A 48,516-nucleotide genomic window follows, 5' to 3' on the forward strand; every position below is an offset into this window, starting at 1 on the left:
CGCCAGGCGGCGCGCTCGCCGCGCCCGCAGGCGCGGGCGTGCCCGGCGCGGAGTTGCCGACGACACCCGCGGGCGGGGTCTCGGCCGAAACGCGGGCGACGCCGCCCTGCGGCGCCGCGGCCGCGGACGTACCCGGGGGCGCCGAGCCCTGCGCCACGCCCGCCGCCGCGCCCGAGTCCGCGTGCGCCGCCGCACCCGGGCCATGCGCTCCGGTGCCCACCGGCACGGCGTGCGCGCCCACGACCGCCGGGGCGCCCGGCGCGTGGCCGCCGACAACGCCCGGCGGCGGGGCGGCGGCGACACCCGGGGGCGGGGAAACAGCCGCCGCGCTCCCGTGCGCCACATTCGCCGGGGCCGCCGCTGCTCCGGCGGGCACCGGGGCGGTGCCCGCGACCGCGTGCGCGTCGACGGTCCGGGGGGCCGCGTCGCCGATCCGCAGGGTGATGCCGTCGCCCCGGATGGCGGTGACGGCGACATCCCCGTGGGCGAGGGCGTTCAGCTCAGGGAAGGTCAGATCGTTCAGCGCCTCGGCGTGTCCCACCGCGCCGCGGGCCATGGTGACGCCGTCGGACACCCCTCCGGCCGAGGCGACGCCGGGGACGGACCCTTGGCCGGTGTGGGACACCGCGGACGGGGTGTGGGCGTCGCGCAGCAGGTCGATGGCGGTGTTGCCGGGCAGCAGCAGATTGTTGTCCAGCCGCACCTGGCCTGCGGCGAAGTCCATCTGATGGAGTGTCTGGAGGCCCTGGCCGCCGGGCGCCGCGTGGGCGGCCGGGATGACCAGGCCGCCCGGGCTGGTGGTCATCCCGTGGGGCAGCGGCGCGGTGGTCAGGCCGTGGGACGCGCCGAGCCCCTGGGGCGTCAGGGCACCCAGGTTGACGGTGGGCAGCTCGGTCAGCGGGGTGAGCGGTACGGCTCCCAATGTGCCCGTACCGAGGCCGCCGAGGTGCAGGCCGCCACCCGGCAGAAACGCGCCGGGCGGCCGGATGAGCCCGGTGTGCGTCAGGGCGCCGGGGCCGGTCTGCACCGGGGGGATGCCGCGCAGGGCCGCGTCCGTACGTCCCGCGTTGGCCAGCAGGGCGTGCAACTCGGGCTGGGCGATGCCGAGGACGCGCTCGCCGAAGGCGAGCCGGGCGGCGCCGCCGATGCCGAGGACGCTGAGCTCGGTGAAGTTCAGCGGGAGGAGGGTGGCGGCGCCGAGCCGGGCGAGGCGCTGCAGATTGGCCAGGGAGTAGGCGCCGGCCTTGGCCCAGGCGCCGGTCGAGGAGGCAGTGACGCGTGCCCAGTCGCTGCCGATCGCGCCGATCGCGCTGTTCCAGCCGCCCTTCAGGGCGTTGCCGAAGCCCTTGCCCAGCGCGATGACATCGATCTTGACCAGCGGGGCGAGATGGGCGCCGATCACCATCGGGGCCACGACGATCTTGGGCAGGCCGGTGAGCGAGGAGAAGTGGCTGATCTGGCCGAAAAGGCCACGTCCCGCGCCGGTCAGACCGCCGACGACGCCCTTGAGGCCGTTGCCGAGGCCCTTGATGATGGCGCCGACGTTGATGGCCTTGGTGGTGGGGAAGAGCACGCCGAGGAAGGCCAGGCCGAGTTCGAGCCCGCTGGCCTTGCCCTGGCTGAAGTCCACGATGGTCTTGATGAGCAGGACGGCGTTCATGCCCCAGGCGATGATGCCGAGGATGCCGCCGGTGAAGACCGCGATCACCGAGATGATGATCGTCAGCCACTGGAACGCCTCCCAGAACAGATCGCAGTCGCTGACCGGCTGGACCATCATCGCGCCCGCGTCGTGGAGCTGACGGCGCAGTTCGCCCGCGGCGTTGGACACGTCGGTGCGGGCGTCCTCGGCGCGCTGGGTGAGCGACTGCCGCTGCGGATCGTCCTCGGGCAGCCCCTGGGCGGTGGAGAGCGCCTGGTCGGCCTCGCCCTGAGCGGTCTCGACGGCGGTCGCGTAGACGCGAAGGGCGTTCTCGGCCTTGCGGAAGGACTCCTCGACATGCCCGACGAAGTTGTACAGATGGCTGTCCACCATCTCGCGCAGCCGGTCGGCGGTGACGCCGATGAACCGCTGTCCGTCGCCCGCGGTGGTCTGCAGTTCACGCAGCCCGGTGTTGACGACCCCGGCGGAGGTCGCCAGGTCGCGCATGGTGTCGGCGATGGTGTTCAGCATGGCGGGGTCACCCGGGACCGGGTCACCGCCGAGACCGAGCGCGCTCCAGTCGCCGGGACGGGTCGGCACGCTGCTCCTCCCCCTTGACGGTCAGCTGTGGCACGGGCGCTTCACCGGTGGGCACCTACACTTGGGTAACGCACCGACGAGCGAAGACGGTTCATCGGAATGAACGGTACGTCAGACATGGTTGATTCCTGAACCGGACCACGCTTTTGGGCCGTTGGTCACGGTAGGGCAGTATGAGCCCGCAGCGAGCCGACCCAGGGGGGACCGTGCCTGACATCGTCGTCGATTACGAGCTGCTCAACCAGGTCGCGCAGAAGGCCAGCAGCCTCAAGGAGCAGGTCAAGCAGGCCCGGGAGAACAATCAGAACTACACCACCGAGCAGGTGGGCGGCGGCGTCTCCTATGCCATCCAGGCGTACTACGAGGTCTGGAAGGGCTCCTTCAAGCGCTCCGAGGAGAAGCTGGAGCAGCTTCACAACCTGTACGAGGGTGTCGCGCGAGGCTGGGCGGACTGGGACTTCCGGCTGGCCGGGGAGGCGAGCAAGCAGGAGGCGTCGCTGGCCGCGGATCTCTATCGCACGCAGAAGGAGATCTGGGACGACTGGCAGGAGGCGGTCGCCAAGGGGTACGTCGACCCGAACGATCCGCATGCGCCGAAGCCGCCGGGTGAGCGCGAGAGCCAGTGGAGCACCACCGACGGCCATGGCAACACCACCACCACGACCTATGAGTACGGCCCGGACGGCAAGCCCACCAAAATCACCACCACCATCACCACCAGCAGCGGGCTGACCTCCACCGACACCACCAACTACCACGCCGACGGCACGTACGACTCGACCGCCACCGATGTCTACGGCAACGTCACCAGCACCACCGGCAACTCGCAGACCACCGAATCGGGGGACCACAAGAACACCACGGACACCTTCTCCAGCACCACCAAGACCCCGGACGGCAAACAGTCCACCACCACCGGGACCACCACCTCGGACTACAACTCCTCCACCGGCCACCGGGACTCCACCACGACCTACACGACCACGGGGCCCGACGACGACGGCAACGAACAGACCGTGCACGGCACGACCACGTCCTCGCTCGATGTGAACGGCCATGAGGTGACCGAGACGATCGAGGTCCACGAGGACGGCAGCGGCACCCGCACGGTGGAGACGGACGGCCGCAAGGAGGAGTGGACCAGCGACCATGCGGACCAGAACTCCGGTTGGGTCCCGAAAGAAGACGACTAGACAAAGGCAGGAAACCACACCATGCCCGCAGGCAACATCAACCTCGACTACGCCGAGATCATGCGCGTTTCCGGGGTCATGAACCAGGCCGTCAACGACATCAACCCGCATCTGCTGTCCACCAAGACCTCGGTGGAGGGGCTGCTGGACAACGGCCTGTTCATGCAGCAGAGCAGCCCGGCGATGAAGGCCGCCTACGAGAAGCTGACGGCCTCGCTTCAGCAGGCGGTGGAGAGCATCAACAGCTTCGCCACCCAGTTCACCAAGATCAAGGAGTCCGTCGAGCAGATGGACAAGGACATCGCCGCCAGCACCAACAACGGCTGACCCGGCGCCCACCGGGCTCTCGCTTGACCGCGGAGCGGGAGCCCGGGTCGAACCGGTCCGGTCAGCCCATACCGTCCGACCGCAGCACCGTCTCCGGGACCAGCACCGACACCAGCGCGCCACTGACCGGGTCGACGGTCAGCCCGCGCCCCGGCACCGGCCGCCCGCGCAGCAGGTCGTACGGGACCCGCACCCCCAGCAGATCCCCCTCGCCGGGCGACTGCGGGGACAACAGCAGCCCCTTGCGGACCCGGCGGACCTGGCCGAGCCAGCCGATGCCGGCGGAGGTGAGGGTCTCGGCGGTGGCCGCCACCGCGAGCCCCTGGCCGCGGTCCCGGCCGGTGGAGGCGATCTCCCGCAGCACCGAGTCGGCGGACGGCATCTGGGCCAGCAGATCCGCGTCGTCCACCAGCACCACCGCGGGGCCTGCCTCGGCCTCCAGCGCCTGCCGCACCTCGTCCGCGCCCGGGTCGGGCGTCTCGATGACATGGGCCCGCGGATGCCTGCCCAGGCCCCGCAGCGGCGATTCGCGCGGGGTGAGCGCGACCACCCGGGCCCCGCCCGCGAGCAGCGACACCGCGAGGCTCGCCAGCGCCGTGGAACGGCCCGCGCCGGGCGGCCCGCTGATCATGAACGACGGGGCGTCCGCCGCGAAGTCCACCCCGACCGGGCCGAGGTCGTCGCCGCCCACCCCGAGCAGCCCCCACAGCGGGCGGCGCAAACCGGCGGGCACCTTCTCGTACGCGTCGGTGAACGTCACCCGCTTCGGCAGGCTCGCCACCTTCACCGGGCGCAGCGCGGCGGGCACCTCGAGGTCGCGGCGAGCGGCCTCGACACCGATCCGCCGCAGCGCTCCTGCCTGGTCGCGCCCGACGCCCACGGCGCTCAACATGGCCACCTGCACCTCGGTGGCGCTGCCGCCGCGCCAGCCGCGCCCCTGCGGTACGACGGCCGGGATCTGCTTGCTCGGGATCTGCGCCAGCATGTACTCGCTGCGGTCGGTCAGCCGCAGCAGCAGCCGCTCGTCGTTCAGCGACGCCACCTTGCCGGACAGCAGGGCGCGTTCGGAGGTGGCGATCACATGCAGGCCCATCGGGGCGCCCTCGCGGATCAGCGCGGTGAGCTCCTGCACCGGCCGTCCGCCGTCGTGGTCGCCGAGCAGCGCGGTCAGCGAGTCCCAGCCGTCGATGAGCAGCACCGTGTGGGCGGGGCGCTCGGCGGGCGGCAGGATGGAGCGCAGTTCGGCCAGGTTGGCCGCGCCGTGCGAGGTGAGCAGTTCCTGCCGGCGCCCCATCTCGGCGATGAGCCGCGCCAGCAGCCGGTTCAACCGCTCCAGGTCGGCCCGGGGCACCACCGCGCCGCAGTGCGGCAGATCGGTCAGCGCCGTCAGCGCGCCGCCCGCCGCGTCGATCCCGTAGAGGTGGACGTCGGCGCAGGAGTGACGGCGGGCCAGCGCGCCCGCGATGGTCCGCAGCGACTGGGAGCGGCCCGAGCGCGGCGTGCCGATGATGTAGAGGTGTCCGAAGCGGGAGAGGTCCAGCTCAAGCGGCTCCTGGCGCTGGGCGCCCGGCAGATCGGCCAGCGCCCAGGGCACCGGCACGAGCCCGCCGCCCGGCTGGTCGGGCCGGTCCGGAAGCTCCTCCAGGGTGATCGTCTGCGGCAGCGGGGGCAGCCACGGGCTGGGCTGCGCCGCGATGGCGAGCGAGGCCGCGGCTTCCTGTACGGACTCCACGAGCGCCGTCAGATCGGTGGGCACCTCATCGGCGTCCAGCAGCGGCAGTTCGTCCTCGGCCTCGTGCGCGGGGCCCGGCTCCACCGCCGTACGGCCCAGCAGCGACCAGGTCAGCTCGGCGGCCCAGACGGTGGCTTCGGGCGCCTCGGCCGGGGCGGGCCCGGGGGCCTCGTCCAGCCGCGGGGCGCCCACGAAGGCCGTCTGGAAGGGCAGCACCGAGCGGTGGCCGGTCCTGGCCAGGGCCCGGCCCGGGGTGGCGCCGGAGATCGTCACCGCGTCGTTGACCTCCAGTACGTCCTGGCTGTCCATCGCGTCGGTGACGCGCAGCGCGATCCGCAGATTGGTGTTGGCCCGGATGTCGGCGGTGATCACGCCGGCGGGCCGCTGCGTGGCCAGCAGCAGATGCAGGCCGAGGGAGCGGCCGCGCTGGGCGATGCCGACAAGACCGGGGATGAACTCCTGGACGTCGCGCGCCAGCGTCGCGAACTCGTCGATGACCAGCAGCAGCCGGGGCAGCGGCGGCAGCGCCGGATCGCGCCGCCGCATCGCCCGGTACTCGGCGTGGTCCTTCGCCCCGGCCTCCGCCAGCGCCCGCTCGCGGCGGACCAGTTCGGCGGTCAGCGAGGCCAGCGCCCGCTCCACCAGATGGCTGTCGAGGTCGGTGACCATGCCGAGCACATGCGGCAGCCGTACACAGTCCTTGAAGGCGCTGCCGCCCTTGTAGTCGATGAGCACGAACGTCATCTCGTCCGGCCGGTTCACCGCCGCGAGCGAGGCCACCAGGGTCTGCAGCAGCTCCGACTTACCGGCGCCCGTGGTGCCCGCGATCAGCCCGTGCGGGCCGTCCTTGACCAGGTCGAAGGTGACCGGTCCGGTGTAGCCGACGCCCAGCAGCGCCCCGGTGGACGCGGGCCGCTTGCCCCAGCGGCGGACCAGCTCCTCGGCCCTCGGCGGCTCCAGGTCCAGCAGCCCGAGCAGCCGCACCTGGTCCGGCAGCCCGTCCGAACCGTCGGGTGTGACGTCCCGTACGGCCGCCAGCGAGCGGGCGATCCGCTCGCCCCACTCGGTGTCCACCTGGTCGGGACGGATACCGGTCACATCGGCGCTGCCGGTGCGGCGCACCGTCAATTCACGGGCGCCCACCGCGCAGACCGTGACGCACTCCTCGGGGAGCATGCGCTCCTCCTGGTCCAGGCAGATCAGGAACACCCGTACCGACGGGCCCTCCTTGAGCACCTGGACCACACCGGGCACATCGCGCAGCCGCCGCGCCCCGTCGAGCACCACCACCAGATCCGGCTCGCTCAGCAGGGCACCGCTCATCGCGGAGTCCCGGGCGCGCATCCTCGACCGGATGGCCGCGACCAGTTCGGAGACCCGGTTGGCGACGGTCTCCGGGTCGTTGCCGACCGTCACCGACGGGCCGCCGGAGCGCGCCGCCGCCACCCCGCCGCGGCCCGGGCGGGCATGCGGCAGCCAGCGCATCCACTCCCAGGCGGACGCCCCCGCCATGTCCGTCAGCACGGTCACCCGTACGTCCCGGGGGCTGTGCAGAACCGCCGCCTGCGCCACCGCCCAGCGGGCCAGCGCCCGGGCCGCTTCCCGCTCCCCCGCGATGCCGACCACGCCGTCGGCGGTCAGATCCACCTGGACCGGCATGTCCGGGATCCGCCAGTTCACCGAGCGGTGGTTGTCCTCGCGGGAGCTGTCGTCGATGGTCAGCAGCGAGGACTGGGCGACCGTGCCCACCCGCAGCGCCAGGTGGTCCGGGTGGCCGCGGCGCCGCTCCCACAGCCTGGCCCCGGGACCGACCGCCCACAGCCCGGTGGTGGCCGGATCGGGCCCCGCGTCGGCCCTCAGCCGCCGCTCGCGGTCGACCTTCTCCCGTACGTCGGCCTCCAGTGAGGCGCGGCGCGCACGGTAACTCGCCACGCCGGCCTGGTACTCGCGCTTGCCGCTGCGGCGGGTGGTCACATAGTTCGCGATGGCCAGGAACGGGCTGAAGACCGCGAACATGAGGTAGAAGTACGACCCGAGGAACGTCACCATGGCGATGCCGAGGAACATCGGCGCCACCACCACCAGCACCGGGATCGACCGCCGCGACGGCGGGGTCGGCGGCGCGGGCAGCACAAACCGCTCCGGCGTCAGCGGCGGGATGATCCTCGGCGGCCGGTTGAAGTCCAGAAACCCGCCGTCGGCCGACACCGTCACCGCCGCGTCGGCCTCGGTGGGCTCCGCGACCCGCAGCAGGTACTCCCCGAAGACCAGCTCGCCGTCCAGCGGCCACTCCGTCCAGCCACGCGGCACCGCCTCATGCCGGTCGGCGTCCGGATCCGGCAGCGGGGGCCGCGGCGCGGGCGGCAGCGGGGCCGCGTCGGCGCGCGGCCGCTCCGGGGGCGGCTGGGGCACCGACAGCGCCACGGCGTGGCCCGCCTGACCGGTGTTCAGCAGCACACCGCCGTCGGGGCGGACCGTCACCCGGATCCCCGCGGACGGTACGTCGCGGCCCTCCAGCCGCACCGCGCTGCCGGGTTCGGGGCCCACCGTGTACGTACCGGGCCGCAGCAGCCATACCCGCCCCGCACCGCGCCCGCCCACAAGCTGCAGCTCGACCTGGGGACCGCGCGGCAGCCGCTCGCCGTCGGCGGACCGCGAGGGCGGCGGCAACTCCTCGCGCCCGGGCCCGTACGCGCCCCCGTCCCCGGGCGCCGGGGCACCGAGCCCCAGCCGGGCCCCGTCCCGCACCCCGGCAGCCGCCAGCGGCAGCTCGGCGGGCAGGGCCAGGTCCCCGAGGAACAGCTCGGCGCCCTGGGGGCCCGTGGCATGGCCCATCTCGGCCAGCCGGACGGCGACGGCCCGGGCAGTGGTGGTACCGCTCACATCGAGCATGACGTCGCTCTCGGCAACGCTCACAAAAAGTCTCACGGCTGCGAAGAAGTCCGTTCGTTTGTCGTGCCGGATGCGGCGGAGATGCCGCCGGACCGCGACGGCGGCACGGCGGGAGCAGGTTCGGCGAGATCGCCGTCGTCCCCGGAGTCTTCGGGGCCGGCCGGATCCGTCTCGGCGTTCTCGGACGGGGCGGCTGTTTCGGCCTTCCCGGCCTTCTCTTCTGCGGCCCCTCCGCCGGATGGGGTCACAGAGAAGAGCGGGGACGGGGCGGGGGCCGGTTCGCGAGCCGGGGCCGGCGCGGGGCTCGGGGCCGGGGCCGGGGCCGGGGCCGGCGCTGGGGCGGGCTCCGCGAAGTCCGCGTCGAAATCAGCTGCGTAATCGGCCGTGAAGTCGGCCGTGAAGTCGGCATCGGCGTAGGCCGGTTGGGCCGGAACCGCCCCGTCCCGCACCCCCTCGGCGCGCGCGTCCTGCGACGGCGCGGCCTCGGTACGGGGCCCGGGCACCGCGTCGGCCGGCACGGTGGCCCGCGCGGCCGGGCCCGGCCGCAGGACGGCGGTCCCGGCGGGCGGCTGCCGGCGGTCGCGGCGGATGGTGCGGGCGATGGCCCGAGGCAGGGCGGCGGACTCCAGATCGAGGTGGAGGCCGGGGGCCAGGAGGCGGCCGCCGGGCTCGGCGTGGAACGTCCAGGAGGCCCCGGGGACACGGCCGCCGACGAGGGCCCGGAGGCGGCCCGCGGCGCAGAGTTCGGAGATCCGGGCGGCCTGCTCCGGGGTCGGGGACCAGCACACGACGACCGGTGTCAGCGAGGACGCGGCGCACACGCCCTCGGAAAGGGGGGCGGAAACGGGGGCGGGTTGGGCGTCGAGGAGGGTGTCGAGGTCGGGGCCGGGGTGGCGGGGGTGTACACCGCGGGCCACCTGGACCGGCGGGCCGTCCGGCAGGTGGTCGATCTGGGCGGCCAGGGCGTGGAGCACACCGCGCGACGCGTGGGGGTCGCCCTCGACCGCGAGGGCGGCGGGGCCGCGCATCCAGTCCACGAGGACGGCACCGGGCTGCCGTCGGTCGACGCCGACGGCCAGCAGCATGCGTTCCGGGCCATCGGACGGGTCGACGGAGGCGGCCGGGGCCGACCAGGACCACTCCCCCGGTTCGGCGCTGGCCTTCTGCCAGGGCCCGGCGGGGGGCAGCGGATCGCGCCCGGCCACGACGACGCGGACCTGGTCGCGGGCCGGGCTCAGCTGCACCGCCAGGGCGTAACAGCCTTCATCGGTGGTGGAGTCGGCGTGGTCGAGCGCGGCGAGCGCCGTGCCGGGTGCGGCGGGGTCGGCGAGATAGCCGGAGAGGATCCGGGCCCAACGGCGGTGGCGGCTGAAGACGCGGAAGGGCTCGGCGAACGCCCGTCGCGTCATCCGCACTTCCCAGACGATACGGCGGCAGGTGGGCCGCAGGCCGCCCTGGGATCTGATCAACCGCGCTATCAGCCAGACCAGCAGGGTCAGAGCGGCGAGGAAGCCGAGGAGAATCAACCAGGAGGCGCGATCGGGCATGCCGAGAGCGAGCCGTGTGTACACCGGAACCTCACGCTGGGGGACGAGTCGGGGGGAACGAACGCGGATGGGATGTAACCGCTCCCACCATACGGCGCGTCAGGCGGAGTTCACTGTTCCGTCTCCGCGAGCACGCGTGCGACGAGGGGGCTGTCGAGCTGACGGGCGACGGCGACCAGATGGCGGCGTTCGGCCTGCGGTGGTACGTCGATGCCCGGCAGCCGCTCACAGGGCATGCCCGGGGGCCGCCCGGACCGCAGGGCTTCCAGAGCTCCCCTGATGCCCGCCGCCGCGGCCAGCGCGTCGTGTTCCGGCGCGTCGCGGCCCGGTGAGCCGAGGCCGTGTTCGTCGGTGAGGCGCCGCGCCGCGTTCACGATGTGCTGGGAGGTCCAGGGGCGCAGTGCGAGCTGTCCGTCGCGGATTTCATGCGCCCGGCGCAGGGTGTGGAACTCCCAGGCGGAGCCGGAGGGCGGACTGTGCAGGATGACGCCGGGGTCGGCCTGGGTGACGGTGGTCCACAGCGTCTCCAGGGCGTAGAAGTCACGTCGGCGCTGTCGCCGGGTGCGCAGCGCGGCACGGGTCCATCCGGTGGCCGTGATCACCCCGCCGAGGGAGGACAGCGCGGTGGCCACATGGGAGGACAGGACGTCCAGCGCGTGGGAGCCGAGCACCACGCCGAAAATCGCGATGAGTTTGCATACGCCGTAACTGCCGATGAATGTGCAGCCGATGACCAGGAGCCGCAGACTGCCCCGCAGGATCGGATCGTGAACATCCTTCAAACGTTGGCAGCACACGTACACCATCGACCACAGCGCCCATCCGAAGGCCGCCTGATACACCAGCAGAAAGGCGAACACGGGCGGGCGGTCGGCGAAGGCGGTGTCGAAGGTCAGGGGCTTTTCGCCCGCGGGCAGGTCGGCGGAGAGGAACAGCGCCCACATCACGGCGACGACGGCGCCATAGCGCGGCAGGACCCGGCGCAGGGCGCCGCGCATACCGATCCCCCGGTGCGGCCGACCACCTTTGCCGTCTCTGCCGCCTTTGCCGCCGACGAGCCGCCGTGGTGACCACAGCAGCGCCAGCGCGCGGAGGCAGCCGAAACACACGATGACCTGGGTGTAGCCGACGAGGGTCGCCAGATTGGAGATTTCGCTGGTCTCCCCGAGCCACCGGTAGACCGCCGGGGTGGCGGCGGTGAAGGCGGCGCCGCCGGCCAGGGCCCCCACGGCCATCAGCAGCAGGGCGGGGATCCGTTCGGCGGCCCAGGCCAGCGCCTTGTACCCGGCCAGCCCGTACATGACCGCGCTCACGGTGGTGTAGGCGAGGGTGTGAACGTCACCCGCCTCAGACATGGCGCCCCTCGCGGTGGACCAGCGACGGTGCGAGCCGGGCGGCCGGGCCGACCTCGGGCGCGAGGTTCAGCTGCTGGTACAGCAGCGTGCCGATGGTCTCGGCCTCGTGCTCGGCGGGGTCGTCGTAGTGGGACCGCCCTAACACCCGGCGCACCACGGCGGGGTCGATGGCGTCGTACCGGGGGAGGTGGCCGAGCAGCAGATGCGCCAGTTCATGGCAGACGACCAGCAGTTGATGGGCGCGGCTGGTGTGCATGGGGTAGTAGATACGGTCGTGCGTCAGGTACTGCTCGTACCGTCCGGTCGGCTCGCCGGGTACCACGTCCTGCTCGATCAGGCGCAGCGCCCGCTGGAAACGGGCCTCGTAGGCGGCGTGCAGCTCGGCGAGGGTCGGATGCGGCGGTAGCCCCAGGTCCTTCAACAAGGCCCGGACCCGGCGCCGTTCGGACCGCATGCCCACGCTGTCGTCCCTTCCTTCGGCGCGCTGTCAGGAGGCCGGTCCCCGCGGAGATTTCGGGCGGGGCCGAATCACCGTGGCTGTCCCTCGCGGCTCTTGTGCTGACGGGCGGCGCGGCGCAGCTGGTCCACCAGGGTGCAGACGGTCTCGCGCATGTCGTGGGGCAGTACGGCCACGCCCTCGGCGATCTGACGCACCTGGTCGTCGTCGAGCAGCCCGGCGTTCGCCGGTGTCGAACCGCCGACGAGCAGGGTCGAGCCGCCGGCGGCGCGGTTCAGTTGGCCGATGGGCTCCCCACGCCGCTCTTGTTCGATGGCCCGCAGGTGGCGCTCGACGTCGCGGGCGTAGGGGTCCTCGTCGGGGGAGAAGAAGTACTCCACGCGCACCCCGAACAAGGTGGCCAGCGCGACCGCCCGGTCGGCCCGGGGGACGGAGCGGCCGTTGCGCAGATTGCTGATCTGGCTCACGGACATCCCGACGGCTTCCGCGATCTCCCGCTCCGTGTACGGCCTGCCCAAGTCGGCCGGGTAGATGACCTCTTGCACGCGCTGGAAGCGTCGCGCGAAGCACTCTGCCGCGTCATGACGTCCTGACATCCGTGGACGCTCTCCGGGGTTGTGCTGAGGGGGCGACATAACCGTGGATCCTAAGCGAACCGTAAGGGGACCACTGCCAGTTCATCCGCGCCGGATCCAAAAAAACTGCGACCGACCGGCCCTGAATTGCCCGATATGGGGAAGATGTGTCCGAGGTCGGCTGAATTAGTTGACAGTGTCGACGGACGTATTACAGGATCTCCTCGCTCGCAACACACCCTGGGTTCAGCACAACTCCTGATCAAGTAGACCCGTTTTTTCGGTAAAGGAGTTTCCTTGACGCCGGACGAGCTCTTCCGCGGCCCGCGCCAAGAGAATTCACTGACTAGAAGCCTACGTTCCGGGAGTCCCGCGTCCATTAATGGCCGACCGTCGCACAGCCGGGCCCGGAAAAGCGGACAGCCACAGCAGACAGGGGGAATGGCATGCGTGTCAGGACGGTTGACGGTCACCTCCTGATCGGAGACCCCCGATCGCCGCTGAGGGTGCTCTTCTTCCACTACGCGGGCGCGACCGCGCTGTCCATGCTTCCGCTGGCGCGGGCCCTGCCGCCGGGCTGCGCCGCGGTCGCGTTCGAGCTGGACGGCCGGGGGGAGCTGACCGACGCTCCCCCGGTGCGCAGCTTCGACGACGCGGTGAAGCGGCTCCTCCCGGCGTTCCGCAGCTGGGTCGACCGGCCCGCCGTGGTGGTGGGGCACGGCCTGGGCGCCCTCCTCGCCCACGCCCTGGTCTCGGCGCTGCCCGGCGAACGGCGGGGCCACGTCAGGGACGTCGTACTGTCGGGGGCCCGGTCCCCGGCGACGACCGCGCGGCTGGCGGCGCATCCGCGCGCCCCGTTCCTGACCAGGACCCGGGAAGAGCTCGTCACGGAGCTGCGGCTCCACGGCGGCTGTCCCGCGGAACTGTTCGACTATCCGCATATGCTCGACGTCGCGGTCATGATGCTCGGCCAGGACCTGCACCTCCTGGATACGTACCGCGAACCGCCCGCCATGCCGGCGGGTGGCGGCACGGACTACCACGTGTGGTTCGGCCGTGACGACCCGAGCCTGTCCCCCGCGGAGCTGGAGCGGTGGCGGCTGAGCACACCGTCCTCGCCCCAGCCCCGGGACTTCGCCGGCGGCCATGTCTTCCTATGCCAGGAGCGGCCGCCGACCGTCGCCCTGCGCGAGCTGGTGAGCGGCCGGCTGGCCGCCGTCAACGGGGAGCCCCCGTCCCCGCGGTGCGGCGCCGCTTGAAGGCGTCAGCGAGGAATTTAAAGCAACTGCTTGACTCGGGCCACGGGGATGCGGTTGCCTGACCATGTGGCCGAGAAGGGTGGTGATCATGGCCGGCAGGACGGCAAGGGCGGAGCAGGTCAGCGCGACGAGGGAGCTGATCCTGACCGCGGCGGAGCGGCTGTTCGCCGAACGCGGGGTGTACGCGGTGTCCAACCGCCAGGTCAGCGAGGCTGCGGGACAGGGGAACAACGCCGCGGTCGGCTATCACTTCGGCACCAAGGCCGACCTGGTGCGCGCCATCGCGCGTAAACACTCCGAACAGGTCGAGCGGATCCGCACCCGGCTGCTGGCCGAGATCGGCGGCTCCGACGACATCCGCGACTGGGTGGCCTGCCTGGTGCGACCGATCCCCGAGCATCTGTCGGCCCTGGGCAGCCCGACGTGGTACGCGCGGTTCTGCGCTCAGGTGATGACCGATCCCGCGCTCCACGACATCATCGTCGAGGAGTCCCTGTCCTCCGGGTCGCTTCCGCAGGTCGTCGAAGGGGTGAACCGGCGCCTGCCCGATCTGCCCGCCGATATCCGCGCCGAGCGTGGCGCCATGGCGCGCGAGCTCATCCTGCACATCTGCGCCGAGCGGGAACGCGCCCTCGCCGAGAACACCCCGACGCCCCGCGCCACATGGCACGACACCGCCACCGGGCTGATCGACGCGATCGTCGGGATGTGGCTGGCCCCGGTCACACGCCCGGAGAGTTGAGGCCCGAGGAGCAGGTCGCCGCCATCGTCGCCGTCTGATCGACAACCAACTCCCACACACTCCACATTGGTTGACTCTTCACCCCGGCGCCATCTGTCGCCACTGACGTTGTCAGGGCAGGATCAGGAGGCTGACTGGAGCATGCCAACGCTGACCGGCCTGCCCCACACCCCCCGGTCCTTCAGGAGGACGCAGTGAAGAGTAGGTCGCGCATTCGCAAGGTCCCGCTCATCCTCGGCAGCGCCGTCGCGCTGGTCATCGCCTTTCCGGGCAGCGCGCTCGCCGACCCCCCGAAGGCGCTGCCCGGCAACGCGGACGGAACGGAGCAGACGTTCCAGCCGGCCTTCGACTACGACACGGACGGCTGCTACCCGACCCCCGCCATCGGACCCGACGGGACCCTCAACGGCGGCCTCAACCCGTCCGGGAACCCCAACGGACAGTGCCACGACCAGTCCGACCTCGACAACACCAACGGATACTCGCGCTACAAGTGCAACAACGGCTGGTGCGCGATCATTTACGGTCTCTACTTCGAGAAGGACCAGGCCACGATCGGCGGGCACCGCCACGACTGGGAACACGTCGTGGTGTGGGTGCAGAACAACCAGGCGCAGTACGTCTCCACCTCCGCCCACGGCAACTTCCAGATCCACAGCCGCGACCAGATGCAGTGGGACGGAACGCACCCGAAGGTCGTCTACCACAAGGACGGCCTGAGCACCCACGCCTTCCGCGCCGCGACCACCGGCGACGAACCGCCGGAGAACCACTACCACACCTGGCAGTTCCCCACCCTGGTCGGCTGGAACGGCTACCCCGCGGGGATCCGGGACAAGCTGAGCCAGGCCGACTTCGGCAGCGCCGTCTTCGGCCTCAAGGACGGCAACTTCAACGCCCATCTCGAGAAGGCCAAGCCGTCCGGGATTCCGTTCGACCCCAACGCCTGACGGGCGGGGCCGGGGGCGGGGCGGCGCGGGCCGCCGTACCGCCCCCGGCCACAGAGATCCCAGGGCCCCTGGAGCCATCGGCGCCGGCCCGGCGGTGTCCGCCGAGCCCGCCGGATCCGGCGGCATGTTCGGCTCCGCCGGGGCTACGACGTCGACCGGCTGCTCCAGGTCTTCCGCGCCAACGCGGGGCTCGATACGCGCGGCGCCATCGCGCCCGGCGGCTGGGAGGGTCTTGACGGCGAGGCGAACGGCAACCTCCGCGGCCACTACACCGGCCACTTCCTCACCATGCTCGCCCAGGCATACGGCAGCACCGGTGAGGAGGCGTACGCGGAGAAGATCCGCGCCATGGTCGGCGCCCTGATCGAGGTCCGCGACGCGCTGCGCGAGGAGCCGCGCGCACTCGGTGTGCCGGGCAGATTCGGCACCGCGGTGGAGCAGACCTCGAAGAGATCTGGGCCGCGGCCCCGTTCGCCACCAAGGCCGGACTCGTCCGGCATGTGGCGGCCACGGTGGACACGTGGGTGGCGGCCGGGCGGCTCGGCCGGGCCGAGGGCCAGGCCGTGGTGCGGACCGCGCGCGAGGCCTCGTACACGCCCTGACCTGCGGGGCGTACGCCGGCGAGGCTCCGCTCCACTATTTTCTGTGCCGGCACGGCTTTCTGTGGTGGCACGGCTTTCTGTGCCGACATGGCTTTCTGCGTCGGCAGGCCGCCGGGCACGGCCACGCCCACGCCTGGCGGTCGCTGAGGAATCCCAGGCCGATACCGAGCAGCCAGAAGTCCTTCGCGAGGGGGACTCCTTCGTCGGTGGGCAGCGGGTTGCCGTGCTGGTGGGTGCCGGGGGTGCGCAGATAGAACCCGACCAGCCCGCTGGCGAAAGCGGTCAGCCCGGCCCCGGCCAGGGCGGTGGGCACCAGGGGCGACAGGAGCGCCGCGCCCAGAGCGATCTCGGTGGAGGCCAGCAGCCTGGTGAATTGATGGGGCGAGATCCGGTTGGCTATGGGATAGGCGCCGGCGGCCATGCCGTGGAGCCCCTGCTCGGTCTGCTCGTCGGCGTGGAGCTTGCGCAGACCGGAGTTCAGCATGAACGCTCCGGTCGTGAGCCGAGGAGCGATGTGGTGGGGTCTCATCACGGGGTACATGGCCTTCTCCCTTCGCCGGAAAGCGAGTAACCGTCGGGTAACCCTGCTCACGAGGGGTATGCAGTTCCCCGCTCAGCCACAGCCCCCGCTCCCGCCCGCCCCCCACAGAGAGGCCCATGTCCCATGCGTATCGCCCTGAGCCAGCTCACCACCGGCCCGGAGCCCCGGCGGAACCTGGCCGCCCTGCGCGGGCAGGCACACCGCGCGGCGGAGGCCGGCGCCCGTCTCGTGGTGTTCCCCGAGGCGGCGATGGCCTGCTTCGGCACGCGGCTCGGCCCGCTCGCCGAGCCGCTGGACGGACCGTGGGCCACCGGGGTGCGGCAGCTCGCCAAGGATGCCGGTCTGGTGGTCGTGGCAGGGATGTTCACCCCGGCACCCGACGGCCGGGTGACCAACACCCTGCTGGTCACCGGCCCGGGCGTCGACACGTCGTACGACAAGATCCATCTGTATGACGCATTCGGCTTCACCGAGTCCAGGACCGTGGCCCCGGGCTCCAAGGTGGTGACCTTCGACCTCGACGGCCTCCGGATCGGCCTGGCCACCTGCTACGACGTACGCTTCCCCGAGCTGTTCCGGGCCCACGCCGACGCCGGCGCACATCTCTCCCTGCTGCCCGCCTCCTGGGGCGCGGGGCCCGGTAAACACGAGCAGTGGGAGCTGCTGATCCGGGCGCGGGCGCTGGACGCCACCGTCTGGCTGGCCGCCGCGGGCCAGGCCGACCCCGCGGCCACCGGCCTCGCGCCCGCGACCTCCGCCCCCACCGGCATCGGGCACAGCGCCCTCATCGGCCCCGACGGCACCGTACGGGAGCGGCTGGGGGCGGGACCGGGGCTGCTGGTGGGGGATGTGGACCCCGACGAGGTCGCCGCGGTGCGGCGCTCGGTGTCCGTCCTGGCCAACCGCAGGCTGGGCGTGTCCTGAGCGGGGCGGGACCCGGTCCGGGGGCGGAAGAGCCTCAGCCAAGACCCGGCGCCACCATGGCCAGCCAGGCCACGGCCGGGACCACCGCCACCACCACGCCCCCGTACACCATCAGCTGCCGGAAGAACCGGTCCCGGTCGACGTCGGGCGCGGCCGCGAGCACCAGGGCGCCGTTGGTTGAGAAGGGGCTGACGTCGACGACGGTGGCCGAGACCGAGAGGGCGGCCACCATCCCGACCGCTCCGATGTCGCCCTTGGCCAGGAAGGGGACCGCGAGCGGGATCAGCGCGCCCATGATGCCGACGGACGAGGCGAAAGCGGAGATGAGGGCGCCGATGTAGCAGAGCAGGAGGGCCGCGAGGAGGGGGACGCCGATATCGCTGACGGCCCGGCCCGCGTAGTCGATGGTCCCCATCTCCTGAAGCACACCGACATAGGTGAGCACCCCGCAGATCAGCAGCACCGTCGGCCAGGAGATCTCGTTGGCCGCCTTCTTGCCGTCCTTGGGCCAGAACAGGCTCAGCAGCGCGGCGAGCGTGATCGCGGCCAGGCCCGCGTCGAGGTCGAAGGCGAGAACGGCGACGACAAGGGCGACCAGCGCGAGGAGGGTCGCCACCCGGTCGGGGGTCAGGCCGGTCGCCGACCCCTCGGCGGGCGCGTCGGTGGACACCGGGCCGTCCCCGTCGGCCGGTGCGGACTCGACAGCGGCGGCGCCCGGGCCGGCCGACGGGGGTGCGGTGGCCGCGTGGCGCGGCAGCTTCAGGCCGCCGCAGACGACGAAGACGACGGCTGCGATGACCAGGTTGACCACCAGGCTGGCCAGGAAGAGTGTGATCTCATTGCCGGGCAGCTTCTCCCGTTCCACGATGCCGTTCACGATCGAGCCGTAGATGCTGATGGGCGAGAAGCCGCCGCCCTGGGCGCCGTGCACCACCATGGCGCCCATCAGCAGCGGGCTGATGTCGTACCGCGCGGCGAAGCTCAGCGCGATGGGGGCGACGATCGCGACCGCGGCCGGGCTCACCGCGCCGATCGCGGTGAGCACACCGGTGATCGCGAACATCACCCAGGGGATCAGCGCCACCCGCCCGCCCACGAGTCTGACGGCGGCGTGGACCAGCCACTCCGTGGTGCCGTTGGCCCGGGCGATGGCGAACAGATACGTCACACCCACGAGGACCACGAACAGGTCCCCGGGGAAGCCCGCGAAGATACCGTCCGCGTCGAGGTCGGCGACCAGCTCTCCCACGCCGAAGGCGGCCGCGAAGGACAGGGCGCCCATGTTGACGGAGCGGGTGGTGGCCAGCACGAAGACCGCCACCAGCACGATGATCGAGATGAGTTCGGGGGACAACCAGAGCTCCCGTCGCCAAGTGATCAGTGGCTGAATCACGGTGGGGCCAACGGTGCGTCAGAGTCAATAGATCGGCAAGCCCTTGCTCGCCGTGCATGGGACCGTGCCGCGCATACGGCCCCCGGCCGGGCGAACGGGTAAGCGCTCAGGCCGGGTTCACCCAGCCACCCCGCTCGGCGGACCGGGCCATGGCGTCCAGCGCGGCGGCGCTGCGGACGGCGTCGTCCAGGGTGGCTCCGTACGCCGTGCCCTCGGCGATGGAGCGCAGGAAGTGGTACGCCTCGATGACCTTGAGGTCGTCATAGCCCATGCTGTTGGCCGAGCCGGGCTGGAAGGCGGCGTACTCGCCGTGTCCGGGGCCGACGTACACGGTGCTGACGGGCTGGTCCTGATAGGCGGTGCCACGGCTGACGCCGAGTTCGCCCATGCGGCGGAAGTCCCAGAAGACCGCGCCCTTGGTGCCGTGGATCTCGAAGCCGTAGTTGTTCTGCTCGCCGACCGAGACCCGGCACGCCTCCAGCACACCCCGCGCACCGGAGGCGAAACGCAGCAGACAGGAGACGTAGTCCTCGTTCTCCACCGGGCCCAACTCGCCGCCGGCGGAGCGGGTGTGGCCGGCGGTGGCGCCGGTGGGGCGGGCTCGCTCGGGGACGAAGATCGCGGTGTCGGCGGCCAGCGACTCGATCTCGCCGAGCAGAAAGCGCGCCAGGTCCACGCCGTGCGAGGCCAGGTCGCCGAGCACCCCGCTGCCACCGCGCTCGCGCTCGTACCGCCAGGTCAGGGCACCTTCGGGGTGGGCGGCGTAGTCGCTGAACAGCCGGATGCGGACATGGGTGACGGCGCCGATCTCCCCGGCGTCGATCAGCTCGCGGGCGGCGGCGACGGCGGGCGCGTTGCGGTAGTTGAAGCCGACGGTGCCCTGGACACCGGCCTTGGCCACGGCGCCGGCGACCGCCCGGGCGCCCTCGGCGGTCAGGCCGACCGGCTTCTCGATCCAGATGTGCTTGCCCGCTTCGGCCATGGCGGTGCCGATCTCGCGGTGCAGGAAGTTGGGAGCGGCGATGCTCACGGCCTGGACCCGGGGGTCGGCGGCCACCTCCCGCCAGTCACGGGCCGCGGTGGCGAAGCCGTACCGCTCCGCGGCCTCCTCGGCGCGGCCGGGCACCTCGTCGGCGACGGCGATCAGTTCGGGCCGCACGGACAGCTGGGGGAAGTGGTGCGGCACGCGGGCGTACGCCTGGGTGTGCACCCGTCCCATCCAGCCGAATCCCACGACGGCGACGCCGAGCGTACTCACCATGACTGCTCTCCCATGACTGCCCTGCTCAGGACCGTGGCCTGCGCAGGACTCCGGCCTGCTTGGGACCGCATCCTTCTTTGGACCGGTCCACAACGTTCCCGGCCCACCCTGAGGGCCGTCTCCGCAGCTGTCAATCCCTTTGACAACCCGGCGCGCCTTATGGAACGGTCCAGAACATGAGACCACCGACGATCCGCGATGTCGCCGAACGGGCCGGAGTGTCGAAATCGCTGGTCTCCCTCGTACTGCGCGGCTCCGCCCAGGTGCGCCCGGAGAAGCGGCAGGCCGTGCTGGCCGCCGTCGAAGAGCTCGGCTACCGGCCCAACGCCGCCGCGCGCAGCCTCAGCGAGCGGCGCACCCGCACCGTCGGGGTGCTTCTGAACGACATGCGCAACCCCTGGTTCGTGGAGCTGCTGGACGGCCTCAACTCCCGGCTGCACGACTCCGGTCTGCGCATGCTGCTGGCCGACGGCCACCTCAACCGGCGGCTCGGCGAAGACCTCACCCGCACCTTCACGGAGCTGCGGGTCGACGGTCTGATCGCCGTCGGCACACTGCCGGCCCCCGAGGCGCTGCGCACCGCGGCCGGGCAGGTGCCCACGGTGGTGGCGGGCGCCCGTGAGCCCGTACTACCCGGGGTGGACATCGTGGCGGGCGACGACGAACACGGCGCCCGGCTGGCCACCGAACATCTCATCGGCCTCGGCCACCGGCGCATCGCGCATATCGCGGGGCAGGGGGCGGTCGGCGAGCTGCGCCGCCATGGCTTCGAGGCGGTGATGCGCGAGCACGGACTGGGCGCGACGGCGGCCGTGGAGCAGGGCGACCTGACCGAGGAGGGCGGCTACCGGGCCACGGTCCGGCTGCTCGGCGCCCGTGAACGGCCCACCGCCGTCTTCGCGTTCAACGACATAGCCGGTGTCGGCGCCCTGTCGGCTGCCGAAGAGCTCGGCCTGCGGGTGCCCCGCGACCTGTCCCTCGTCGGCTACGACAACACCTATCTCGCGCGGCTGCGCCATCTGTGGCTCACCACCGTGGACAACGCCAGCCATGAGGTCGGCCGCCGCGCCGCGCAGTGTCTGCTCGACCGGATCGCCGACCCCGCCCGCCCCGGCGAGACCGTCCTGACCGCCCCGGCCCTCGAGGTCCGCGGCACGACGGCGCGGTGCCCCGGCCCGCCCGTCTCCCTTTAGCGGCCGGCCGTCTGCTGGGGTGTGGCCTCCGCCCTGACCCGGCCCGCGATGCTGAGCGTGTTGGCCACCACGACGGCTCCCACTCCGGCCCATTCGATCCACCCCAGGCGCTGCCCGAGGACGATCCATCCGACCACGGCGGCGAGGACGGGGTTGACGCTCATGAAGAGCCCGAAGGCCGGTGCCGGTACGTGGCGCAGGGTGAACAGGTCCGCGAGATACGGCACGGCCGAGGAGAGGACTCCGGCCGCGACGGCGCAGCCGACGGCCGACGCGGTCGGCGGCTGCCTGATGGCGAGGACGATCCCGACGGGCAGGAACATCAGGGCGGAGAGCGTGGCGGCGGTCGCCGATCCCTGCGCGCCGGGGATGCGTCGGCCGACGGTGCGGTTGAGCAGGATGTAGGACGCCCAGCAGACGGCGGCCAGCAGGCCCAGGCCCATCCCGAAGTAGTCGGCGGAGGGCCGTGGGCGCATCAGGGTGATGACGCCGGCCGCGGCCAGCACCGCCCAGCAGGCGTCGGCGCGGCGGCGTGAGGCGGCCAGGGCGATGGCGAGCGGGCCGAGGAACTCCAGGGTCACCGCGAGTCCGAGGCCGATCCGGTCGATGGCGCTGTAGAGGGAGAGGTTCATGGTCCCGAACACCAGGGCCAGCAGCAGCACCGGCCACCATTGCCGCCAGGTGAAGCTGCGCGGCCGGGGGCGGCCGACGGCGATCAGGACGACGGCGGCGACGTATTGGCGTACCGCGACGACGCCGAGGGGGCCGAGCACGGGGAAGGCGAAGGACCCGGTGGCGGCGCCGATCTGGTTGGACAGGCCGCTGCCGATCATGGTGGCCACACCGGCCAGGCGTCCTCCCCCGGGCTCGGTGGCGGAGGCTGCCGGGACGGCCCGGTGGGCGGGGGCTGCCGCGCGTACGGATGCTGTTCGCATGCCCCGATCGTGCGGCGCCCTTTCTCTTGCGCAAAATGCATCGACGGCGGGATCTATACGCTTGAGTCATGGATATCGAGCTGCGTCAGTTGCGCTGTCTCGTGGCGATCGTCGACGAGGGCAGTTTCACCGATGCCGCCATCGCGCTCGGTGTCTCCCAGGCGGCCGTGTCCCGCACGCTCGCCTCGCTCGAGCGGGCGCTCGGGGTGCGGTTGCTGCTGCGTACCTCGCGCGAGGTGACGCCGACGGGCACGGGTCTGCGCGTGGTGGCGCACGCCCGGCGGGTGCTCGGCGAGGTGGACGGTCTGCTCCGGGAGGCGGCCTCGGGACACCGGCGGCTGCGGATCGGTTACGCCTGGTCGGCGGTGGGCCGCCATACGCTGGCGTTTCAGCGCCGTTGGGCTCAGACGGTCCCCGAGACGGAGCTGCAGCTGATCCGCGTCAACTCCGCCACCGCGGGGCTGGCCGAGGGTGCCTGCGATCTGGCCGTCGTCCGCAGACCGCTGGACGACCGGCGCTTCGACTCCGCCATCGTGGGGCTCGAGCGGCGGCTATGCGCCCTGGCCGCCGACGATCCGCTGGCCTCGCGCCGTTCGGTCAGGCTCGCCGACCTCAGCGGGCGCACCCTGCTGGTCGACCGGCGGACCGGCACCACCACCGCGGAGCTGTGGCCCTCCGGCTCCCGCCCGGCGACCGAGGAGTCACACGACATCGACGACTGGCTCATCATGATTTCCACGGGCCGGCGGGTGGGGATCACGGCGGAGTCCACCGCGCACCAGTATCCGCGGCCCGGTGTCGTCTACCGGCCGGTGCGCGACGCCGAGCCGATCGCGGTGCGGCTCGCCTGGTGGCGGGACGATCCGCATCCCGCCGCCCCGGCCGTGATCGAACTGCTCACGGCGCTCTACCGGCCGGGGTGAGCCCCGGGCTCCGGCTCCGGTGCCGGCTCAGGCCCAGGCTCAGGTGCCGGTGCCGGTGCCGGTGCCGGCCATTGCAGGTGGCGGAGCAGCGCGTCCAGCACCGGGTTGTCGTTGTTTTCGCGCCAGACGAGGTTGAGCTCCACGGGATTGGGGGTCTCCAGCTCGACCGGTTTGAAGACGACATCGGCATAGCGCAGCCGCGCGGCGGCCTCGGGGACCAGGGACACCCCCAGGCTGCAGTTGACCAGGGCCAGGATGCTGTGGACCTGGCTCAGATACTGGGAGAAGACGGGGGCCACGTGCGCCACGCTGAAGATGCTGATGAGCAGTTCATGGAAGTAGCGGGCGTCCGTGGGTGAGTACATCAGGAACGGCTCACCGTCGAAGTCCGCGACCTGGAGCGCTCCTTCACGCGCCGCCAGCGGGTGTTCCCTGGGCAGCGCCGCGAGCAGCCGCTCCCGTACGGCGGGGCGGGACCGCAGGTCCGGGCCGGTGACCGAAGGCCGGCCGAGACCGAGGTCCAGGCGGTTCTGGGTGAGGGCTTCCAACTGGTCGCGGGTGACCATCTCCTGCAGCACGATCTCCGCGCGGGGCATGGCCGCGCGGGCGGTTTCCAGCAGGGCGCCGAGCGTGGAGTACGCGCTGGCCGCGGTGAAGCCGATGGCGATGCTGCCCGCTTCCCCGGTCGACACCTGGCGGACGGCGAGCGCCGCGTGTTCCGACTGGCGCAGGATACGGCGGGCCTCGGTGAGGAAGGCGCGCCCGGCGGGGGTGAGCCGCACCGATCGGTTGGTGCGGTCCAGGAGCCGGACCCGCAGGTCGTTCTCCAGGAGCTGGATCTGGCGGCTCAGCGGTGGCTGTGTCATCTTGAGCCGTTCCGCGGCACGGGTGAAGTGCAGTTCTTCGGCCACTGCCACGAAGCTGGCCAGCTGGGCGAGTGTGAACAATGATGCTCTCCCTGTATCAACGCATACAAATTTTAAGTTAGACGGAGATCAATCGACCACCTAGCGTCAAGGGACGGCCGAGCGGACACGCCCGCCGACACCGCGACCGGCAACCTCAGGGACCGGCCGCCCCGCCCGCACTCACAGGGGACGCCAAGTATGAGCACACCGGAAACGACGGCACATGCCGCGCAGCAGGCAGGGGAGGCGACCCTCGACAGGATCTCCTGGATCAAGCTGTCCTCGGTCACCCTTCCACTGGCCACTCCGATCAGCGACGCGAAGGTCTTCACCGGGCGGCAGAAGCCGATGACCGAGGTGGCCTTCCTCTTCGTCGAGCTGGCCACCGAGGGGGGACATCAGGGCATCGGTTTCAGCTACTCCAAGCGGGCCGGCGGCCCCGGCCAGTTCGCACACGCCAAGGAGATCGCCCCCACCCTGCTGGGCGAGGACCCCAGCGACATCGCCAAGCTCTGGACGAAGCTGGTGTGGGCGGGCGCCTCCGTCGGGCGCAGCGGGCTGTCCACCCAGGCGGTGGCGGCCTTCGACATCGCCCTGTGGGATCTGAAGGCCAAGCGTGCCGGTCTGCCCCTGGCCAAGCTGCTGGGCGCCCACCGCGACTCCGTACGCTGCTACAACACCTCCGGCGGTTTTCTGCACACGCCCACCGAGCAGCTGCTGGAGAACGCCTCCCGCTCGGTGGCCGAGGGCATCGGCGGCATCAAGCTCAAGGTCGGCCACCCCGACGGCAAGGTGGATCTGAGCCGGGTGACCGCCGTACGTGAGCACCTGGGCGACGAGGTGCCGCTCATGGTGGACGCCAACCAGCAGTGGGACCGGCCCGCCGCCCAGCGCATGGGGCGCGCTCTCGAGGAGTTCGGCCTGGTCTGGATCGAGGAGCCGCTGGACGCCTATGACGCCCGCGGCCACGCCGCCCTCGCGGCCTCGCTGGACACTCCGGTGGCCACCGGGGAGATGCTGGCCAGCGTCGCCGAACACTGGGAGCTGATCCGCAACGAGGCCGCGGACATCATCCAGCCCGACGCGCCGCGTATCGGCGGGATCACCCAGTTCCTCAAGCTCGCCACCCTCGCCGAACACCACCACCTCCAGCTCGCCCCGCACTTCGCGATGGAGATCCACCTCCACCTCGCCGCCGCCTACCCGTACGAGCCGTGGGTGGAGCACTTCGACTGGCTGGAGCCGCTGTTCAACGAGCGGTTGCAGATCAGTGGCGGCCGTATGCATGTGTCCTCCCGGCCGGGTCTCGGTATCACCCTCAGCGAGCAGGCCCGGGCCTGGACACAGGCGGACTACGAGCTCGGTACGCGTCCCTGAACGTACCGCCGGCGCGGAAACGTGTCGGAAATCGGGTCGCACACCCATTGACCTGTTGAGTGAGCCACCCTAACCTCCATTCTCATATCTAGATTCACGTATGTGGAGAACAGTTCATGACTATGAACACGGCGGTCCAGGATGTCGCGCAGCGACTGCGTGATGGCATGGCGCGCGGTGTGCTGTCCTTCCCGCTCACCAGCTTCGGTGACGACGGCAGCCTCGATCTGGACGCCTACCGTGAGTATCTGACCACTCAGCTGGACACCGCCCCCGGCGCGGTGTTTCCCGCCTGCGGCACCGGGGAGTTCACCGCCCTGGACGAGGACGAGTACCGCCAGGTGATCACCACCGCGGTGGAGGTGGCCGACGGCCGTATGCCGGTGGTCGCCGGCATCGGCTACGGCTACGCACAGGCGCTGCGCTTCGCCCGGATCGCGGAGGAGGCCGGCGCCGACGCCGCTCTGGTGCTCCCCCACTATCTGGTCAAGGCCCCGCAGGACGGCCTGGTGGAGCAGTTGCGGCGGATCGCCGCCGGAACCGGGCTGCCGCTCATCGCCTACCAGCGCGACCACGTGGCATTCACCATCGACGGCCTGCGAAAGATCGCGGAGATCCCCACCCTCATCGGTGTCAAGGACGGACACAGCGACCTGGACCGGCTCCAGCGGCTGACCCTCGCCGCCCCCGACGACCTCCTGTTCTTCAACGGGGCCGCCACCGCCGAGATACAGGCACGCGCATACGCCACCGTCGGTGTGCCCGCGTACTCCTCCGCCGTCCACGCCTTCTCACCCGAGATCGCGGGCGCGTTCTTCGACGCGTTCCAGGCCGGCGACGACGAGACCATGGACACGCTGCTGCGTGACTTCTACATCCCGCTGGTCGAACTGCGGGACCGGGTGCCGGGCTATGCCGTATCGCTGGTGAAGGCCGCCGCCCGGCTGCGCGGCAAACCGGTCGGCCCGGTGCGCGCCCCGCTCATCGACCCCGGCCCCGAAGACCTGGCCGACCTCAAGAAGCTCCTGGAAACCGGTCTGAGCCTCGTGGCCGCCGACCGCTGACCGGGACGACAGAACACCGATGGGACCCGGGCGGCCCCGCACGCCGCCCGGCCCAGCCTTCCGCCGCGTCCCCGCGACGAGGGCCCGACCGGCACGGCTGCCGGCCATGACCGGGCCATCCCCCACACCCCCTCACTCCGATCCGCGTACGCGATCCGCATACGCCCCACGGGCCGGAAGCCACTTCCTGAGCAGTTCAAAGGGGAACTGACCCATGCCTCTTGTCGTAGTAGGAATCAGCGTCCTGGCGCTGCTCTTCCTGATGACCAAGGTGAAGCTGAACGGCTTCATCTCCCTCCTCCTCGTGGCCGTCGCCGTGGCGCTGGTCCGAGGCGTCCCGATGGAGAAGATCCCGGACGTCCTCGGCGAGGGTGTCGGAGGGCAGATCGGCGACACTCTGATCGTCGTCGGGCTCGGCGCCATGCTCGGCCGCGTCATGGGAGACTCCGGCGCCGCCCAGCGAATATCCGGCAAACTCATCGACACCTTCGGCCTGCGCCGGGTCCAGATAGCCATGGTGGTCACGGCCATGCTGCTGGGCGTGACGATGTTCTACGAGGTCGCCTTCGTGATCATCGTGCCGGTGGCGTTCACCATCGTCCGGGTGACGGGCAAGAACCTGCTGTGGGTCGGCCTCCCGATGTCGATCGCGCTGTCCACCATGCACAGCTTCCTGCCGCCCCACCCCGGCCCCACCGCCGTCGCCGCCACCTTCCACGCCTCCGTCGGGCTGACCCTCTTCTACGGCCTGTTCTTCGCCATCCCCTTCGGAGCGCTCATCGCGCTGGTGTGGCCGCGCCTCCCGTTCGTCAAGAAGATGAACCCCACCATGCCCAAGGGCCTGGTCTCCGAGCGCACCTTCACCGAGGAAGAGATGCCCAGCATGGGCTGGTCCCTCTCGGTGGCGCTGGTCCCGGTGGTGCTGATCGCGTTCGCCGCCGTGTACGACATGGCGGTGTCCGAGTCCAACCCCGCCCGGCCGTTCATCACCTTCATCGGCTCGGCGCCGGTCGCCCTGCTGCTGACGCTGCTGCTGGCCGTCTGGGCGTTCGGCCCGCGCATCGGCCGGTCGCTCGCCGAGGTCAGCGCGTCCTGCAACTCGGCGGCCCAGGCGATGGCCATGATCCTCCTGGTGATCGGCGCGGGCGGCGCCTTCAAGGGCGTCCTCGTCGAGGGCGGGATCTCCGACTACATCAAGGACGTCACCGAAAGCTGGGACATCTCGCCGATCATCCTGGCGTGGCTGATCGCCGTCATCCTCCGTATCGCCCTCGGCTCTGCGACGGTCGCCGTCGTCACCGCCGCCGGTGTGGTGGCGCCGATGGTCGCGGGCAGTGGAGTCCACCCCGAGATGATGGTGCTCGCCGTCTCCTGCGGGTCCATCGCCTTCAGCCACGTCAACGACCCCGGCTTCTGGATGTTCAAGGAGTACTTCAACCTCTCCGTCATCGAGGCCATCAAGGCGCGCACCACTTACACCACCACCCTCGCGGTCCTCGGACTCGGTGGCGTCCTCGCCGTCGAGGCCTGTCTCGACGCCCTGGGCGTCTAGCTACCGCCACCGCCACCGATCGGTCACCCACGCGCTCGCTCCGACGCCGGTTCCCCTCCGGCGCCGGAGCGAGCGCGTGTTGTCGTGTCATGCCGAGTTGTCTGTCACCGCCTCGGTGTCACAGCTCGGCGGTATCTGTTCGTCGGCATCTACTCGTCGGCATCTATTCGCCGGTATCTATGACGGACACCTCGTCGTCGGAGAGCCGCAGCGCCGCCGCGGCCACGTTCTCCACAAGGTGGTCCGGGTTCCCGGTGCCGGGGATGGCCAGCACATGCGGCCCCTGCCGCAACGTCCATGCCAGCCGCACCTGCGCGGGAGTCACCTGGTGTGCGCGGGCGGCGGCGAGCACCGCCTCGCCGTCGGTCGCGCTCGCACCGGACTCTCGCCCGGCGCCGGCGATCGCGTAGAACGGCACATAGGCGATGCCCTGCTCACCACAGGCCCGCAGAAAATCCCGCTCCTCGGCCGACGCGCCGACGCCATAGGCATTCTGCACACAGACCACCGGCGCGATGGCCTGAGCCTCGGCCAGCTGCTCGGGCGTGACATTGGACAGACCGAGGTGGCGGATGAGCCCGGCGTCCCGGAGGTCGGCCAGCGCGCCGAAGTGTTCCGAAACGGAGCCGGACCTGCGGCTCGGCGGAACACGCAGATTCACCACATCCAGGTGGTCACGGCCCAGTTGGCGCAGATTCTCCTCGACCTGACCGCGCAACTGGTCCGGCGTGGCCCACCACCAAGCGCCCGACGGGTCCCTGGCCGGCCAGACCTTCGTGGCGATGACGAGGTCGTCCGGGTAGGGCGCCAGCGCCCGGTTGATCAGCTCGTTGGCGGACCGCAGCGACGAGAAGTAGAACGCCGCCGTGTCGATGTGGTTGACGCCGAGCTCGATCGCCCGCCGCAGCACCGTGATCGACCGGCCGCGGTCGCTCGGGGTGCCGAGGTCGAAGGCGGCGCTGCCGGTCAGCCGCATCGCCCCGAATCCAAGGCGGTTGACGGTCAGATCGCCGAGTTTCCACGTGCCCGCGGCCGCGGCGGTCTGTGTCTCTTCGGTCATGCTCGGCTCTTCAGCCATGCTCGGCATCACGTGGTCGTCCCCTCGGTGGTGTGGTTTTCAGGAATGAAGAAAGCCTCCTCGGCGGAGGCGGTTCCGCGGCGAGGAGGTGTTTAACAGTTGACGGATTGACTTGGTCTTCCTGGGTTTTCCTGGGTTCCGCGAGTGGGGTGAATGAGAGTGCGTAACCCGTACGGGGGTTTGGTCGTTGATGTGATCGTCAGGCTGTCGCGAGTCGAGGCGTGTGAGGGGGTGGGTGGGGTGCGGCGCAGGGTTGTGGTGGGTGAGGGGGAGGTGCAGCAGGTCGCGGCGGCCTGCGCCCGCGCGCTGCGTGGTGTGGATGCGACGACCGGGGAGCGGCTCGGTGAAGCGGCTTTGGTTGAGCGGGCAGGGTGGCTTGCCGTTTTGGTCGGGTCGCTGGCGGCAGGGGCGGTGCGGGAGCATTGGAACGGGCCCGACCTGGCCCGGCTGGCCTCGGGTGTCGACCGGTCGGGCGCGTCGCTGCCGTCGCAGGGGTGGATGGCGTTGCGGCGGCTGGGCGGTGACGGTGCCGGAGGGTGTGTATGTGCCGGACCGGGTGGTGCGGATCGCGCAGGAGCAGGCGGGGCGGGTGCTGCGTTCGGCCTGGTGGCGCGCCGAGATCACCACCGCGCTTCTGGCGACCTGGCCCGCCGACCCCGCCCGGCGCACCGAGGCGGAGTGGGAGGCGCTGCGCGCCGCGCTGCCCGACAGCCCGGTGGTGGCGACCAGTGTGGTGCTGGCGGACCCGGCAGATCGCCGCCTTCCACGCCCGCCACCGACGCCTGCCAGCGGGCCTGACGGAGTGCGAGCAGGCACCGGGGGCGGGTGGACAGGTGGTGCTGGCGGCGGTCGACAAGCAGCTCGCCACCATCGAACGCTGCTCCGAAGCCCCCTTCCAGTACGGAGTATTAACGGTGCGGCTGCCGACCCGGTCCGCGCCCGCCTGCCGGGGTGACTGGCGTGCGGTGCGTATCCGGTTCCGGCTACCGCCGCATGTGCCCGCGACCGCGGTGCTGTGCGCCCCCACCCTGCGCATCCGCCAAGGCCGACTCCTCCTCGATGTGCCCTACGCGCTGGCTGTGGCGAGGCCGGAACGGGCCGGCCACCGCACAGCGGTGGCATTCGACTGGGGACTGAACACCCTGCTCACCGGCGGCACCCTCGACCTCACCGACCAGACTCAGCCGCAGGTTGTGACCGACGGGCGCCCGGTGTACTTCCGCGCGGCCGGGGTGCTGGCCAAGGCCGACCGGCTCCGCAACCACGGCGAACACATCAGCGCCCGCATCGACCAACTGCGCACCCTGATCGCCTCCCGCCAAGAGCGCGGGATACGCCCGAACCCCTGGCTGGTGGCAAAACTCGCCGTCCTTCAAACCGAGCGGGAACGCGTCGCGAGGCGCCGTACCCGGCTGAACGCGGCGCTGGCCCGCGCGGCGGCCCGCTTCATGACCGACCACGCGATCGCCGCCGGAGCCAGCGTCATCTACCTCGAAGACCTCCGCGACATCCAGGCACGCGGCAAGGGCCGCACACTCAACACCCGCCTGTCCCAGACCGTGCGCGGCGCCATCGTCACCCACCTGCGCCACCAGGCCGCCGCCCACGGCATCGCCGTAGTCATCGTCCCGCCCCGGGGCACATCGAAGTACTGCCCCCGCTGCCTGACCGCCTTCCACCACCACAAAGCCCCCAACAACCCGGCGGCAGGCTGGGCCTGGGCCTCGTGCCCCAACGATGCGTGCGGCTACAACACCGGCCGGGACAACGCCGCCTGGCAACGCATCGGCTCCCGCGGCCTGGCCCACCAGCACAAGACCAGCCTCGACCGCACCAGCAAAACGCTCGTCATCCGCTGCGTGGTCGAGGCTCTGGACCGCACCAGCATGGTCCAGCAGCAGACCCGGGACCGCGCCAAGAGCGGTCCCACGAACAGACGCCCTGTGCCCGGGAAGCGGCGCAGGGTCCCCGCCCCACCCGAGACCCGCACCCCCACCAGGGCGCGGCCGGGTGGCAAGCGTCCGGCGGGGCGGACCCCCACGCACCCGACCCTTCCCCAAGCTCTTCGAGCAGGGGATACCCCATGGCCAGCGGTGTCCACGGCAGCAGGGACGGACAACAATCGGCACCCCCGCACGGCCACACCGGCCGGACGGGGCCAGACTCGGGGCAGGCTTCCACCGCCACGCCCACACCACCCCCACCCGGGGACAACCGTGGCCGAGTCACCCTCCTCCCAAGCGATCCCGAACACCCGGGATCACCCAGGAAACCCAAACCGATTAGAGACGCTCAACAACTGCTCAGCAGGATACCGCAGGGGCGGCAGGTGGCCGGTCTGCGGGCTCATCGGCCGCCGCTGAGCCCCGCGATCCGGGCCAGCCCGCGGTGGGATGCGATCAGGGCGTCCCGGTCGTAGGTGCTGGTCGTGACCATGATCTCCTGGGCGCCCGTCTCCTTGATCACCGTCTCCAGCTCATCGGCCACCTGCTCCTCGGTGCCATGGACATGGCCGCGCAGGTGCGACTCATAGAGGTCCCGCTCCTTCGGGCTCATGGTCCGCCGCTCGATCTCCTCGGCCGGGGCGAGCGGCGGGAACGTGCCGTGGGTGCTCGAGTACGCGATGGCCCACGCCTCGGGGATCAGCAGCCGGCGCGCCAGCTCGGGGGTTTCGGCGACAGCGACCGTGCCCGCGGCGATGACATACGGTTCGTCGGCCCACGCGGACGGGCGGAAGGCGCCGCGGTAGCGCTCGATCGCACGCAGCAGCTTCTCTCGGCCCCTGAGGTCGCCGATCACCAGCGGAAGCCCGGCCTCGGCGGCGATCGCCGCGCCCTCGCCGGTGGCCAGGACGTACGGCGGCACGCGCAGCCCTTCGGCGGGGCGGGCATGGACGCGGGTCGGCGAGGTGCCCTCGAACCAGCCGAGGAGCTCGGCCAGCTGCCCCGCGAAGTCGTCGGCGCCGTCCTTGTCCCGGCCCAGCGCTCTGCGGACGCCGTTGGTGAAGCCGACCGAGCGGCCCAGGCCCATGTCGATCCGCCCGGGGAAGAGGGATTCCAGCACCCCGAACTGCTCGGCGACCACGAGCGGTTGGTGGTTCGGCAGCATCACCCCGCCGGTGCCGACCCGGATCGTCTGTGTGGCGGCGGCGATCGCCGCGGCCAGCACGGTCGGCGCCGAGCCCGCGACACCGGGCACACCGTGGTGTTCGGCGGCCCAGATCCGGTGGTAGCCGAGCCGTTCCACCTCTTGAGCCAGGCGCACGGTGTCGCGCAGCGCCTGCGGACCGCCGAATCCCTCGCGGATCCGCGAGCGGTCGAGGATCGAGAAGAGGGTCGAGGCGATCACAGAGCTCACACAGGGTTCAACGCCTGGCGGGCCCCGGCATTCCCACCGCGCCGAGGCCCGGCGCCGACCACGCCGGCAGCCGAGCCGTCAGCCGGAGGGCGGGCACTCGATCTCGATTCCGTATTCACTCAGGACGGAAATCACATAGCCCAGTTCTTCGTCGCCCATGGCGCGCCGCGAGCTCTCGAAGTCTTGCCACACCAGCCGGAAAGGCGGCTCCCGGCGGGCACCGCTGTTGATGAGGCAGTCGTCGAGTGCGCTGGGATTGGAGCCGAAATAACCGCCCGGTCCATTGACCGCCTCGCCCAGCTCGCAGTAAAAGCCTGCGATATTGGCGAGGTCCGCTCCCGCGATTTCACACGTGGTCGCGTCCCCATAGCGTCTGGCCTGATGGCCCGTGCGGAACCAGGCCGCTTGGACCACGTGGAGCCAGCTGTCATGCGCTTCGGGGGGAAGCTTCTTCCACATTCCGGATTCGGCCGGAGGGCCTTGTGCCCAGGTCTGCCAGATCTCCCCCGCATACGGATGGGGGGAGCCGTATCCGAAGAAGGACAGGGCCAGATCGGTGCCGCCCGGGACGGTCATGCTGTCCCTGAAGTCCGTCACCTCGACCCTACCGATGTAGTAGCCGCCGATCTCGCGCCCTCGGACGTCCCTCACCCGCAATTCGACGTCCTCGAAGAGCACGGGGACCCGCTCCGGCCGCAGTGACGAGCCGACCGCGGTGACGATCTCCGACTCGCCGATCGACGGCTCGACGAAGAAGCCCCGGACATCGGTCGCGGTCATGATCTCCCGCTCCGACTCGTCCTCGACGAATCGGTACATCGCATCGCACTGAGTCACGCGATCGTCCCCGCCTCGCCGTGATCACTCACTCCGCACCCCCCCGCGTCCGCGGCCCGGACCGCCTCCGTATCCGATCCACTCTACGTGCCGCCCTTCGCGTCCGAGCGGGTCAACAGGTGGTGATCCGCGCACCGCCGGAGCGCAGATACTGCGCGCTTGCAACTAAACGCGTACGCAATTACTGTGATCGCTTGCCACCCGGTGCGGCCCGACGACCGCACACCACCCCGGGCCGCTGTTTCCGCGGCACCGGCATGGACACCCGACACCCAACCGTCTCTTGGTCCGCGTACCGCATCCCTTTGGAGGAGCACCGTGCTGATCGATCTCTCCGGCAAAACCGCCCTCGTCACCGGGTCGACCCAGGGCATCGGCTTCGCCATCGCCGCCGGACTGGCGCGGGCGGGCGCCCGTGTCGCCGTCAACGGACGCCGGGAGGAGTCCGTGGCCGCCGCCATCGAAAAACTGAAGGGGGCGGCGGACGGCGGTGGCACCCTCGTCCCCGCCCCCGGTGACATCACCACCGAAGACGGCGCCCAGCAGGTCACCACCGCCGTCCCGGACGTCGACATCCTCATCAACAACCTGGGCATCTTCGGCGCCGTTCCGGCGCTGGAGATCAGCGACGACGAGTGGCGACGCTATTTCGAGGTGAACGTGCTGGCCGCCGTACGGATGATCCGCGCCTATCTGCCCGCGATGAAGAGCCGGTCCTGGGGCCGGATCATGAACGTCGCCAGCGACTCCGCCGTCGTCATCCCCGCCGAGATGATCCACTACGGCATGTCCAAGACCGCGCTGCTCGCGGTGACCCGCGGCTTCGCCAAGGATGCCGCGGGCTCCGGGGTGACCGTCAACTCGCTGATCGCCGGGCCGACGCACACCGGCGGCGTCGAGGACTTCGTGTACGAACTGGTGGACTCCAGTCTGCCCTGGGACGAGGCGCAGCGGGAGTTCATGGCCAAGCACCGGCCCCAGTCGCTGCTCCAGAGGCTGATCGAGCCGGAGGAGATCGCCAATATGGCGGTCTACCTCAGCTCTCCCTTCGCGTCGGCCACCACGGGCGGGGCCGTGCGCGTCGACGGCGGCTACGTCGACTCCATCCTCCCGTAGCCCTCGCGCGGCGGAGACTCCAAGGAAGGCTTGGCGTCAACGGTCCTGGAGCTCGTCGATACGGGCCGGGCCACCCGTGGTGATCGACCGGATGGCGGCGAGGGCCATGGACAGCGCGGCGCGGGCGTCCTCGCCGGTGACGGAGGGGGTGCCCGCCGTGCGCACGCACTCGGTGAAGTCGGCGAGTTCGGCGACGTAGGCGTCGCGGAAGAGGTCCTGGTCGTAGCCGACACAGTCGGCGGTGATGCCGTCCGGGCCGTAGGCCGTCAGATGGCTGCGGCGGAGCTCGCCCATGGTGAGCATGCCGGCCGAGCCGAAGACCTCGCCACGGACGTCATAGCCGTATACGGCCTGGAAGTTGGCCTCGGCGGTGGCGAGCGCCCCGTTGTCGAAGCGGATGGTGACGAGGGCGGTGTCGAGCAGGCCGCGGTCCTTGAAGTCGGGGCGCACTAGAGCGTCGGCCATGGCGAAGACCTCGACCGGCTCGGCGCCGGGGTTGAGGAAGCGCAGGGTGTCGAAGTCGTGGACAAGGGTCTCCAGGAAGATCGTCCACGGCGGGATGGGCGCCGGGTCGGCCAGCTTGGGGTCGCGGGTGAGCGAGCGCAGCAGCTGCGGTGTGCCGATGGCGCCGGCGGCGATCTTGTCGTGGGCGGCACGGAAACCCGTGTCGTAGCGGCGGTTGAAGCCCACCTGGAGGGGGACGCCCGCGTCGGCGGCGGCCGCGATGGCGCGGTCCGCGTCGGCGAGGCTGACGGCCATGGGCTTCTCGCAGTAGACGGCCTTGCCCTGCCGGGCCGCGGCCTCGACGAGGTCGGCGTGGGTGCGTGCCGGGGTGCCGATGACCACCGCCTCGATGCCGGGGTCGGCGAACAGCTCCCCGATCTCGGTGTACGCCGTGGGGCAGCCGAGCCGGTCGCCGAGCCGCCGCGCGGCGCCCGGGGCCGGGTCTGCGATGGCGGCGAGCCGTACGCCGGGAAGGCGGTGGGCGAGGGTTTCGGCGTGGAAGGAGCCCATCCGTCCGGCGCCGACGAGGCCGACGGGGAGGGGGTGTCGCGTGGTCATGTGCGGGTGCTCCGTAAGTCCATAGGGGGTGTGATGTCCGTGGGGGGTGCGGTCAGAGGCTGAAGGCGGAGCGGAACCGCTCCAGGGCGAGGTCGCTTTCGCCGGAGGCCCATGCCTCCATGGCGACCGTGCCGTCGTAGCCGAGGGACGCGAGGGTGTGTGCGACGGCCGGGTAGTTGATCTCCCCGGTGCCGGGCTCACAGCGGCCGGGTACGTCGGCCACCTGGATCTCGCCGATCAGGCCCTGGCCGTGGGCCCGGCGGATCAGCTCGATCAGGTTTCCCTCGCCGATCTGGGCGTGGTAGAGGTCCAGGTTCATCCGCAGACCGGGCCGGTCCACGGCGGCGACCAGGGCCAGGGTGTCGGCGGCCGTCGCGAACGGCACACCGGGGTGGTCGACGGCGGTGTTGAGGTTTTCCAGGGTGAAGGTGACCCCGGTGCGCTCGCCCAGCTCGGCGAGGCGGGTGAGGGTGCGGTGGGCGGCGATCCACATCTCCCCGGTGGCCTCCCCCGCCACCGGCACGACCGGCAGACCGTCGCCGTCCAGACCGGTGCCGTGCAGATTCAGCCGGGGGCAGCCGAGCCGTTCGGCCACCTTGACCGACTCCTCGGCGGTACGCAGAAGTTCGGCCGCCCCCTCCTCGTCCGTGAGGCTGCCGCGCACATAGCCGGTCATCGAGGAGAACACCGCGCCGCTGCGCTCGAGGGCGGTCAGATCGTGGCGGGTCCAGTCCCAGATCTCGACCTGGAAACCGGCGTCGTGGACGCGCCGCGCCCGCTCCTGGACGGGCAGATCCCGGAAGACCATCTCGGCACAGACCGCCAATGTGTACATCGCTGCTCGACCTCTCCGCGACCTGTTCGACGAGACCGCTGACCAGAACCGACTAGAACGTTCTAGTCGCGGGCAGCAGTACGCCACTCGGCCCGGCGCTCTGTCAAGAGGTGGCCACGCAGCCGACTAGAACGTTATAGAAGTCGTGGAGCCGCGACATTCGGGGTGGTGTCCCGCTCGGCTACGATCGACGGCCGGACGACGAAACCTCGACTCCAGGGAGACCAGTGGTGCCACCGACGCCGGCCGTCCCCCAGGGGAAGCGCCCCACCCTCGCCGATGTCGCGGCGCGGGCCGGCGTGTCGACGGCGCTGGTCTCCATCGTGATGCGCGACGCGAAGGGCGCCGGCGCCGCCACCCGCGAGCGGGTCCTCGAGGCCGCGCGGGAAATCGGCTACCGGCCCGACGCCCGGGCGCGGCTGCTGCGCAGCCACCGGTCGCATCTCCTCGGGGTGCAGTTCGGCCTCCAGCACCCGTTCCACTCCGATCTGCTGGAGGGCATCTACGCGGTGGCCGAGCCGGCCGGCTACCAGATCGCGCTGAGCGCCGTATCCGCCGGCCGCGGCGAGCAGCGCGCCACCGACACCCTGCTGGCCGACCGCTGCGAGGCCCTGATCCTGCTCGGCCCGCAGGCCCCCACCGCGCGGCTGGCGGAGCTCGCCGGGCAACTGCCGGTCGTCTCCGTGGCCCGCCGGCTGCGCGGGTCCGTCCCGGGTGTGGATGTCGTACGGACCGCCGACGACGAAGGCGCCCGCCAGGCCGTGGACCACCTGGTGGCCCTCGGCCACCGCGACATCGCCCACATCGACGGCGGCAGGGCACCGGGCGCCGCCGACCGGCGCCGCGGCTACCGCACCGCCATGAACCGCCACGGCCTCGCCGACCGCGCCCGCGTCCTGCCCGGCGGCCTGACCGAGGAGGAGGGCGCCACCGCGGCCCGCGCCCTCCTGGCCGCCGACCCCCGGCCCACCGCCGTCCTGGCCTTCAACGACCGCTGCGCCACCGGCGTCCTCGACATCCTCCTCCGCGCCCGGGTGTCCGTCCCCGACGAGATCTCCGTCATCGGCTTCGACGACAGCCACCTGGCCCGCCTGGCCCATATCAACCTCACCACCGTCGGCCAGGACATCCCGCGCCTGGCCGAACTCGCCGTCGGCCGGGCCATCGCACGGCTGGAGGGGGCGGGCACATCCGGCGCCGAGCCATCCGCCGCCGAACCGTCCGGCAGCGACACATCCGGCGGGAACACATCTGGTACGGACGCACCCGGTGGCGAAGCCGTCGTCGCCCCCCACCTCGTCGTCCGGGGAACCACGGCCGCGCCCGTACACCTCGGCCCCGGCGGGATCACCCCGAGACGCGGCTCCGGTGCGCACGGCGCGTCAGCGGGTGGCTGATCGCTTCCACCAGCCAGTCCAGTTCGGCCTGGCTGGCCCGTACCGGGTTGCGCAGCGTGCCGACCCCGTCGATGGCTATCTCCACCACGTCCCCGGCGCTCAGCGTGAAGTCGAGCGCGGGCACGATGCCCGTACCGGTGGACAGCACCGCACCGTCGGGGAAGGGCTGGGAGCGCCACAGGTGGTTCACCAGACCCCTCGGGGTGCGGTGGAACGCGGCGGTGGAGCTCGTCCCCCGGTACGCCGCCTCGCCGTCGCGCCACACCACCAGGCTGATGTCCAGCGCGTCGGGTGCCTCGATCTCCCAGGCGGGCACGATGCCCGAGGACACCGCGGCGCTTCCGGCGTAGATCTTCGCCTGGGGGAGGTAGAGCGGGTTCTCGCCCTCGAGGGAGCGTGAACTGACGTCGTCGGAGACCAGATAGCCGGCGGTCTCGCCGTGCCGGTTGAGGACCAGCGCCAGTTCGGGCTCGGGGACGTTCAGCTCGGAGTCGTCCCGTACGGCGATCGGCTCGCCGTCGGTCACCACCCGCCAGGGCTGCGACTTGAAGAACAGCTCCGGGCGCTCGGCGTCGTAGATCCGCTCGTAGACGGACTGCTCGGTGCTCTCTTCCACCCTGGCCTCGCGCGAGCGCTCGTACGTCACCCCCGCGGCCCACAGCTCCATCAGCCCGTCCAGCGGCGGCAGCAGCAGAACGTCCCGCTCATCGGCGGTGGCCGGGCCGGAGGCGGTGTCCTCGACCAGGGTCCGGAGCTCCGCCGCCGACAGCCGCAGCACCTCGGCGACCAGCGGCGCGCCGGGGAAGGTCCGGATCGCGCCGGTGTCGTCGGCGACTCCGGTCCGTACGGTCTCGGTGTCGTCGGCGAAGCGCACGATGCGCGTCATAGGTCGTCCTCTCCGTTCCTGACGGGTGATCCGCGGGTGATCCGCGGACGGTCCGCGGGTGATCGCGGGGGATCCGCCCTGCCCCGCCGGGGGCTGTCGCATCGTTGCCCGGCAGGCGTGCGCTCAAACACTGCGCACAACCGGTTGCGGGCCGCTTGGCACAGTTTTTTCGAAAGTCTGCCGTGACTCTTGACGTCGTTTCGCGACAGGAAGAAGCTCTGGCCACTTGGTCTCAGCAACCGGTTGCTATGAGTTTTCACGCTTCGCAAGAAATCAGGAGTCAGGCATGAACAGGCCTCTGTCCCGCCGTACCGCCCTCCAGGCGGCGGGCGCCACGGCGCTCGCCGCCGGCCTCACCGGCACCGCGGCGGCCGGGTCCGCCCGGGCGCAGCAGGCGGGCGACCCCGCGCCCACGCTGGTCACCTACGACATACCGAACGGAGCCCCGGTCAAGACGGACAGCTTCGCCGTCAAGGTCCGCAACCCCGGCGGCGCCTGGCAGAGACTCGGCACCTATCTGGCCACCCTGAACCTGGTCAACACCACCACCGGCTCCGGCCAGCAGCAGAAATCGTCCCTCGCGTACTTCGACTTCTCGGGCGAGGTCGAGGTCGAGGTGACCTATGTCAAGGGCGGCGTGACCACGGTGCGCGTGCGCCCCGACTCGTACGGCATCAAGCCCGACCTCCTCGGCGACACGCTGCGGTTCACCCTCGACCAGCCGCGCAATGTCGTCGTCCAGGTCGACGACGACATCTTCGACTGTCTCCACCTGTTCGCCCGCCCCCTGGAGAAGCACCGGCCCGCCGAGGACGACCCCGACGTCATCTACTTCGGCCCCGGTGTGCACACCACCCCCGACGGCACGGTCACCGTGCCCTCGGGCAAGACCGTGTATCTGCACGGCGGCGCGGTGCTCAAGTCACGGGTGGTGTTCAAGGACGTCCGGGACGCCCGGCTGATCGGGCGCGGGGTGATCCACGCGGCGGCCGGCGGGGGCGCCACCGTCGAGGGCTCCTCGGACATCTCCATCGGCGAGGTCACCATGCTCAATCCGAACGGCTACGCGGTCACCGTCGGCGAGTCGAAGGACGTCACCATCCGCGGCATGGGCTCCTTCTCCTCCAAGGGCTGGGGCGACGGCATCGACATCTTCTCCAGCTCCCATGTCACCATCGACGGCGTCTTCATGCGCAACGCCGACGACTGCGTGGCGATCTACACCCACCGCTGGGACTACTACGGCGACACCCGCCACATCACCGTCAAGAACTCCACCCTGTGGGCGGATGTCGCCCACCCCATCAACGTGGGCACCCACGGCAACACCGACAGCCCCGAGGTGCTGGAGAACCTCACCTTCAAGAACCTCGACATCTGCGACCACCGCGAACCCCAGCTGGGCTACCAGGGCTGTATCGCGCTCAACCCCGGGGACAGCAACCTCATCAGAAACGTACGCGTGGACGGTGTCCGGGTCGAGGACTTCCGGGAGGGCCAGCTGATCCATATGCGGATCATGTACAACACGAAGTACAACACCTCGGTCGGGCGTGGCATCGAGGACGTCTACATCAAGGACCTCAGCTACACCGGCACCCGTACCAACACCTGTCTGCTGCTCGGTTACGACGCCGAACACGCCATCAGGAACGTCACCTTCGAGAACCTGCTGATCAACGGCAAAGTCATCGCCGACTCGATGAAGAAACCCGGCTGGTATCTCGCCACGGACTACCTCCCGATGCACACCAACGAGCATGTGACCGACCTGAAGTTCATCACCACCGCAGAGGCCGCCGCGTCATGACGAACCCCGGCGCCATGACTAACCCCGCACCCAGCCGCCGTGGTTTCCTCGGCGGCACCGCCGCCCTGCTGCTCGCCTCGGGCGCGAGCGGCCTGCTCGCGCCCGGCTCGGCCCGGGCCCAGGAGAACACCGCGCCGCGGGCCTTCGCCCACCCCGGGCTGCTGCACAGCGCCGCCGACCTCGCCCGGATGAAGGCCGCGGTGGCCGCCAAGGAATCGCCGATCCACGACGGGTATCTGGCGCTCGCCGCGCACGCCCGTTCCTCCTCGTCGTACACCGTGCAGAACACCGGCCAGATCACCTCCTGGGGCCGTGGCCCCTCGAACTTCATGAACCAGGCCGTGGCCGACTCGGCCGCCGCCTACCAGAACGCCCTCATGTGGTGCGTGACCGGCGAACGCGCCCACGCCGACAAGGCCCGCGACATCCTCAACGCCTGGTCGGCCTCGCTCACCGCCGTCACCGGAGCCGACGGACCGCTCGGCGCCGGGCTCCAGGCGTTCAAGTTCCTCAACGCGGCCGAGCTGCTGCGCCATGGCGGCTACGACGGCTGGGCGCCGGCCGACATCGCCCGCTGCGAGGAGTCCTTCCTGCGGGTCTGGTATCCGGCCGTGTCGGGCTACATGCTCTACGCCAACGGCAACTGGGACCTCACGGCCCTCCAGACCATCCTGGCCATCGGCGTCTTCTGCGAGGAGCGCACCCTCTTCGAGGACGCCCTGCGCTTCGCCGCGGCCGGCGCGGGCAACGGCAGCGTCCGCCACCGCATCGTCACCGACGCGGGCCAGGGCCAGGAGAGCGGGCGCGACCAGGGCCATGAACAGCTCGCGGTCGGTCTGCTCGGCGACGCCGCCCAGGTCGCCTGGAACCAGGGCGTCGATCTGTGGGGCTACGACGACCACCGCATCCTCGGATGCGTCGAGTACGCCGCCCGCTACAACCTCGGCGACGACGTCCCCTTCACCCCCGACCTCGACCGGACGGGCAAGTACATCAAGACGACCGTGTCGGAGAAGGTACGCGGCGCCCTGCCCCCGATCTACGAGATGGCGTACGCGCACTACGCCGGTGTGCGCGGCCTCGACGCCCCGAACACCGAGCGGGTCGTCTTCCGGGGCGCGGGCGGTGCGCGCGTGGTGGAGGGCGGTAACGACGATCTGCCGAGCTGGGGCACGCTCACCTACGCCGGGGCGCAAGGCTCGCCCGCCGCGCCGACGGCCCCCGCCGGGACCACCGCCACCGGCGACGACCACGCGATCACCGTGTCCTGGCTGCCGTCCGCGTGGGCGGCCGGGTACACGGTGCGGCGGGCCACCCGTCCCACGGGGCCGTACGAGCGGATCGCGTCCGGTGTGGCCACCCCGGCGTACGCGGACCGGGATGTGCGCGCGGGCCGGACGTACTACTACACGGTCAGCGCCACCAACGCACGCGGCAGCAGCGGCGATTCGGGCTGGGCCGCGGCGACCGCCGGGCTCCCCCGCCCCTGGGCGACCCGGGACGTGGGGGACGCGACGATCCCCGGCTCCGCCACCTTCGACGGCGAGCGCTTCGTCCTGGAGGCGAGCGGCACCGCGGAGGCCCACCGCCTCGTACACCTCCCGCTGACCGGCGACGGCACCGTCACCGCGCGCGTCGTATGGCCGCTCAGCTCGCAGTACTCGAAGATCGGGGTCACCCTCCGCGGCTCCCTCGACGCGGCCGCCCCGCACGCCTCGATGCTGATCCAGGGGCTGCCGCTGCACACCTGGAGCGGGGTGTGGACGGTGCGCCCCGCGGCCGGGGCCGCCACCTCGGCGACCGGGAACACCCCCGTGCCACCGTCCCAGCAGCAGGCGATCACCACCGCCGCCGCCTTCCCGATCTCCGATCTCGGCACCCTGCCGGAGTCGGCGACGCCTCTGGATGCCCCGTATGTCGAGGGCGCGGGCGACGGCTACCGGCTGCGGGCTCCGTACTGGGTGCGGGTGCGGCGGAAGGGCGGGCGCTGCACCGGAGCCATCTCCCCGGACGGTGTCCGGTGGACCGAAGTCGGCTCCAGCGAGGTCGAGTTGGGGCGGACGGTGTACGCGGGGCTGGTCCTCACCTCCGGTCTGGGCGTGGCCGAGCCCTACGCCGAGACAGGCACCGGGGCCTTCGACAACGTCGGCGTCACCTCCGCCACCACCGGCCCGGTCTGGTCCATGCCGCGCCCCGCGCGCACCGCCGCCGACCTGCGGGCGACCACCGGCGCCGACGCCGTCGAGCTGGCCTGGACCGATCCGGACCTCTCGGCCCGGTACACGGTGCTGCGGGCCGCTCGCGCCGACGGCCCGTGCGAGACCGTCGCCACCGACATCGGCCCGGTCGGCTTCGGCACCCGCATCCGGTACGCCGACGCCACCGGCTCGCCCGGTACGGCGTACCACTACGCCGTCGCGAAGACGAACAGCGGCGGCCACGGCCCGCGCTCGGCCCCCGCCGAGGCCCGTATGCCCACCCCCGCCACGCCGCAACTCACCTCCCCCGCCACCGCGTTCGCGAACCGAAGTGTCCCCTTCCGCCATCTGCTCCGGGCCTCGCACGAGCCCGTACGGTTCCTCGCCGACGGTCTGCCCAAGGGGCTGAGCGTCGACCGGCGCACCGGCCTCATCTCCGGAACACCCACCGAAACCGGCGAGTTCCGCGTCACCACCACCGCGGGCAACGCGGCCGGGACCGCGACGGGCACACTCACGCTCGCGGTGGGCACGCCTCCGCCCGCCCCCTGGTCGTACGGCGATCTCGGCGACACCGTCCTCGACGACCGCGCGTTCGGGACGTTCGGCGTGGTGGCGATCCGTACGCCCGGCAGCACCGCGTACGACGACGGGGCCTTCGTCGTACGCGGCGCCGGGGTCGACCTCAACGTCAACGGTCAGGGAATGACCGGGCAGTTCGTGCGGCGTCCCGTCACCGGCGACTGCGAGATCACCGCCCGGCTCGTCTCCCGCGCGGGCTCCGCCACCTCGGACCGGGTGGGGCTGCTCATGGCCAAGTCCCTGTCGCCGTTCGACCAGGCGGCCGGGGCGATCGTCACGGGCGGGGCCACCGCGCAGCTGATGCTGCGCACCACCGTGGCCGGCGCCTCCGCCTTCTCCGGCTTCTCCGGTACGGGCAGTGTCCGGCTCCCCTGTCTGCTGCGGCTGCGGCGCACCGGGACCACCTTCGCCGCGGCCGTCTCCGGCGATGACGGTGTCACCTGGACCGCACTCGCCGAGGGAGCGATTCCCGCCTTCGGCGACGCGCCCTACTACGTGGGGCTCGTGGCCTGCTCCCGCGATCCCCTGGCCCACAGCACCACCCGGTTCGAGCAGGTGAGCATCGCCCGAGGTTGACTGTACCTACTAGTATGTACGAGAGCACTGAGAGCCCTGAGAGGAGAACCGCCGACATGCCTTTCGTCCGCATCGACGCACTGGGGGCCGACCGTGACCGGCTCGACGCGCTCGGCCGCGCCGTACACGACGCCATGGTGGAGACCATCGGCTTTCCGCCGGACGACCGGTTCCAGGTCCTGACCTGCCACGACGGCGTCGGCAGCACCCTGCGCTACGACAACTACCTCGGCATACGGCGCGATGACGGCATCGTGTACATCGCGATCACGATGCGCTCCGGGCGGACACCCACCCAGAAACGGGCGCTGTACCGGCGGATCGCCGAGCTCGCCCACGCGTACGCGGGGACCGAGCCGCGGAACGTGTTCATCGTGCTGACCGAGAACGAGTCGATCGACTGGTCCTTCGGCCACGGGGTGGCGCAGTACGCCGAGGCCCCCGATGTGAGCTGATACGGCGCCCACTCGGCCGGCGCCATCCACATGACACGCGACAGGTGACACGTGGATGGCGCCGGCTGTGTGGCGTCAGCCGGCCTCGGCCACCCGCACCTGCTTCTTACGGGCGCGGTACGCCGCCGCCTTGACCCTGTTCCCGCAGGACTCCATGCCGCACCACTGGCGTCGCATACCGCGCGACCGGTCGATGTAGACGCGGGTGCATTCGGGGTTGCCGCACTCCTTGAGCAGCGGCACATCCGGCCCGCCGAGAAGCTCGACGGCGTGCCGCGCAACGGTGGCCAGCGCCTCCTCCGGCGTCGCCTCGGTCCACCGGCCCGACGCGGTGAGCTGGGGCGCGGCGGGAGGCTTGCGGGCCATGCCGTTCACCAGGGCCAGCGCCTCACCGTCGTACGCGTCCCCGGCGAGGCGGGCCTTGATCAGCCCGTAGACGGCCTCCCGTACGGCGATCGCCTGCTCGACATCGGCCTCCTGACTGGCGGAGACCGCGTCGACGATTCCCGACTCCAGATACCAGGCGTCCAGCCGGTCCGGCGACACGAACATCTCGAACCGCACCGAACGGCGGGCGCGGAGCGTCGCGGCGAGGTCGAGAGCGGGGTTACCGCAGAGAAATACGTGATCCAGATTCACGTCACCATCTTGACGGGTGACTACAACTTCTGCAACGCTCGTCACCTACCAGAGCGGTGACGGAAGGCGACGACATGGCACAGCCCGAGCAGATACGCGATAACGTCGAGGCCGCACGACGCGCTCGATTCGGCACCCTGCCCCAGCGCATCCGCCTGGAGGACACCGTCGAGGAACAGCCCGCCATCGCACCGGACCCGGCGAAGGACACCTACAACGCCGACGAATGGCTCACCCGCAACTGTCTGTGAGCGGTCCCGCACCGCCCCGCCAGGCGCCCCACCAGGCGCCCCACCAGTCGCCTCGCTAGTCGCCTCGCCAGATGTTGTCGAAGGCCGCTTCCTCGATGGCCCGCCGCTGCCGTACGGCCCCCAGCTCCATGACCGCGTCGTGCACCGCGGCGAGCACCGTCACCACCGCCTCGTCGGCCACGGCCGGGGCGTCCCCGGGGAGCTCGCCGCGGATCCCGACGGCCGCCGCGAGCGCGGCGAGGACGGGCTCGTCCGATGTCCAGCGGTCCGCCGCCTCGTGGTGCGCGGGCGAGTCGGCCAGTACGGGCCGGCTGGTCCGGAAGGGTGTCCAGCGGTGGCGGCGCCGGGTGATCTCCCCCTCCTGTTCCAGCTCGGCCGCGTAGGCCGCGGACAGACCGCGGCCTCTGCGCCACAGCCAGTCGCCGACCGCCTCGTACGGCGCCTGTCGATCCAGCGACGACGCGGCCTCGTCCAACAGACGATCGGCGATCGCCGGCTGCGGGCCCGGCACGATGACATCGCCGTCCAGGCTGAGCGCATGGGCACCGATGAGGTCGATCATCTCGGCCCCCGCGAGCGCGAGCGACAGATCTCCGCGCTCCACCGGACGGTCGGGCACCGTGCCCATGGCGACGATCAACAAGTCCCGCGGTGTGGTCATAAGTGGCTCCACGTCAGAGGCATCGATGGCGATACGTCGCTGAGCGGCCGGGCCGGGACGGTTCCGGCGGAGGAGTTCAAGGAGTTTCCCGTACGTGGCCGACTGTAGCGCGCCCCGGTCAGGGGTGCTCTGCCGCTCAGGCCCCTTGACAGCGCCCCGGACCTCACTGACCATGTGAAGGCTCTTGGGAGCGCTCCCATGCGCTCTCGCGCACCATTCCCCCCGTTGTCAGGCCGTACGGCACTGCCCCCTCGGTGCCATGGCCCGTGCGCCCGTGTCCCGCCGTGCGGGGCGAGCGTGGCTGAGCCGTGTCGCATGGCCGCATGGAAGGAGACCATGCGCATGACTCGAAGAGCCGCGCTGGTGGCCGCGGCACTGCTGGTGGCCGGTGCCGGTCTGGCCGCTCCCGTTCAGGCCAGCGACTTATCGGACAAAGGCACTCGGCCCTCCGCCGCCGCGGACGGCCCCGCCCTCAGGGTCGACGCCACCACCGGGCGCCACGCCATCGACCCGCATGTCTACGGGATCAACTTCGCCGAGGAGGCGCTGGCCAAGGAGCTGCGACTGCCGGTGCGGCGCTGGGGCGGAAACGCCACCACCCGCTACAACTACAAGCTCGACGCCTACAACGCGGGCTCCGACTGGTACTTCGAGAACCTCTACTACGAGAACGGCACCGCCCAACTGCCGGACGGTTCGGAAGCCGACAAGTTCGTCGACCAGAACCGCCGCACGGGCACCGACACCATACTGACCGTGCCGATGGTCGGCTCGACGACGGCGGCGCGCAACGCCGCCTGCGGCTTCAGCATCGCCAAGTACGGGCCCCAGAAGGGCAGCGACGCCCAGTGGCGCCCGGACTGCGGCAACGGCGTGAAGAGCGACGACACCAACGTCACCGGTAACGACCCCGCCGACACCAGCGTCGCCGCCGGCCCGGAGTTCACCAAGGGCTGGGTGGAGTATCTGAACCGCGCCTACGGGTCCGCGGACGCCGGCGGGGTGCGCTTCTACGATCTCGACAACGAGCCCGACCTGTGGTTCACCACCCACCGGGATGTCCACCCGGCCGGGGCGGGCTATGACGAGATACGCGACAGCACCTACGCCACCGCCGCCGCGATCAAGGAAGCGGACCCCGGTGCGCAGACCCTCGGCCCGGTCGGCTGGGGCCTGAACTCCCTCATCTACTCCGGCCTCGACCAGAAGACCTGCAACGAAAAGGGCGGCGACTGCTGGTCCAACCCCCCGGACCGGGCGGCCCACGGCGGGCAGCAGTTCGCCCCCTGGTACCTCCAGCAGATGAAGGCGTACGAGCAGAGCCACGGCCGCCGCATCCTGGACTACTTCGACAACCACATCTATCCGCAGCAGTCCGGGGTGTCCAGCGGCAATGACGACCCCGCCACCCAGGAGCTGCGGCTGCGTTCCACGCGACAGCTGTGGGACCCCACGTATGTGGACGAGAGCTGGATCAACCAGCCCGTCCAGTACATCCCCCGGATGCGCTCCCTGGTCGACGAGAACTACCCGGGCACCAAGCTCGCCATCACCGAGTACAACTGGGGCGCGCTGGACCACATCGACGGCGCCCTCGCGCAGGCCGATGTGCTCGGCATCTTCGGCCGGGAGGACCTTGACCTGGCCACCTTGTGGTCACCGCCCAAGTCCACCGACCCCGGCGCCTACGCCTTCCGCATGTTCCGCAACTACGACGGCAACGGCGGCGCGTTCGGCGACACCGCGGTCCAGGCGGCCAGCGCCGACCAGGAGAAGCTTTCGGTCTACGCGGCCGAGCGCGACAGCGACCACGCGCTGACCGTGATGGTCGTCAACAAGACCACCGGCGATCTGACCGCCCCGGTGTCCGTGACCGGCCGCACCGGGCTCACCGGCTCGGCGCAGGTCTACCGCTACGGCCAGGACGACGTCACCTCGATCAAGCACCTGGCCGATCAACCGCTGACCGACGGCGGGTTCACCACCACCTTCCCCGCGTACTCCATCACCGAGTACGTCCTGCCCGCCGGGTCGTCCGAGGCGAAGCCGCCCACCGCCCCCGGTACCCCGACCGCCACCGCGGTCGGTCCGGACCGGGCCACCTTGTCCTGGGCGGCGTCCACCGCCGGTTCGTCCCCGGTGGCGAGCTACCAGGTGTACTCCGGCGACCCCGTGGGCAGCGCCCCGGTGGCCACGGTCGACGCCCCCGCCACCAGCGCCACCGTCACCGGCCTCGCCCCGTCCACCGCCTACACCTTCCGCGTCGTGGCCAAGGACACCGCGGGCCGCAGCTCGCCACCCTCGGCCACGGTGCGGCTGACCACCGCCGCGGCCCCGGCCGCCACCTGCACGGTCGACTACCGGGTGAGCAACGACTGGGGCTCCGGCTTCACCGCCACCGTCACCCTCACCAACAAGGGCCCCGCCCTCAACGGCTGGCAGCTGGGCTTCTCCCTCGCCGGCGGCCAGAAGGTCACCCAGGGGTGGAACGGCACCTGGAGCCAGAGCGGCACCCAGGTCACCGTCAAGGACGCCGGCTGGAACGCCGCGCTGGCCACCGGCGCCTCCACCACCATCGGCTTCAACGGCTCCTACACCGGCACCAATCTCGCGCCGGGCGACTACACGCTGAACGGCAAGTCCTGCACCGCCCCCGGCACCGCGGCCGCAGCGCATATCGCGCCCCTGGCCGGCCACGACCCCGGCACCCACGCCGTACGCGGACACTCCACCCGGTGAGCCGTACGTGGTGAGCCGAGCTTGGTGAGCCGCGCTCGGTTACCGTATCGAGTGAGCCGTGCACCCGGGGCCCGCGGACACCCGTCCGCGGGC

At 71.3% G+C, this 48,516-nt stretch carries 38 protein-coding genes and 1 pseudogene; 20 read left to right on the forward strand and 19 right to left on the reverse strand.

The genetic code is table 11. The features are described 5' to 3' along the window. Positions 1–2,242, reverse strand: a 2,242-nt coding sequence (locus tag ACWDSL_RS23460; RefSeq protein ID WP_450488369.1) for a putative T7SS-secreted protein, incomplete at its 3' end; no start/stop codon positions are given. A gap of 206 nt (positions 2,243–2,448) precedes the next feature. Between ACWDSL_RS23460 and ACWDSL_RS23465 the strand changes: the two genes are divergently transcribed. Together ACWDSL_RS23465 and ACWDSL_RS23470 are read left to right on the forward strand one after the other, a co-directional pair. Continuing rightward, the gene (locus ACWDSL_RS23465; RefSeq protein ID WP_450488371.1) at positions 2,449–3,435 is read left to right on the forward strand and encodes a hypothetical protein; all 987 of its coding nucleotides are present in this window, start codon (positions 2,449–2,451) and stop codon (positions 3,433–3,435) included. 21 nt (positions 3,436–3,456) lie between these two features. After that, positions 3,457–3,762, forward strand: coding sequence for a hypothetical protein (locus tag ACWDSL_RS23470; protein ID WP_014181807.1), 306 nt, complete (start codon positions 3,457–3,459; stop codon positions 3,760–3,762). A gap of 61 nt (positions 3,763–3,823) precedes the next feature. On the opposite strand, the gene ACWDSL_RS23475 is transcribed toward ACWDSL_RS23470, so the two are convergent. From ACWDSL_RS23475 to ACWDSL_RS23495, 5 genes are all read right to left on the reverse strand, one after another. Continuing rightward, positions 3,824–8,410 (reverse strand): FtsK/SpoIIIE domain-containing protein, encoded by a 4,587-nt coding sequence (locus ACWDSL_RS23475; protein WP_450488373.1) that lies wholly within the window; start codon positions 8,408–8,410, stop codon positions 3,824–3,826. An 8-nt stretch (positions 8,411–8,418) separates the two neighbouring features. Beyond that, the gene (locus ACWDSL_RS23480) at positions 8,419–9,933 is read right to left on the reverse strand and encodes a hypothetical protein (RefSeq protein ID WP_450488375.1); all 1,515 of its coding nucleotides are present in this window, start codon (positions 9,931–9,933) and stop codon (positions 8,419–8,421) included. Between the two features lie 110 nt (positions 9,934–10,043). Then, positions 10,044–11,288: an MAB_1171c family putative transporter gene (locus ACWDSL_RS23485; RefSeq protein ID WP_450488377.1), complete on the reverse strand. Its 1,245-nt coding sequence runs from the start codon at positions 11,286–11,288 to the stop codon at positions 10,044–10,046. Further along, complete coding sequence (locus ACWDSL_RS23490; protein ID WP_450488379.1) at positions 11,281–11,748, reverse strand: hypothetical protein; 468 nt, start codon at positions 11,746–11,748, stop codon at positions 11,281–11,283. Before ACWDSL_RS23490 ends, ACWDSL_RS23485 begins: the two co-directional genes overlap by 8 nt. A 68-nt stretch (positions 11,749–11,816) precedes the next feature. Next, complete coding sequence (locus tag ACWDSL_RS23495; RefSeq protein WP_450488381.1) at positions 11,817–12,341, reverse strand: helix-turn-helix domain-containing protein; 525 nt, start codon at positions 12,339–12,341, stop codon at positions 11,817–11,819. Positions 12,342–12,766: 425 nt separating this feature from the next. Here ACWDSL_RS23495 and ACWDSL_RS23500 point away from each other — a divergent pair, with 425 nt between their 5' ends. The 4 genes and pseudogenes from ACWDSL_RS23500 to ACWDSL_RS23515 all read left to right on the forward strand — a co-directional run. Next, complete coding sequence (locus tag ACWDSL_RS23500) at positions 12,767–13,579, forward strand: thioesterase II family protein (protein ID WP_450488383.1); 813 nt, start codon at positions 12,767–12,769, stop codon at positions 13,577–13,579. An 88-nt stretch (positions 13,580–13,667) separates the two neighbouring features. Continuing rightward, positions 13,668–14,321 (forward strand): TetR/AcrR family transcriptional regulator, encoded by a 654-nt coding sequence (locus ACWDSL_RS23505; protein ID WP_450488385.1) that lies wholly within the window; start codon positions 13,668–13,670, stop codon positions 14,319–14,321. 194 nt (positions 14,322–14,515) lie between these two features. Beyond that, positions 14,516–15,271, forward strand: coding sequence for an NPP1 family protein (locus ACWDSL_RS23510; RefSeq protein ID WP_450488387.1), 756 nt, complete (start codon positions 14,516–14,518; stop codon positions 15,269–15,271). A 138-nt stretch (positions 15,272–15,409) separates the two neighbouring features. Next, positions 15,410–15,709, forward strand: a pseudogene (locus ACWDSL_RS23515) (beta-L-arabinofuranosidase domain-containing protein); the annotation flags it as partial. A gap of 198 nt (positions 15,710–15,907) precedes the next feature. Here ACWDSL_RS23515 and ACWDSL_RS23520 read toward each other — a convergent pair. Then, a complete protein-coding gene (locus ACWDSL_RS23520; RefSeq protein WP_450488389.1) occupies positions 15,908–16,357 on the reverse strand; it encodes a hypothetical protein in 450 nt (149 codons plus the stop codon). Positions 16,358–16,537: 180 nt separating this feature from the next. Between ACWDSL_RS23520 and ACWDSL_RS23525 the strand changes: the two genes are divergently transcribed. Next, complete coding sequence (locus ACWDSL_RS23525; protein WP_450488391.1) at positions 16,538–17,338, forward strand: carbon-nitrogen hydrolase family protein; 801 nt, start codon at positions 16,538–16,540, stop codon at positions 17,336–17,338. 34 nt (positions 17,339–17,372) lie between these two features. Here ACWDSL_RS23525 and ACWDSL_RS23530 read toward each other — a convergent pair whose 3' ends face one another. Both ACWDSL_RS23530 and ACWDSL_RS23535 read right to left on the reverse strand, forming a co-directional pair. Continuing rightward, positions 17,373–18,692: an SLC13 family permease gene (locus tag ACWDSL_RS23530; protein ID WP_450488393.1), complete on the reverse strand. Its 1,320-nt coding sequence runs from the start codon at positions 18,690–18,692 to the stop codon at positions 17,373–17,375. A gap of 145 nt (positions 18,693–18,837) precedes the next feature. Beyond that, positions 18,838–19,992, reverse strand: coding sequence for a Gfo/Idh/MocA family protein (locus ACWDSL_RS23535; protein ID WP_450488395.1), 1,155 nt, complete (start codon positions 19,990–19,992; stop codon positions 18,838–18,840). A 176-nt stretch (positions 19,993–20,168) separates the two neighbouring features. Between ACWDSL_RS23535 and ACWDSL_RS23540 the strand changes: the two genes are divergently transcribed. Continuing rightward, positions 20,169–21,185, forward strand: a complete 1,017-nt coding sequence (locus ACWDSL_RS23540) for a LacI family DNA-binding transcriptional regulator (RefSeq protein ID WP_450488397.1) — start codon at positions 20,169–20,171, stop codon at positions 21,183–21,185. On the opposite strand, the gene ACWDSL_RS23545 is transcribed toward ACWDSL_RS23540, so the two are convergent. Continuing rightward, positions 21,182–22,120, reverse strand: a complete 939-nt coding sequence (locus ACWDSL_RS23545) for an EamA family transporter (protein ID WP_450488399.1) — start codon at positions 22,118–22,120, stop codon at positions 21,182–21,184. The two genes, ACWDSL_RS23540 and ACWDSL_RS23545, sit on opposite strands and share 4 nt — an antisense overlap. 68 nt (positions 22,121–22,188) lie before the next feature. Here ACWDSL_RS23545 and ACWDSL_RS23550 point away from each other — a divergent pair, with 68 nt between their 5' ends. Next, entirely contained in the window at positions 22,189–23,043 is an 855-nt protein-coding gene (locus tag ACWDSL_RS23550) for a LysR family transcriptional regulator (protein ID WP_450488401.1), read from the forward strand. On the opposite strand, the gene ACWDSL_RS23555 is transcribed toward ACWDSL_RS23550, so the two are convergent. Further along, on the reverse strand, positions 23,028–23,990 hold the full coding sequence (locus ACWDSL_RS23555) for a LysR substrate-binding domain-containing protein (protein WP_450488403.1): 963 nt from the start codon (positions 23,988–23,990) through the stop codon (positions 23,028–23,030). The genes ACWDSL_RS23550 and ACWDSL_RS23555 overlap by 16 nt on opposite strands. A 159-nt stretch (positions 23,991–24,149) precedes the next feature. Here ACWDSL_RS23555 and ACWDSL_RS23560 point away from each other — a divergent pair, with 159 nt between their 5' ends. The 3 genes from ACWDSL_RS23560 (at position 24,150) to ACWDSL_RS23570 (ending at position 27,944) form a co-directional block, all read left to right on the forward strand. Further along, positions 24,150–25,328: an L-talarate/galactarate dehydratase gene (locus ACWDSL_RS23560; RefSeq protein WP_450488405.1), complete on the forward strand. Its 1,179-nt coding sequence runs from the start codon at positions 24,150–24,152 to the stop codon at positions 25,326–25,328. Positions 25,329–25,450: 122 nt separating this feature from the next. Beyond that, complete coding sequence (locus tag ACWDSL_RS23565) at positions 25,451–26,392, forward strand: 5-dehydro-4-deoxyglucarate dehydratase (RefSeq protein ID WP_450488443.1); 942 nt, start codon at positions 25,451–25,453, stop codon at positions 26,390–26,392. Positions 26,393–26,606: 214 nt separating this feature from the next. After that, on the forward strand, positions 26,607–27,944 hold the full coding sequence (locus ACWDSL_RS23570) for a gluconate:H+ symporter (protein WP_450488407.1): 1,338 nt from the start codon (positions 26,607–26,609) through the stop codon (positions 27,942–27,944). A 163-nt stretch (positions 27,945–28,107) separates the two neighbouring features. Here ACWDSL_RS23570 and ACWDSL_RS23575 read toward each other — a convergent pair whose 3' ends face one another. Continuing rightward, the gene (locus ACWDSL_RS23575) at positions 28,108–29,004 is read right to left on the reverse strand and encodes an oxidoreductase (protein ID WP_450488409.1); all 897 of its coding nucleotides are present in this window, start codon (positions 29,002–29,004) and stop codon (positions 28,108–28,110) included. A gap of 746 nt (positions 29,005–29,750) precedes the next feature. Between ACWDSL_RS23575 and ACWDSL_RS23580 the strand changes: the two genes are divergently transcribed. Continuing rightward, positions 29,751–31,385, forward strand: a complete 1,635-nt coding sequence (locus ACWDSL_RS23580; RefSeq protein WP_450488411.1) for a zinc ribbon domain-containing protein — start codon at positions 29,751–29,753, stop codon at positions 31,383–31,385. On the opposite strand, the gene ACWDSL_RS23585 is transcribed toward ACWDSL_RS23580, so the two are convergent. Then, positions 31,369–32,379 (reverse strand): LLM class flavin-dependent oxidoreductase, encoded by a 1,011-nt coding sequence (locus ACWDSL_RS23585; protein WP_450488412.1) that lies wholly within the window; start codon positions 32,377–32,379, stop codon positions 31,369–31,371. The genes ACWDSL_RS23580 and ACWDSL_RS23585 overlap by 17 nt on opposite strands. A 78-nt stretch (positions 32,380–32,457) precedes the next feature. Beyond that, positions 32,458–33,216, reverse strand: coding sequence for a barstar family protein (locus ACWDSL_RS23590; RefSeq protein WP_450488417.1), 759 nt, complete (start codon positions 33,214–33,216; stop codon positions 32,458–32,460). Between the two features lie 318 nt (positions 33,217–33,534). Between ACWDSL_RS23590 and ACWDSL_RS23595 the strand changes: the two genes are divergently transcribed. Further along, on the forward strand, positions 33,535–34,332 hold the full coding sequence (locus ACWDSL_RS23595; protein ID WP_450488419.1) for an SDR family NAD(P)-dependent oxidoreductase: 798 nt from the start codon (positions 33,535–33,537) through the stop codon (positions 34,330–34,332). 36 nt (positions 34,333–34,368) lie between these two features. On the opposite strand, the gene ACWDSL_RS23600 is transcribed toward ACWDSL_RS23595, so the two are convergent. Then, positions 34,369–35,394 carry a Gfo/Idh/MocA family oxidoreductase gene (locus ACWDSL_RS23600; RefSeq protein WP_450488421.1) on the reverse strand — a complete coding sequence of 342 codons (1,026 nt, stop codon included), beginning with the start codon at positions 35,392–35,394 and terminating at the stop codon, positions 34,369–34,371. A gap of 52 nt (positions 35,395–35,446) precedes the next feature. Then, positions 35,447–36,229, reverse strand: coding sequence for a TIM barrel protein (locus tag ACWDSL_RS23605; protein ID WP_450488423.1), 783 nt, complete (start codon positions 36,227–36,229; stop codon positions 35,447–35,449). 230 nt (positions 36,230–36,459) lie between these two features. Here ACWDSL_RS23605 and ACWDSL_RS23610 point away from each other — a divergent pair, with 230 nt between their 5' ends. Then, complete coding sequence (locus ACWDSL_RS23610; protein WP_450488425.1) at positions 36,460–37,626, forward strand: LacI family DNA-binding transcriptional regulator; 1,167 nt, start codon at positions 36,460–36,462, stop codon at positions 37,624–37,626. On the opposite strand, the gene ACWDSL_RS23615 is transcribed toward ACWDSL_RS23610, so the two are convergent. Beyond that, on the reverse strand, positions 37,577–38,512 hold the full coding sequence (locus tag ACWDSL_RS23615; RefSeq protein ID WP_450488427.1) for a fumarylacetoacetate hydrolase family protein: 936 nt from the start codon (positions 38,510–38,512) through the stop codon (positions 37,577–37,579). The two genes, ACWDSL_RS23610 and ACWDSL_RS23615, sit on opposite strands and share 50 nt — an antisense overlap. 286 nt (positions 38,513–38,798) lie before the next feature. Here ACWDSL_RS23615 and ACWDSL_RS23620 point away from each other — a divergent pair, with 286 nt between their 5' ends. Genes ACWDSL_RS23620 through ACWDSL_RS23630 form a run of 3 tightly spaced genes read left to right on the forward strand, consistent with a single transcriptional unit; the run spans position 38,799 to position 44,133 of the window. Beyond that, positions 38,799–40,322: a glycosyl hydrolase family 28 protein gene (locus ACWDSL_RS23620; RefSeq protein WP_450488429.1), complete on the forward strand. Its 1,524-nt coding sequence runs from the start codon at positions 38,799–38,801 to the stop codon at positions 40,320–40,322. Positions 40,323–40,336: 14 nt separating this feature from the next. Next, positions 40,337–43,678 (forward strand): alginate lyase family protein, encoded by a 3,342-nt coding sequence (locus tag ACWDSL_RS23625; RefSeq protein ID WP_450488431.1) that lies wholly within the window; start codon positions 40,337–40,339, stop codon positions 43,676–43,678. Positions 43,679–43,734: 56 nt separating this feature from the next. Continuing rightward, positions 43,735–44,133, forward strand: coding sequence for a tautomerase family protein (locus ACWDSL_RS23630; RefSeq protein ID WP_450488433.1), 399 nt, complete (start codon positions 43,735–43,737; stop codon positions 44,131–44,133). 75 nt (positions 44,134–44,208) lie between these two features. Here ACWDSL_RS23630 and ACWDSL_RS23635 read toward each other — a convergent pair whose 3' ends face one another. Continuing rightward, positions 44,209–44,772: a CGNR zinc finger domain-containing protein gene (locus ACWDSL_RS23635; protein ID WP_450488435.1), complete on the reverse strand. Its 564-nt coding sequence runs from the start codon at positions 44,770–44,772 to the stop codon at positions 44,209–44,211. A 74-nt stretch (positions 44,773–44,846) separates the two neighbouring features. Here ACWDSL_RS23635 and ACWDSL_RS23640 point away from each other — a divergent pair, with 74 nt between their 5' ends. Then, positions 44,847–45,023 (forward strand): hypothetical protein, encoded by a 177-nt coding sequence (locus ACWDSL_RS23640; protein WP_450488437.1) that lies wholly within the window; start codon positions 44,847–44,849, stop codon positions 45,021–45,023. 55 nt (positions 45,024–45,078) lie between these two features. On the opposite strand, the gene ACWDSL_RS23645 is transcribed toward ACWDSL_RS23640, so the two are convergent. Further along, the gene (locus ACWDSL_RS23645; RefSeq protein WP_450488439.1) at positions 45,079–45,684 is read right to left on the reverse strand and encodes a GOLPH3/VPS74 family protein; all 606 of its coding nucleotides are present in this window, start codon (positions 45,682–45,684) and stop codon (positions 45,079–45,081) included. A 342-nt stretch (positions 45,685–46,026) separates the two neighbouring features. On the opposite strand from ACWDSL_RS23645, the gene ACWDSL_RS23650 reads away from it, so the two are divergent. After that, positions 46,027–48,423: a glycoside hydrolase family 44 protein gene (locus tag ACWDSL_RS23650; protein WP_450488441.1), complete on the forward strand. Its 2,397-nt coding sequence runs from the start codon at positions 46,027–46,029 to the stop codon at positions 48,421–48,423. Positions 48,424–48,516: the final 93 nt, after the last annotated feature.

The organism is Streptomyces sp. NPDC000941, from assembly GCF_053599555.1.

What these genes read in the sequence shown, in the direction of transcription:
- ACWDSL_RS23470 (WP_014181807.1), top strand. Translation starts at nt 3,457, where the DNA reads ATGCCCGCAGGCAACATCAACCTCGACTACGCCGAGATCATGCGCGTT.
- ACWDSL_RS23480 (WP_450488375.1), bottom strand. Translation starts at nt 9,933, where the DNA reads ATGCCCGATCGCGCCTCCTGGTTGATTCTCCTCGGCTTCCTCGCCGCT.
- ACWDSL_RS23485 (WP_450488377.1), bottom strand. Translation starts at nt 11,288, where the DNA reads ATGTCTGAGGCGGGTGACGTTCACACCCTCGCCTACACCACCGTGAGC.
- ACWDSL_RS23495 (WP_450488381.1), bottom strand. Translation starts at nt 12,341, where the DNA reads ATGTCAGGACGTCATGACGCGGCAGAGTGCTTCGCGCGACGCTTCCAG.
- ACWDSL_RS23500 (WP_450488383.1), top strand. Translation starts at nt 12,767, where the DNA reads ATGCGTGTCAGGACGGTTGACGGTCACCTCCTGATCGGAGACCCCCGA.
- ACWDSL_RS23505 (WP_450488385.1), top strand. Translation starts at nt 13,668, where the DNA reads ATGGCCGGCAGGACGGCAAGGGCGGAGCAGGTCAGCGCGACGAGGGAG.
- ACWDSL_RS23520 (WP_450488389.1), bottom strand. Translation starts at nt 16,357, where the DNA reads ATGCTGAACTCCGGTCTGCGCAAGCTCCACGCCGACGAGCAGACCGAG.
- ACWDSL_RS23525 (WP_450488391.1), top strand. Translation starts at nt 16,538, where the DNA reads ATGCGTATCGCCCTGAGCCAGCTCACCACCGGCCCGGAGCCCCGGCGG.
- ACWDSL_RS23535 (WP_450488395.1), bottom strand. Translation starts at nt 19,992, where the DNA reads ATGGTGAGTACGCTCGGCGTCGCCGTCGTGGGATTCGGCTGGATGGGA.
- ACWDSL_RS23540 (WP_450488397.1), top strand. Translation starts at nt 20,169, where the DNA reads ATGAGACCACCGACGATCCGCGATGTCGCCGAACGGGCCGGAGTGTCG.
- ACWDSL_RS23545 (WP_450488399.1), bottom strand. Translation starts at nt 22,120, where the DNA reads ATGCGAACAGCATCCGTACGCGCGGCAGCCCCCGCCCACCGGGCCGTC.
- ACWDSL_RS23550 (WP_450488401.1), top strand. Translation starts at nt 22,189, where the DNA reads ATGGATATCGAGCTGCGTCAGTTGCGCTGTCTCGTGGCGATCGTCGAC.
- ACWDSL_RS23560 (WP_450488405.1), top strand. Translation starts at nt 24,150, where the DNA reads ATGAGCACACCGGAAACGACGGCACATGCCGCGCAGCAGGCAGGGGAG.
- ACWDSL_RS23565 (WP_450488443.1), top strand. Translation starts at nt 25,451, where the DNA reads ATGAACACGGCGGTCCAGGATGTCGCGCAGCGACTGCGTGATGGCATG.
- ACWDSL_RS23570 (WP_450488407.1), top strand. Translation starts at nt 26,607, where the DNA reads ATGCCTCTTGTCGTAGTAGGAATCAGCGTCCTGGCGCTGCTCTTCCTG.
- ACWDSL_RS23575 (WP_450488409.1), bottom strand. Translation starts at nt 29,004, where the DNA reads ATGACCGAAGAGACACAGACCGCCGCGGCCGCGGGCACGTGGAAACTC.
- ACWDSL_RS23600 (WP_450488421.1), bottom strand. Translation starts at nt 35,394, where the DNA reads ATGACCACGCGACACCCCCTCCCCGTCGGCCTCGTCGGCGCCGGACGG.
- ACWDSL_RS23605 (WP_450488423.1), bottom strand. Translation starts at nt 36,229, where the DNA reads ATGTACACATTGGCGGTCTGTGCCGAGATGGTCTTCCGGGATCTGCCC.
- ACWDSL_RS23615 (WP_450488427.1), bottom strand. Translation starts at nt 38,512, where the DNA reads ATGACGCGCATCGTGCGCTTCGCCGACGACACCGAGACCGTACGGACC.
- ACWDSL_RS23620 (WP_450488429.1), top strand. Translation starts at nt 38,799, where the DNA reads ATGAACAGGCCTCTGTCCCGCCGTACCGCCCTCCAGGCGGCGGGCGCC.
- ACWDSL_RS23625 (WP_450488431.1), top strand. Translation starts at nt 40,337, where the DNA reads ATGACTAACCCCGCACCCAGCCGCCGTGGTTTCCTCGGCGGCACCGCC.
- ACWDSL_RS23630 (WP_450488433.1), top strand. Translation starts at nt 43,735, where the DNA reads ATGCCTTTCGTCCGCATCGACGCACTGGGGGCCGACCGTGACCGGCTC.
- ACWDSL_RS23640 (WP_450488437.1), top strand. Translation starts at nt 44,847, where the DNA reads ATGGCACAGCCCGAGCAGATACGCGATAACGTCGAGGCCGCACGACGC.
- ACWDSL_RS23645 (WP_450488439.1), bottom strand. Translation starts at nt 45,684, where the DNA reads ATGACCACACCGCGGGACTTGTTGATCGTCGCCATGGGCACGGTGCCC.
- ACWDSL_RS23650 (WP_450488441.1), top strand. Translation starts at nt 46,027, where the DNA reads ATGACTCGAAGAGCCGCGCTGGTGGCCGCGGCACTGCTGGTGGCCGGT.